This is a genomic window from Blastocatellia bacterium (assembly GCA_035275065.1).
In the GTDB taxonomy this organism is placed as follows: Bacteria; Acidobacteriota; Blastocatellia; order UBA7656; family UBA7656; genus DATENM01.
This window is the reverse complement of sequence record DATENM010000036.1, coordinates 57,266-112,462: the sequence shown is the minus strand read 5'-3', so window position 1 is coordinate 112,462 and position 55,197 is coordinate 57,266. Positions and strand designations below refer to the sequence as shown.

Sequence of the window (55,197 nt, the reverse complement as noted above, 5' to 3'; positions counted from 1 at the left end):
CCTCTCAGGCCGGCTACAGATCATCGCCTTGGTAAGCCGTTACCTTACCAACTAGCTAATCTGCCGCAGGCTCCTCTTCAGACGCGAGGTCTTGCGATCCCCCGCTTTAACAACTGTCACCATTAGGTGCCGCTGCATTATGCGGTATTAGCAACCGTTTCCGATTGTTATTCCCCATCCAAAGGTAGATTACCTACGTGTTACTCACCCGTGCGCCACTCTACTCGTCCCCCGAAGGGGACTTTCGCGTTCGACTTGCATGTCTGAGGCACGCCGCCAGCGTTGATTCTGAGCCAGGATCAAACTCTCAGTTATAATCCTTGGCCACATTCAAGCATTAGCCGAAAGTGACCATTCTACTGTTGGTCATTCTCGCTAAAACTCGTCAGAACGTCTGGTTCGTTTACGCACTATCTAGTTTTCAAAGATCGCTTTTAAAGCTTTTTGCTTTTCAAGGGCAAAACTTGATTCTACCTAATATCCCGGATTTGTCAATCCCTCATTTCTCTTTTTTCGACTTTTCTTTTGTCGAGGTGAAGAGACTTGATCGGTTTAGAAAAACCAGGCGGGCACTTTGCAAGCGCCGGAATCATTATCAATTATAGATCGCTAACCAGTGCGAAGTCAACCTTTTAGGTGTTTTTTTCATTCACCAATTCGTCGATCTTGAGGTAATTATAGCAGCCGCTAAGAAACTGTCAACCTCATCGGTTCGAGGTCAATGATCGGCCTATCATCTGCCCGGCGAAGACGATGTTTGCCGAGCGATTTCGAGTCCTTTTCCACAATGCCCTTATTCAGGGCTCTATGGGCAGGACTCATATAGTAAGTTGATTCCTTCGCCGAGTTTCCATTGCGCCGCCTTCTCGCAGTGTGTATCATTGAAGAGTCCCATTGAGCCCCAAGATAAAGCAGAAAGTCATCCTCACGCAGGATTTACAGCTTTCAATAACGTGTCCCTAGACCAGGAGAGGGTTTTTATGTGCACCATCCTTGTGGTCGAAGATGACTTCGATACGCTTTATCCACTCGCCGAACTTTTGCGCTTGAAAGGTCATACGACCATCACCGCGCCAAATGCTGAACAAGCAATTCAGACGGCGCGCAAATCCAGGCCGGATCTGATCATTACCGATATCGTGCTTCCAGGTAAAAGCGGCCTGCAATTCATCGCCACTATTCGTAACGATGCAGCCCTCCGGGCAACCCCGATTATGGTGATTAGTGGCTGTGGGCCGATGATTCTTGTCGAGGCAGAAACCATTGGTGCCAACCTCTGCTTGCAAAAGCCTATCAATGTCGAGCTATTTTGGAATGCCTTGGAAGAATTGCTTGAGTCAAAATCAGACCCTGAGACCGTCGAGCAGGCGGGTGGCGATGCCGTTGACCGGCGGGCTGCAGCGACAGAGATTGATCAAATGGTGGAACAACTACGTTTCTGCACCTCAAAAGAGGAGCGGGAAGAGATGCTCAAGCAGTTAAAGCAGCGGATTCTGGATATGCAATTGCGACGGAAGTCGTGTGCCTGATCGGTTCCCACCCTGTAGAACACGGCCCAATATCCTCAATGGACCGCACAGCTTCGGGCTTTGTTTTGACGCAAACGCAAGACGGCGATAGCAGGAACGAAAGTCGGTTTGACCGACTCGAAGCTTACGCCGATGGCTTGCGGTCCTCCAGGTTGTTCGATGCGAACGATCTTCCCGAAATATCGCAGCCATTGCTTTCGGCTCAATGGGGTGCGCACATCCATTTCAATTGCGTCGCCTAGGGTAAGCGCCCTCGCCAATCCTAAACAGGCTCCCGTTGGACTGAGATTCTTCAGGTAAGAGAATTCCTGAAACCCCCTGCCATTCCGGTCAACCCCGCTCACGACCACCGGCCAGGTCACACTAAAGCGCCGCGCCCGTCTCAGGCTATTCGCCTGAAGGGCTAGCTTCGGATTACGGTTCTTGGCTTGTTCTGTCATTTGCATCACAGTTGCTACCTTCTTTCTAGTGAAAAGAAAAAAGCTACAAATATTCCTTGATGCTTGAATAATCGAGGCGATTTCGGTAAGCTTGCGACCGTTCGACACAAGGTGGACGGTCAAGCCAACAACTTTATCATCCATCTTCGTCGCATCAATCCCCAAATTAAGCAGGAGTAGCGCAATGGCAACGAAAGCCCTCACCGCTGTTGCCCCGCGCGCGCGACGCCCCATCGCGCCAGCGAGGAAAACCCATATACACGTTTGCGACTGGCGAGAATTACTGCTTCGCCAGGACGGTGAAGCCATCTGGCATCGCCTTTCAGCGCTCGTGCGGATGGTCTTGCCGGACCGCGCCAGCGACCACAACATGATCACCCAACAGGTCTTCCTCGACCTGATTTCCGGCCGGCACCTCAGTACCTATCTTGAGAAGAATTATTCGGGCGAGGAGATTCGTCAGCAGATCAAAGCGCTCATCGCCAGCGCCATACAGTAAGGCGATATCGAGTCCACGGAAATTGCTTACGACCGACTAAAAGCGCCGGGCTGCATGCAGCAGCCCGGCGCTTTTTAATCATTTACGCCTTCGAGCCATATCGGTCAGAAGGCAATCGCTCAGCTGATCAAGTCGCTTGTCGCCCCGCGCCCGAACATGCCGCTGGCTGAACCACTGCCGAAGTCGGAAAGTTGCAGCATCAGATTCTGGCGATTCGTTGCGTAGACCAGGCCATCGTTCATGGTGATGGTGCCTTCGCGAATCAACTGCTCAATCACGTCATCAAAGACCTGCATGCCGTCCAGGTTGCCGTCACGCATCGCGTCATAAAGGGATTTGCCTTCACGCTCGCCTTTCTCTACATAGTCGCGGGTGCGCGCCGTTGATTTAAGAATTTCGATTGCCGCCACACGCCCGTGATTGTCGGCGCGCGGGATGAGCCGCTGTGAGGCGATGAAGCGAAACGCGCCGGCGAGCCGCATTCGGATAATGTGCTCCTGGCTCTTGGGGAAGAGGCCGATCAAACGCTCGACCGTTTTCACAGCGTCCGTCGTATGCAACGTCGAAAGCACCAGATGGCCGGTTTCCGATGCTTCGAGCGCCACCTCGCAGGTTTCCAGATCGCGTATCTCGCCGACCAGGATCACCTTCGGCGCCTGCCGCAGCGCCGCGCGCAACGCATAAGCGAATGTCGAAGTATCCGAGTGCAGCTCGCGTTGATGCACGGTCGACTTCTTATGCCGGTGCATGAATTCGATTGGGTCTTCGATGGTGACGATATGGTAATACTTGCTGTCGTTGATGAGATCGATGATGGCCGCCAGCGACGAAGATTTCCCTGATCCCGTTGGTCCGGTCACCAGGACGATACCATTCTTTAATTCGGCCACCTCTTTTAGCACTTCCGGAAGATTCAATTGCTCGAAGGTCGGCACGATGTCCGGCACCACACGCATAACGATGGCGAACGTGCCGCGCTGCTTGAAGATGTTGACGCGAAAGCGCGACAACCCGGTGAGGCTGAAGGATAGGTCCGCCGAGCCATGATCTTCGAGAGTCTGTTCGGCAACTTTGTTGTTCCCGATGAGCGCCTTGGCGATACCGGCGGTGTGCGCCGGCGTCAGCTTCTCCATGCCGGGTATATTGATCGGTGTCAGCTTGCCGATGAGTTCGACTTGCGGCGGACGACCGGGGGAAAAAATCAGGTCTGATATCTTGTCCGATACCGAAAGCATCATTTGCACGACTTGCGAAAAATTGATCGTCGACATAGGGAGAGAATCCTTGCGCAGCTTTTCTTATAATGGCTGACAGCCCGGGGCCGTCTTCTGTAGTTGCGATCACCATTTGTCAAATGCAGGTTGGTCAGGTAGGGGCAGGCTGGCGGCGCACAGATTCAGTAAGCCAGCGTGTACACAGGGGAGTTTAATGCTGAATTCGCGCTTGTCAACAGTTCAACTTTACGGTCTATCCTACTCACTCATTCTGCCGAGCCAGTTGATGCAGACAGAGGGGCGTTTTCAAGCCTGATGGTTCCAGTAGCCTTTGTAGATTCACGGAAAATTCAGAGCTTCTGGATGCGCTCAAAGATGTAGAAAATCTGGCCCCTTGTCACACTGCCGATGTAACGCCACTTGTTATTAATGATGCCGCCGCGCTTGACGCCCCTGAGCGCCCGCGTCCCCTGCTCGATCAGTTCGTCCACTTCTGCTGCCGTGACGATATGCAGCTCGGGCACGACGTCTTCACCGCTTTCCTTGACGAGATTCAAGACAGCCTGGCGGTGAATGGCGATGCGGGACTTGGCGCGCTGGTATTGCGGACGCGAGATTTCATTATGGGCAATCTGGTACTCAAGCTCGTCATCTTCATGACGCATCAGCTCAAGAAATGATTTGACCTCAGGGCCGTAGTCGTTCGCCTCTTGCGCAACTCGCGTGGCTGGCAGGAGGAGTGGTAAAGACAACAAACCGACGAGCATGGCAATCCGAGTTGGTATCCAAATGATTCTGCCCATATCGCGTGTCAATAGAGGCCCGATTTGCGCCGGCGGTCAATCGCAATAGGCCGCGTCCAGAAGCTCGATGGGATGAATGACGGCGATCTGCATGTGATTCATCCGCGCGCCGGCGCTTATTTGCATGATACATCCCGGGTTCGCCGTCGCAACCGTATCGGCGCCGCTTTCGCGGATGGCCGCGAGCTTGTCCGCAAGAATTTCCTCGCTCAGCTCAGGGTGTTGCAGATTGTAGATGCCGGCGCCGCCGCAGCAGCTTTCCGAGCCCCTCAGCGGCACAAGCTCAAGGCCCGGTATCGCCTTCAGCAGATCAATCGGCGCTTGAGTGACACGCTGCGCGTGGTAGAGATGGCATGGCGCGTCATAGGTAATGCGCCGATTGATGGCGTGCGGCGGCTCGGAGATGCCCCGCCCGGCAAGGAATTCCGTAACGTCTTTCACCTTGCGACTGAAGCCGGCGGCCTTTTCGGCATACTCCGGGTCATCAGCGAGCAGCGCCCCATACTCTTTCATCGCCGCGCCGCAGCCGGCGGCGTTGACGATGACGCGCTCGCAGCCGCTCGCCAGAAAGGCGTCAATGTTTGCCCGCGCCAGTTGCCTTGCAGATTCCAACTGTCCGGCATGAGCGTGCAACGCGCCGCAGCACATCTGCCGGTCAACCTCGACGATCTCACAACCGTTGCGCGCCAGGACGCGCTCGGTGGCGCGATTGGTCGGGCCGAACAGACCTTCCATCACGCAGCCGCGCAGCACAGCGACTTTGAGCTGATCCTTCGCTCTCGCGACATTCCTCGTCGCCGCGGTTTCACTCGCAGATGTAGAAGCTCGACTCGCGGCTCGTCGTTCAGACCTGGTTAGCGGCGAGCGCGTCGCCAGCAACAACGCCAGCGCGAATCGCAAGCGCCCGCCGACCAGCCGTGTCTCGAACGCCATCTCGGCGAGGCCGCTGTCACGCAGGGCGCGCGTCAGTCTCATGCCTATGCGCAACAGCGCCGGGCGCATGAAGACTTGATTCAAGAAGAATCGCAAGAGCCGCTCGCTGAACCAGCCGCGCTGGGCTTTGGCGCTCGACACTTCGGCGCGCGCTGCTTCAAGCAAGTGGCCATACGGCACGCTCGACGGACAAGCCGATTCGCAGGCGCGACAGCCGAGGCAGAGATCGATATGCGAGATGAAGGATTCGGCGACATTCAAACGGCCTTCGACGACGCCGCGCATCAAGTAGACGCGCCCGCGTGGCGAGTCATTTTCATTACCCAGCGCGCGGTAAGTCGGACAGGCTTGTAGACAGAGCCCGCAATGCACACAGGTGAGCAGCCGGTCGTTGTTGGCTTCGAGCCGCGAGCCCAGAGGCGTTTGCGCTATGACTTGTTCGCTTGCCGTTTTCATCACCCTCGGTTCAGATACCCGCAACAAACCGGCCCGGATTTAAGGTTCCCCGCGGATCAAATTTTTCTTTGACGGCTTGCATCAGCCGCGCCGCCGTGCCGACTTCGCCCCAGGCATCTACCTGTCGCCTGACTTCGAGCGGCGCTTGCTCGATGAACAGCGTGCCGCCGAGTTGCTCAACCGCCGCGCGCCGCTGCTCGATCTTGATGATAAGGCCATCGGTCACGTCCGTGGCCTCGCGCACAATACCACTGCCGAAATCAGCCCGCAGCAACCCTCTGCTTTCATCTACTAAAACCTCGTACAGATCAACGGTCTTTGAAAGGGGGACGCTCATTCGCAAAACGACTTGCCCCGCGCGATCCATGTCATTGACTTTCTCCCAGAGCGCCACTTCGTCCGCGCCGCTAAAGTCGGCCATTCGATCTGCTTTGCCGGTCGCCTGCCGCAGCGCGTCCTCCTGAGCCTTCACGGCGGCTGCGTTATCGGCAAAGCGCAGCAGCAACTTTTCAGCGCCGGGCGTGAATAATACAACACAAGCGACCGGCTGCAACTGCATCCCGATGACCTGCCGGGCCAATCCGGTAAGCCGGCCCGAACGACTGGGCGTCACGACGACGGTGACGCACTGCTCAGGCTGCGGGCGCAGCTTGAAGGTCACTTCGGTAATTACCGCAAGCGTGCCATAGCTGCCAACATAAAGTTTATTCAAGTCATAGCCGGCGACGTTCTTGACGACGCGGCCGCCGGACTTGCTCGCGCGGCCATCGGCGTGCGCCAGCTTCAGGCCGATCACATAATCACGCGGCGTGCCGAAGCCGCAGCGCAAAGCGCCGCTCTGATTGCAGGCGACCACCGCGCCGACAGTTGCCGCGCTTGCGCCCGGCGGGTCGAGCGGCAGCCATAAACGATCACGGCTTATCGTCTCGTTCAACTCCTTGAGCGTTATGCCGGCTTCGACGGTGATGGTCAAATCCGGCGCGCTATAGTCAACGATGCGGCTCATGCGCTCAAGGCTCAACACGACATCGGCGCGACGCAAAGGGTTGCCGCACTCCAGCCATTGTCCCTGCCCTGCCGGGATCACCGCCGCATTCATCGAGGAACAGACGCGCAGACAATCGGCCACTTCCGCGGCATTCGCCGGCTTGACCAGAGCCGCCGGCGCGAGTCCACTAAGCCGCAGCGCCGGGTTCGCCGTCAGGTTGGCGCTGCCGACGATGGCCGCGAGCGCGGCGGCAAGCTCTGTTTGTGCTTTGCTCATGCGTTTGCTTCGGCGACAACGCGGCTCACCTTGATGTTTGAAGCCGGATCATTGGCCGCGGGGTGTCGTTTAACGGCAGTGCTTCGGCTTCTCTTTCAAGCGAGCCGGCGATAAACCTTTCAAGCTGGCAAGCGAATGCTTTCACGTCGAGCGACATAAAGTGCGCCGGCAGTTGTTCCAGTTTTTCAGATGCGCGCCTATACAACGTCCGCACGCCGTGCGTGTTGCCGCGTTGGTGATGATATAAGGCGACCGCTGCCTGAATCAGCATGTGATAAAACAATCGCGTGTCGCCCGCCGAGCGCAGCCAGATCGCCTCCCAGATTTCGTGCGCCTCGTAATAACGCTCGGCGTTGAAATGGGCGATGCCGTCCAGGTATTCGCGCGCATAGACACGCTCATGCTGGTCACCGAAAGCCGCGCCGGTTGTCTTGTCCGTGGCGTTGGCGGTCATCGTTTCAACTTTCGGGAGTAGCGCAAGGCGGTTAGGTTGCGCGAGTCAATGCGCAAGCTAACCGCCTTGCGCTACTCCCGACGCTGGCTCATCTCGTGCGAGGCGAGCCGCTTATGGCGAAAATCTTCCATGCCGAAGCCGCAGAAGCGACACGTCTTGGTCATCGGAATGACCTTGCCGGGATTGCACAGCCCTTGCGGGTTGAAGACGTCACGCACCGCCATCATGCGCTCCAGGTCGTCTTCTGAAAAGATCAGCCGCATCGATTCGATCTTGTCCATGCCGACGCCGTGCTCGCCGGTGATCGAGCCGCCGACGCCGACGCAGAGTTGCATGATCTCTTTTGATGCCTGCTCGACTCGCCGGCGCTCGTCCGCGTCACGGCCATCAAAGCTAATGTTCGGGTGCAGGTTGCCATCGCCCGCATGGAAGACGTTCGCCACCATCAGGTGATGGCGTTCGGCGATGCGATAGATTTCATCCAGCACTTCCGGCAGGCGCGAGCGCGGAATCACCGCGTCCTGCACCATCAAGTCGGCGGCGATGCGGCCCATTGCGCCGAACGCCCGCTTGCGCGCCGCCCAGAGCCTGGTTCGCTCAGCTTCATCTTTTGCGACGCGCACAGCCCGCGCTTGATTCCGCAAGCAAATCTCAACCGCTTGCGACGCCGACTGTTCAAGTCCCGCCGCCAGCCCATCCACTTCGATGATGAGCAGAGCCGCCACGTCTGTCGGAAAGCCGCCGGCGAAGATCGAATTCTCGATAGCTTCAATCGTCCGTCGGTCTATCATCTCAAGCGCGGCGGGCAGAATCCCCGCGGCAATGATCTCGCTGACGCTGCGGCTGGCATCGGTCACCGTCATGAACTCGGCCAACAGCGTCTTGACCGACTGCGGCAACCGCGTCAGCTTCAGCGTCGCCCGGGTGACGATACCGAACGTGCCTTCAGAGCCGACAAACACGCCGAGCAGATCATAGCCCGGCACGTCCACGCCGCCGCCGCCGAGCGTCACGGCCTCGCCATTCGGCAAAACGACTTCGACCGCAAGGACGTGATTGGTCGTCATGCCGTACTTCAAGCAATGCGGGCCGCCGGAGTTTTCGGCGATGTTGCCGCCGATGGTGCAGGCCATCTGGCTCGATGGGTCGGGCGCGTAATGGAAGCCGTGCGCGGCTGTGGCTTGCGACAATTGAACGTTGATGACGCCGGGCTCGACAACCGCAAGGCGGTTTTCATAATCGATCTTGAGAATGCGATTGAGCCGCGCCAGCTCGAAGATCACCGCGCCACTGAGCGACAGCGCGCCGCCCGATAGGCCGGTGCCGGCGCCACGCGGGGCAAACGGGATGCCGGCCTCGGCCAGCACCTTCACAGCGGCGGCGACTTCATCAGCATTTCGCGGGATGACGACAGCGGCGGGTGGTTGCTTGTGCAAGGTCAGCGCGTCGGCTTCATAGACCAGCAACTCATCCGCTTCCGTCAGGACGTTGCGCGCGCCGACGATGGCTTTGAGCCGCTCGACGACCGATGGCGGCAGCGCCTTCAGTTCATCATTCATCATTCCGCGTTTCCGATTTAGAGTGTGTCTGAGAAGGCCGCTCCGTTAGGAGCGCGATGTTTATCGTTGTAGGTAACAAAATGATCCGAGCTCCGTAGGAGCGTAATGTTGATATTGCGTCCCTACAGGGCTTGGATTCTATTTCTGCCTGCAACTATAAACATCGCGTCCCTACGGGACTTCTCAGACATCCCCTTAATATTTCGGCACGGTCGGGTCTACGTCGTCCGACCAGCGCAGGATGCCGCCGACGAGGTTCTTGACGCGGCGGAAACCGGCTTGCTTCAGGAAGTCCACGGCCATGCCACTTCGCACGCCGCTCTTGCAATGAACGACGATGTCGTCGGCGCTCGACAATTCATGCACGCGCTCCGGCAGCGTGCCGCGCGGGATCAGCCGCGATCCTGGTATGCGGGCGATGGCATACTCTTCCGGCTCGCGCACATCGATCAGCACGAAATCGTCGCCGCGCTCCATCCTGGCTTTCAGCTCGGCGGGAGTGATCTCGAATTCTTTGCCGACGCTGACTTCTTCGTGCGGGGTGACGCCGCAGAATTCCTGATAATCGATCAGCTCCGTGATCGTCGGATTGGTGCCGCAGATCGGGCAGTCAGGATTCTTGCGCAATTTCAGCTCGCGGAACTTCATCTTCAAAGCGTCGAACAGGACGAGCCTGCCGATCAGCGACTCGCCTTTGCCTAAGATCAACTTGACGGTTTCGATGGCTTGCATGACGCCGATGATGCCCGGCAGCACGCCCAGCACGCCGCCCTCGGCGCAGCTCGGCACCAGCCCCGGCGGCGGCGGCTCGGGGTAAAGGCAGCGATAGCACGGGCCTTCTTTCGCATAAAAGACCGTCGCCTGCCCTTCGAAGCGAAAGATCGAGCCGTACACATTCGGCTTGCCCAGCAGCACGCAGGCATCATTCACGAGATAGCGCGTCGGGAAATTATCCGTGCCGTCCACGACAATGTCATAATCGCGGAACAGGTCGAGCGCGTTCTCTGAACTCAGCGCCTCTTCATAAGTATCGACCTGCACAAAGGGGTTGATCTCGGCGATGCGCTCTTTAGCGGAATCGAGTTTCGGGCGACCGACATTGGCCGTCGAGTGAATGATCTGGCGCTGAAGGTTGGTGAAATCAACCACGTCGAAGTCAACGATTCCCATGCGGCCAACGCCCGCCGCCGCCAGATAAAGCGCCAGCGGCGAGCCGAGCCCGCCCGCGCCGATGCAGAGCACTTTTGCGGCCTTGAGCTTCTTCTGCCCTTCGAGCGCGACCTCTGGCATGATCAGGTGGCGGCTGTAGCGCAGGATTTCATCCTTATCTAACTCAACCGCATTCGCGGCGGCGTCTTCGATGACCGCCGCACCGCCGGCAATCGAAGGCACGATGCTCAGGGTGTCGCCGTCTTTCAACGTCGTCTCGCCTTTATCGAGATAGCGAATGTCTTCGTCGTTAACGTAGACGTTGACGAAATGGCGCAACTGGCCTTCGTCGTTATAAAGGTGTTTCTTGAGATTCGGATGCGTGGCGATCAGCGCGCCGAGCGCCTCGCCGACGGTGCCGGCTTCGACGGCCACGGATTCATTCCCTCCGGTGAAATTTCTCAGGGCGGTGGGGACATAGATGCTCACGGCCATAAGCGTCTCCTATTCTCCTTGTCTGTTCCTTTGCGCTCGCCTGCAAATTAGGATTTTAATCGGGACAGTAGAAAAAAGGAAACGGTGCGCTCAGTCCTCGACAATGATGGCTTCCGGCTCGAACTTTTCATAGTCCGGCTTGTTGAACGAGTTGAGCGCGGCGGCGCGTCCCTGCTCGATGGCGACGATCATATACGATTGATTGGCGAAGCAGGAATGATCGAAGTCATAGCCCGAAGGCTCTGCCGGGTGGTCGGGGTGCGAATGATAGTAACCGATGATTTGCAGCGCGCTGCTGGCGGCGTAAGCGTCGGCGCGCTTGTACTGCTCAGGGGTGATCCAGTAGCGATTGGCGTGCGATTCCTGTTTGCGGTAATCGCGCGCGGCTGCGGGAATGCCTTCGCCGAGGGTTTCGACGCTGCGGATCGATTCGGCCCACTCGTTCTCCGCCGGGTAGACTTCCGTGAGCAGATTCATATCACCGGCAATCGTGCCGAGCAGAAAGCCGCAGCATTCGTAAGGGTACGTGCGCTCGCCATGCTGTTTGATGGCGTCAAGCTGCGCGTTGGTCACTTTGATAGCCAAGCGGGTCCTTCCTTAGTATTAGCGTTCATCCCAGAAGCGTTCGCTCAGGTACTTGTCGGCACTGTCGGGAAAGACCGTGACGATGACGCCCGCATCCAGCTTATCCGCCACTTCGCGTGACGCGGCCAGCGCCGCCCCTGCCGAAACGCCGACCAGCAAGCCGGCTTCACGGCCCATTCGCCGCGCCAGCGCATGCGCCGTTTCGGTGCTGATTTCCAACTCGGCGTCGGCAATCGTCGCGTCATAAATGCCCGGCACGATGGCTGTCGCCATGTGCTTCAAGCCTTCGAGCCCGTGAAACGGCGAGTCGGGCTGAAACGAGACGCACTGAATCCGCGGATTCAATTCTTTCAAGCGGCGGCTGACGCCGACGAAGGTGCCGCTGGTGCCGAGGCCGGCGACAAAATGGGTGATGCGGCCTTCGGTCTGCTCCCAGATTTCCGGCGCCGTCGTTTCATAATGCGCTCGCCAGTTGGCCGGGTTGTTGTACTGATCGGGATAAAAATAGAGGTCAGGATTTTCGGCGTAGAGGCGGCGGGCTTCACGGATCGCGCCGTCCGAGCCTTCGAGCGGGCTGGTCAGAACCAGCTCGACGCCGTAAGTGCGAAGAATCTTCTTGCGCTCGTCGCTGGCGTTCTGCGGCAGGGCGAGCTTGACGCGGTAGCCGCGCGCCGCGCCAATCCAGCCATAGGCGATGCCTGTGTTGCCGCTGGTCGCATCGAGAATGATCTTGTCGGGCGTGAGTTGGCCCGTGCGCTCGCCTTCCAAAATCATTTTGAGCGCGGGCCGGTCTTTGACCGAGCCGCCGGGATTGAACCACTCGGCTTTCGCGTAAATCTCAACGCCCGAACGCCGGGCGAGCTTGCCGAGGCGAAGCAGCGGCGTGTTGCCGACCAATTCCCAGGGCTCAAGCGCCGCGCTCATCCGTCGCTTGATTGCTTCATCACTTCGCATATGGGCTTTTGCATCCATGAACTTGATTCGAGCATAGCGAGCAGAGGTAGGGAGTGACAAGTGATGGGAGAAGTATTCAGGAGTCAGGAGTCAGGAGTCAGAATGGAAGAGGAAGTCGGCTACCGCCGCCGCTTTTATTCTATCTTTTAGACTCCCTTCCTTATTCATTCTAACTTCTGACTCCTGACTCCTGACTTCTCTCCTCCCTTGTCACCCATGTCCCAGCCGCCGTGCGTCTTTGAGACAGTGCTGTATGAAATTCGTTGAGCGCGGAAAAATAGAGCGAATGCGGCTGCACAAAAATGGCTGTGATGGCGCGCATTTCATCGCCCAATCGCCCGGCTCTGGCGCGGTTGCCAATGTTCTTTAATCGGCATAGGGGTTGCTCACTAAACATAGAATCCCAACCAAAGGAGAGTAGAGCATGGCATATCGAGACCGCAGCACGAGCCTTAGCCGTGACGACTGGGAGCGCGATCAGCGCGATCAGCGCGATCAGCGCGAGCGCCAGCGTTATGGACGCGGCTATGGCGAAGATTATCGAGGCTACACGCGGGGCTACAACCTCAACCGCGAGCCGAACTATCGCACTGAATACGACGAAGGCTACACCGGCTATGGCCGCAACCCGGCTGTAGATAACTATGGGCGCGGCCAACAGAACCGCTGGTCGTCGAGCAACGCCGAGCGCTATGAGACGACGCGCGGTTACACGCAGGCCGGGCCGCAGCGCTCGCACTTGCGCTGCCGCGACATCATGACGCGCGGCGTTGCGACTTGCCGCCGCGACACGCCGATCAATGAAGTCGCCCTCTTGATGCGCGATCAGGACACAGGGGCAATCCCTGTGCTGGACGAAAACGGCAGGCTCTGCGGCATCGTCACCGACCGCGACCTGGTGGTGCGCGGCCTGACGGCGGACAAGCCCGAGCCCGAGGTGCGCGCCGAAGACTGCATGAGCGATGACGTTTATACCGCCAACCAGAATGAGCGAGTCGTCGAGGTCATCCGCGAGATGGGCGATCATCAGGTTCGTCGCATCCCTGTCGTGGATAGTCGTGACCGCCTGGTCGGCATCATCTCGACCGCAGACATCGCGGTGCAAACCAACAAAGACCGTGAGCTCGCCGGGGCGCTAGAGGAGATCAGCCAGCCGTCATCGTGGCTTGGTCGCCTGACGCACCTGTTTAACTGGTAGCCGTAACGCGAATCACATTGCAGGGGGAAACTATGAGCAGAAGCAAAACTGGGATGGATAGAGAGCAACGAAACGACACGCCGCAAAACACCAACGAACCGCGCACGGCGAGCCAGGACGAACGGGCCGCGGGCCGCGGCTACCCGACGGGCCGCGAGAGCTGGCGCGAATTCCCGCGCCGCTCCAACTCGCGCCGCGGGGACATGGACTTAGACCGCAGCGAAGACGACCGGCTGAATCTTGACAGTCCGCAATCGGCGCAGCCCGATCCTCGTTACCGCTCGCATGACATTCGCAGCAGCACCACCCGCGACTACCGCGACGTGGTGAGCGGGCGGGCCTGGACGCCGCGCCGCGACGAAGGGTATGAAGCAGGCCGCAACTACACCGAAGAAGGCTATGGCCGCCACAGCTACGACGACCTGGCCAGCGGGCGCGCCGACCACGAAGACTTCCCGCGCTATGGCCGCGACAACTTCCGTGGCTATGGCCGCGACAACTTCCCCGGCTATCGCCGCCACGAGCTGCCGCGCGGCAGTCAGAGCGACGATTACCGCGACAACTACCGCAATCACTTCCGCGACGACTATCGCGGCGAGCGGCGCGATTACGACGAGCCGTACAACCGGCAGGCGACCGGCGGGCGATATGAAGCGGAGATGGATTATCCGTACTCAAGCTATGACCGCGCCTTCACCGGCTCGACCGGCGGGTGGAATCGCATTGACGAACCAGACCGCCAGCGCGGCTATGGCGGCCCTCGCAGCCTACTGCGATGCAGCGAAGTCATGACGAAGAATGTCACGACCTGCGGTCCGGACACGGTCATCCGCGATGTTGCGGACATGATGGAAGACGAGAACGTCGGCTCGATTCCGGTAGTTGATAATGGGCGGCTGGCGGGCTTGATCACCGACCGTGACATCGTCTGCCGGGTGATCGGCGAAGGGCTCGACTCGCGCACGACCAAAGCGCACGAGGTGATGAGCGAAGACATCATCACCTGCACGCCGGACGATTCGGTGATTGATGCCATCCGCAAGATGGGCGAGCATCAGATTCGCCGCATCCCGGTCTGCGACTCCAATGGGCGGCTGCGCGGCATCATCTCGCTCGGCGACATCGCGCTTGAGGCCGAGCGCGACCGCGACCTCGCCACCGCGCTTGAACAGATTTCGCAGCCGACGCCGTTTCAATCGCGGCGCGTCTGAAGAGCAATGATGAATGAGAAATGATGAATGATGAATTGCCGGGGCTTTCTCCCTAATTCATCATTCATCATTCGTCGTTCATCATTTCCGCAATGAGGAAATGACCAATGGCTTTAGACCTTGATGGATTTCGCAAGCGACTCATTGAAGAGCGTGACCGTTTGAATCGAGAGATTCCGTCGGTCTCCGAGCTTGCCGAGCCGGCGTCGGACGACCGGCAGATCACCGCGGCGAATGCGCCGCTGATCGGCGAGATCAAAGACGTGCAGACCGACATGGCCGACCGCAAGACGCACAGGCTCCGCCAGGTGCAGGCCGCCCTGCAAAGCATGGACGATGGCACCTATGGCATTTGTGTGCGCTGCAACCAGCCGATAGACCCGCGCCGCCTGGAAGCCGACCCGGCGGCCATGACCTGCATGAGTTGTCTGAGCGCCGAAGAGCAGAACTTCGAAACCGCCACGATGTAAGCGCGGCCTTCGGTGCCGCGCTTTCTTCTATTGCCGCCCGCCGCGCAATTGAGACCCGGCTTCGCCCAATGAGCGATGGCGGTTGATGATCTACTCCTCTAGTTGTTAAGCTATCGAGCGTAATCTGTTTCGGGGGAGCTGCGCATGGTGCGCGGCTGAGAGTCCTGCGAAGGAGACCCCTTGAACCTGATGCGGATAATGCCGCCGAAGGAAGAAACTTGAAAAAGGTAACAGGCAAGAGCGACGCGGCGACGCGGCGACATGGCGACACCGGGATAGGCGCAGCAATGACGCTGTCCCCATGTCGCCGCGTCGCCGCGTCGCCGCGTCGCCGCGTCTTCCCTTCTTTGTGTTTCTGCTCGGCAACGAGGTGAAACATGAGCGATACGAACGACCAGTCCCATAACGCCAGCCGTTTTCAATTCCCCAACTCCACCCGCGTCTATGTCGAAGGCTCGCGCCCGGACCTGCGCGTGCCGCTGCGCGAGATCAAGCTGAATCTGACGCGCGGCGTGGGCGGCACCGTCGAAGAGAATCCGCCGGTGCGCGTCTATGACAGCAGCGGCCCGTGGGGCGACCCCGAGGCCCGGTGCAGTGTGCATGACGGATTGCCGGCGCTGCGCCGCCGCTGGGTCGTCGAGCGCGGCGATGTCGAAGAGTACGAGGGCCGCCAGGTGAAGCCCGAAGACGACGGCTACCTGACGGAAGGCGCGCGCGAATACGCTCGGCAGAACGAGCGCTTTGAAGCCTACCCCGGATTGCGCCGCCCGCCGCTGCGCGCCCGCTCTGGTCGCGCCGTCACGCAGATGCATTATGCGCGGCGCGGCGAGATCACGCCGGAGATGGAATTCATCGCGCTGCGCGAGAACCTGGGCCGCCAGGCCGCTTTCGAGGCGCAGCAGAAAGATCGCAGCGCCCTCAACTTTCAACATCAGGGCGAACCCTTTGGCGCGCGCCTGCCGAGAACGGTTACGCCGGAATTCGTGCGCCAGGAAGTCGCGCGCGGGCGGGCCATCATTCCGGCTAACATCAATCACCCCGAAAGCGAGCCGATGATCATCGGGCGCAATTTCCTGGTCAAGATCAACGCCAACATCGGCAACTCGGCGGTCGCCTCTTCGATTGAGGAAGAGGTCGAGAAGATGCGCTGGTCAATCAAGTGGGGCGCGGACACGGTGATGGACCTGTCAACGGGCCGCAACATTCACGAAACCCGCGAATGGATCATCCGCAACGCGCCGGTGCCCATCGGCACGGTACCGATCTATCAGGCGCTCGAAAAGGTCACAGGCAAAGCCGAAGAGCTGACCTGGGAAATCTATCGCGACACATTGATTGAGCAGGCCGAGCAGGGCGTCGATTACTTCACGATTCATGCCGGCGTGCGTTTGCCGCATATCCCGCTGACGGCCCGCCGGACAACCGGGATCGTCTCGCGCGGCGGCTCGATTATGGCGAAGTGGTGCCTGGCGCATCATCAGGAGAGTTTTCTCTACACCCACTTCCGCGAAATCTGCGAGATCATGCGCGCCTATGACGTGTCGTTCAGCTTAGGCGACGGCCTGCGTCCCGGCTCGATTGCCGACGCCAACGACGAAGCGCAGTTCGCCGAGCTGGAGACGCTGGGCGAGCTGACCCGGATCGCCTGGGAGATGGATTGTCAGGTGATGATCGAAGGGCCGGGCCACGTGCCGATGCATCTGATCAAAGAGAACGTAGATCGCCAGCTTGAGGTCTGCGGCGAAGCGCCTTTTTATACCCTCGGCCCGCTGGTGACCGACATCGCGCCGGGCTACGATCACATCACGTCAGCGATTGGCGCGGCAATGATCGGCTGGTTCGGCACGGCGATGCTCTGTTACGTGACGCCGAAGGAGCATCTCGGATTGCCTGATCGTCAGGACGTGAAAGATGGGGTGATCGCTTACAAGATTGCGGCGCACGCGGCGGACCTGGCGAAGGGCCATCCGGGCGCGCAGCTTCAAGACAATGCGCTATCGAAAGCGCGTTTCGAGTTCCGCTGGGAAGATCAATTCAACCTGGCGCTCGACCCGGAGCTGGCCCGCGAGTTCCACGACGAGACATTGCCGCAGGAAGGCGCGAAGCTGGCGCACTTCTGCTCGATGTGCGGCCCGCACTTCTGCTCGATGAAGATCACCCAGGAGGTGCGTGATTATGCGGCGCAAAAACAGGTGGACGAGATCGTCGCCTTAGAGTCGGGATTGCGCGAGAAGGCCGCAGAGTTCAAGCAGGCCGGCGCCGAGATTTACACCAAGGCTTGACGTTTGGAGCGCGGCGACTGGTCGCCGCTTTGGCCGGCGGTGACCTGTCACCGCTTTCTGCCTGAGAGGCTAAAGCAGCGCCGACCAGTCGCCGCTTGAGAAAGCGCCGACCAGTCGGCGCACTCCAAATCAAATGAACCAACTTCGCATCGTATCGCTGATTGCCAGCGCCACAGAGATTGTCTGCGCCCTCGGCTTTGAGCCTCAGCTCGTGGGCCGCTCGCACGAATGCGATTACCCGCCATCCGTCAAACGCCTGCCGCAATTGACCGCCCCGAAGTTCAACGTCGAAGGTACGAGCGACGCCATAGATCGCCAGGTCAAGGCGCTGGCCGAAGACGCCTTGAGCGTTTACCGCGTCGATGCCGAGGCGCTCGAACGCTTGCAGCCGACGCACATCATCACCCAGACGCAATGCGAGGTCTGCGCCGTCTCTCTGAAAGACGTTGAAGCGGCTATTTGCGAGATCGTCAGCACGCTGCCGCAGATTGTCTCGCTTGAGCCGAACGCGCTGGACAATGTGTGGCAAGACATTCATCGCGTCGCCGTGGCGCTGGACGCCGAAGCGCGCGGCAACAACTTGATCGCCAGCCTGCGGCAACGCATGGAATCGATCCGCGAGCGCACCCGTTCAATCGCTCACCGCCCGTCGGTCGCTTGCATCGAGTGGATCGAGCCGCTGATGGCTGCCGGCAACTGGATGCCTGAGATGGTCGAGATGGCCGGGGGGCGCAATCTCTTTGGCCAGTCGGGCAAGCATTCGCCGTGGATGACCTGGGACGAGCTGGTCGTCAAGAACCCGGAAGTCCTCTTCGTGTCGCCGTGCGGTTTTGACATTCCGCGCACAAGCGATGAGATGGGCTGGATGGTCAAGCGCGCCGAATGGCCGCAACTGCGCGCCGTGCAGTCGGGGCGCGTCTTTATCGCCGACGGCAATCAATACTTCCACAGACCGGGGCCGCGGCTCGCTGAATCCTTAGAGATTCTCGCGGAGATGCTGCATCCTGAGCTTTTTCATTTCGGGCACGAAGGCGCGGGCTGGATACGCTATGACGGTGGAGACATGCCAAATCCTGAGCCGTCGCCAGCCGTCAAGTAAGGTCTTTGGGGACGACGACGTGGCGCATGAGGCGAACGATCAGGCCGCGGCGTCGGTCTACGCGTGGGCGGTGCTTGGCCGGGTTGAAAGCGCCGTTCGGGCTGGGGATGATTGCCGATAAAAAGGCCGCCTGCTCGGCGCTCAACGCCGCCGCCGAAGTATTGAAGTAATGACGGGCGGCGGCTTCGGCTCCGTAAATGTCATCGCCCCATTCGATGACGTTGAGATAAATCTCCAGGATGCGCCGCTTGCCTAAGAACCATTCCATCTCTTTAGTGATCAACGCCTCGTGGAGCTTGCGCAGCGGATTCTTGGATGTCGAGAGAAAGAGGTTCTTGGCCAGTTGCTGACTGATCGTCGAAGCGCCGCGCTTAAACTTACCTTCATTCCAATCCTTTTCCATCGCGATGCGAATCTCTTCCCAGTCGAAGCCGGCGTGATCGAAGAAGCGCGAATCTTCGCCGGCCAGCACGGCGCGCACGAGGTTGGGCGAGATGCGGTCATAAGGCACCCAGGTCTGCGCGCGCTTCGGTTCTTCACCGGCGGCGCGGGCTTCGGCCATGCGCTGCGCCATGAGCGCCGTCACCTCAGGATTGTGCGAGCGATACCAGAAGACGCGCGATAGCACCCAGCCGTGATAGATCACCACCAGCGCCACAAGCGACAGCAGAATGATCTTCGCCCAGCGCCGCCATCGCGGCTTCTCGGCCTTTTCGACGACGATCATTTGAGCGCGAGCCGTCATGGGGATGATTATAGCAGGGGGATGCAAGCAGGGGCCTACGGCTTCCTGCCTCGCGTCCATAGATAATAAGCCGGGATGCCTGCGAGGATGATGACGGCGACCATCAGCGCGCCGCTCCATTCGTGCGGGGTGGGGTCGCCCGCCATCTTTGCCAGGTAATAGCGAATGTCAACGACCAGCGCGTTACCGATCAGCAGCATGACGGCCAGAATAAACAAGGCCGGCGTGACCGGATAGCCGAGCGTTTTGTAGGTGCGCGGCAAGTCCGGGCGCTTGCGCCTGAGCCGATAGACCGCCGCGACGCCGAGCGCATAAAACGGCCAGATGCCCAGCACAAAGGTGTCCGACAACTGCTCGAAGGTACGCACCATCACGAAGATGATTGCCAACGACGCCGCCAGAGAGATGGCCAGATACGGCGTCTTGAAGCGCGGATGAACCGTCGCGATCTTTTTAAAGAACAGGCCATCGTCGGCCATCGCAAAGAAGATGCGCGGCCCGGTCATCATCGAGCCGTTGAGCGTCCCGAACGCCGAAACCATCACCGCAATCGAGATCAACCGCACGCCCGTGTCGCCGATGATGCGATAGGCGACATCGGCGGCGACCAGCTTTGAATGAGCAATCTGGTTGATGTCGAGCAGGTGCAGGTAAGCCAGGTTAGCCAGCAAGTAGATCGCTATGACCGCCAGCGTGCCGAAGATCAGCGTGCGCGGCAAAAAACGTTCGGGCCGCTGCACTTCGCCGCTGACAAACGTCACGTCGGCCCAGCCGTCATAGACCCACAACAACGAAATAAAGGCCAGCCCGAACATCGGCAATGAAAAAGACGGGGCGGCGGCAGCTTCGGGCGCGGCGACCGGCGCAGGGTTGTGCGCGCCGATGGCGAACGCCGCAATAACCAGCAGGACAAGCGCTGTGTACTTCGCGGCGGTGGTCAGGTTTTGCACCAGCGCGCCCAGTCGCACGCCGACAATGTTAAAGACGGCGACCAGCAGAATCGCGCCGGCGGCGACGTAACGAATCATCTGCGGATCATCTTTGCCGAGCAGGCGCAGAAAGTATTCGGCGAAGACTGTCGAGATCGCTCCCAGCGCCGAGGCGCGAATCACGACCAGCTCGCCCCAGCCGAAGAGGAAGGCGGCCAGCCGTCCCCAGCCTTCGCGCAGGTAGACGAAGATGCCGCCGGTCTGCGGCAGCGCGGCGGCTAGCTCGGCTAGCGTCAAGGCCCCGCACAACGAAAAGAATCCGCCCAGTCCCCAGAGCAACAGGTAAAGCCCCTCAAAGGGGACTTTGGTCGCAATGCCGGCGGGCGTGCGAAAGATGCCCGTGCCGATGGTCGAGCCGATCAGCACGGCAATGGCGCTCAAGAGTCCGAGGCGGCGCGGCAATCGCGTGTGACCCGGCGAGCTTTCGGTGTCGCGGCGTGTTTCGCTTTCACTGGTCATGGATGAAGCGAGATTAGAGGGCGTTGCGATAATCGTCAAGGCAGGAGGTACAGATGACGCGACGGCAGCCACAGACTTCGCGGCACAGAAACCCGAGAATCAATTCGGCCATCGCCGGCGTGACGGCGACGCGCGCGGCAGCGCCTTCGATAGACTCGGTGGCCGCGAAAGCTTCAGCGACGGCGGCCCAGCGGTCGCGATAAAACAGCACGCCGCGCCACTTCATCGGCACGCGATGCGCGGCGATGTCGAGCGTCAACTCGTCGCCGCATAGCGGACAGGCGGTCACGGATTCTGCTAGCGCTTGGGCCATAGGCGAACGCTCAGAAAGATGACGACGATGCCGGCGAGCAACGTCGCCCCCATCAGGCTGACCGAAATGCCGTGCAGGGCGTTGAAGTCAACGCGCAGCGGGTCGGTCACCGCGAGGTCGTCAATCGGCCCGCTGAGCTGCGCCCGCAAGCTATGCATCTTTGCCGATACCCAGAAGCGCGACCCCAACACGAGCAGCGTCATCAACCCCAGCAAGATCACGCGTAAGACACGCGCTTTAGCTTCGCCCTCGCGCTTCGGCCAGACGAAAAGCTGAGAGAGCAACAGCAGCGGTCCGCAGACGAGGCCGATCCACTCGACTTTGGCAATCAGGCTATTGACTACCTGGCCCGCCAGCTCGCGCGTCGGCAGCACCGCAAAGACCGTCGGCGCAACCGCGAAGCTGAAGAAGAGCATCGCGCCGACCCAGATCGTGAGCAGGAGCGCTTCAAGGCCGGCAACAACCTGCTGGCCGGCACTGGCTCCTGGAGCCGGTTTCACGGTTTCAGAGTTTGCGATCTTGACCATAATAGAGGGGCGCGGGATTAGGAGGCAGTGAGCAGGAGGCAGTTCCCCAGTCCCGTAGGGACGCCATGTTTATAGTTACAGACGGCGTAAACCAGGAAGCTCCGTAGGAGCGGGATGTTGACATTTCGCTCCTACGGAGCTTACGGATCAAACCCGCACGATCACTATAAACATCCCGCTTCTGACGGAGCTTAGTGCCGCACTGCCACCTGCCTCCTACCTCCCAGCCCCCAGCCCCTAATCCCTAGTCCCCAGTTCCTACCGTTTCGCCTTCGGGTTTGTTCGAGAGGACTTCGCCGTCGGGAAGGATGATTTTTTGATGATCGGCGGTAACGATCTCGCCTTCGATGGTCACCTCTTCGCCCGAAGGCAGCGCGACCGGCAGGTTGTCGAGGAAGCGCTCGGCATCAATCGCCGCCATGCAGCCGGTTCCCGCCGCCGTCACCGCCTGGCGGTAGTAGGAATCCTGTGCATCGCCGCAGGCAAAGACACCGGGAATGTTGGTCGCCATCGTCCGCCCGTTGGTCTTCAGATAGCCGATCTCATCCATCTCTAGCTGGCCTTTGAAGACATCGGTGTTCGGCTGATGACCGATGGCAATAAAGACGCCTCCACAGGGGAAGATTCTTTCTTCGCCGGTCTCGACGTTGCGGATGCGCGCGCCGTTGACGCCGTCTTTCGGGTTGCCGAGAATTTCTTCGACCGTGTGGTTCCAGAGGAAATCGATCTTTGGATTCTTGAACGCCTTGTCCTGCATGATCTTCGAAGCGCGCAGATGATCGCGGCGATGAATAACCGTGACGTGCGACGCATAGCGCGTCAGGAAGGTCGCTTCTTCCATCGCCGTATCGCCGCCGCCGACAACGACAATCGGCTTGCCTTTGAAGAAGAAGCCGTCGCAGGTGGCGCAGGCCGACACGCCCAGGCCGCCGAGCCCGTGCGGTGCCGGCGCTTCGCCGGGAATGCCTAACCATTTGGCCGACGCGCCCGAAGCGATGATTAAAGTTTCGGCGCGGATCACATGCTCGTCGGTCGTCAGCGTGAAGGGGCGCTTGCTGAGATCCGCGTGCGTGACGTAAGCCGTCAGGAACTCTGTGCCGAAGCGCGCCGCCTGCTCGCGGAATTCCTGCATCAGCGCCGGCCCCATAATGCCTTTGGCAAAGCCGGGATAGTTTTCGACATCGGTAGTAATCATCAACTGGCCGCCCGGCTGCGGGCCTTCGACGACCAGCGGGTTGAGGTTCGCCCGCCCGCTATAAATCGCCGCCGTCAACCCGGCAGGCCCTGAGCCGATAATCACGACTTCGCGATGAATCAGTTGCTTTTCCATGCTCTTTCGCTTGCGTCCTTTCGTCCGTTCTGAAACCTGAATCTAGTATAGCTATGCCAAAGAAGGTGACAAGTGACGAGTGACAAGTGACAAGACGTAGTCACTTGTAGTATCCTGGCCCGCTTCAGCAGGCGCATTCCTTCTTGTCACTTGTCACTCGTCACTTGTCACTTGTCACTGCCGGGCGCGGCCTCTGACGAAATTGGTAAGCAGTCTGACGCCGAAGCCGGTCGCGCCTTTGGCCAGATAGGGCTTGACGCTTTCGGTCCACGCCGTGCCGGCGATGTCGAGGTGCGCCCAGGGGGTTTCGCCGGCGAAGTGCTTCAAGAACCATGCGGCGGTGATGGCGCCGGCGACGCGGTTGCCGATGTTGCGGATGTCGGCGATGTCGCTGCGGATCATGTCGCCGTATTCTTTGTCGAGCGGCATCGGCCACAGCCGCTCGCCCGACTGCTCGCCGGCGACGATCAACTCGTCAGCGAGGGATTGACGGTTGCTCATGACGGCGGCGCGATTTCCGCCGAGCGCGATCACACACGCGCCGGTCAGGGTCGCTACGTCAACCAGTGTGGTCGCTCCCTGCTGGATCGAATAAGTGATGGCGTCGGCAAGGATCAAGCGGCCTTCGGCATCGGTGTTAGCGACTTCGATAGTCTTGCCGCTCAGGCTGCGGACGACATCGCCGGGCTTAACGGCGCGGCCCGACGGCAAATTTTCTGAGGCCGGCACGACGCCGATAACCCGCACTCCTGGTTTCAGCCGGGCGATGGCTTGCATGGCGCCGATGACCGCCGCGCCGCCGCCCATGTCGTACTTCATCTCTTCCATATGCTCGGCGGGCTTGATCGAGATGCCGCCTGAATCAAAGGTGATGCCCTTGCCGACTAGCGCGATCAGTTCATCGGGAGCCGCGCCCGCCGGCTCATAGCGCATAACGATCAGCCGTGCAGGCTCCTGGCTGCCGCGCGACACGGCAAGCAGTGCGCCCATGCCGAGTTGCTTCATCTCGTCTTCGTCGAGCGCTTCAAAGCTCAAGCCTTCGCGCGCCGCCATCGCTTCGGCGCGATTGGCCAGCTCCGTAGGCGTCATGATGTTGCCCGGCTCGAAGCCGAGCGTGCGCGCGAAGTTGGTCGCTTCGGCCAGTGTCGTCGCCACCGCAATGGCCGGCTCGACGGCGGCAGCTTCGGGATGCTCTGTGACTAGATGCAGGGTTTCGATGGCACTGGTCGCGTCGTCTTTGGCGCGGTAGAGGTCGCCTTTGACCTCTCCGAGAATGACGCCTTCAACGACGGCGCGGACGTTCAGCTCATCGGTCATATTCTCTCTGAGCAGGAAAGCCGCCGTGCGCATGCCGCGCCCATCGAGCAGGCGGGTTGCGCCGCCCGCTACACGTTGCAACGCCAGCGTCGTTAGACGTTCGCGCCGGCCTGCGCCATAAAGCAGCAGGCGACGTGTCGAGAGATTGCCGGGCGTGTGCAGCAGCGTCCAGCGCCCAGACTTGCCGCTCATCTCACCGCTCTGAAAGACCGCTTCGAGCATGCCGCGCGTCAGGTGATCGAGCGAAGCGAGCGCCGGCGCGCCTTGCGGGTCGAGCGACGTTTCGCCTTCAAAAACCGGGACGATCAGCACATCGTCATTGATCTCGTTGAGACGGGTGTGGCTGGCGATAACTTTCATAGCGACTGGCCGTTTCCTCCGGTGTGGCGCAAGCTGTTAGCTTGCGCTCGGACTTGCGCAAGCTAACAGCTTGCGCCACAAACAAGCGCGGCACAAATCACAGCGCGTGGATGATGGCATCGGTGAACTCAATCGTCGTGGCGTTGCCGCCAAGGTCGCGTGTCAGGAACTGGCCTTCGGCGAGGATCTTGACGAGCGCCTGCTGAATGCGGTCGGCGGCTTCGCGCTCGCCGATGTGCTTGAGCATCAACACGGCGGTCTGAATTAACGCCGTCGGGTTGGCGATGCCGCGCCCGGCAATGTTCGGCGCCGAGCCATGCACGGCTTCAAAGACCGCGACCTCTTCGCCGATGTTGGCGCCAGGCACGATGCCGAGACCGCCGACCAGGCCCGCGCCTAGGTCAGACATGATGTCGCCGTAGAGGTTTTCGAGCAGCAGCACATCGAATTGATTCGGATCCATCACCATCTGCATGCAGGCGTTATCAACGATCAGGTCATTGGCTTCGATCTCAGGGTAATCCTTGGAGACTTCGCGGAAGCAGTTCAGGAAAAGGCCGTCGCTCATCTTCATGATGTTGGCCTTGTGAATCGCCGTCACCTTCTTGCGCCCTTCGCGGCGCGCGTATTCGAAAGCGAAGTGAGCGATGCGGCGCGAGGCCCGGTCGGTGATGATCTTCAGGCTCTCGACGACGCCCGGCACGACTTCGTGCTCAAGGCCGCTGTAGAGGTCTTCGGTGTTTTCGCGCACGACGATCAGGTCTACGTCTTCATAACGTGACTTGACGCCCTTGAGCGACTTGATGGGCCGCAGGTTGGCGTACAGATCGAGCGCCTTGCGTAGCCGCACGTTGGCGCTGACGAAGCCCGTGCCGACAGGCGTGATGACCGGGCCTTTCAGGGCGATCTTGTTGCGCCGGATCGATTCGATCAAATCCTGCGGCAGCGGGTCGCCGAACCGTGACAGCGCCTCTGCACCGACGACGAACGAATCCCATTCGAACTGCACACCGGCGGCGCGCATCACGGAGATGGCCGCGCCGGTGACCTCCGGGCCGATGCCATCGCCGGGAATGAGCGTGAGCTTGTGTTTATTCATCTAAGCGAGCCTCCGTACACTCGGGCCGCCACCGCCCAAGCAAGCTTCTAATCATACCGGAGGCCGTGGGCAGTTGCCAGTTGTCAGTTATCAGTTACCAGTCGCCAGCCAGAAGGCATCATTCCCAACTGACAACTGATAACTGACAACTGGCAACTGCTCACTGGCAACTGTCAGATGTTTGACAAAGCCGGCGCGGTTTTCTAGCCTAGGAGTGTTGAGGATGACGAGGGGAGCGACCGATGTACGAAGTGATGATCGAAGAAGAGTTCTCGGCGGCGCACGCGCTGCGCGGCTATCGCGGCAAGTGCGAAAATCTGCACGGCCATAACTGGAAGGTCGAAGTTTACGTGCGTGGCGAGCGCCTCGACGCGGTCGGCATGCTCGTGGACTTCAAAGAATTGAAAGCCGCGACGCGCCGCGTGATGCAATATCTGGATCATCAGAACCTCAACGAGCTGCGTCCGTTCGATGTCGAGCTGAACCCGTCGAGCGAGCACCTGGCGGGCTACATCCTGCACGAAGTCGGCGGACAGATCAACAACGAGCGCGTCAGGGTTTATAAAGTGCGCGTCTGGGAAACGCCCTCGACCTGCGCGACCTTTGAAGCGCATTCATAACCAGGCGCGAAACCGCGCCGGTGTGCAAAGTGCCCAACATTCCGCTCCTGAGGAAAGACCATGAAGAGAATGCTGTTCGTAATGGCCATAGTTTTGTTAACCGTCGGGGGGGTCTGGACGCCGACGCTTGCCGCCCCGACGACGGCAGACACCGGGGAGACTCGAAGCATGAGCGACACAGGCAATCAACAGGCTGAGGCTGCGAAAGCGGCTGTGGAAGCCAATCCCGCGGATGTGAAGAGCATGGATGCGATTCTCGCGGCGCTTTATGACGTGATTTCAGGGCCGGCGGGCAAGAAGCGCGACTGGGATCGTTTCCGCTCGCTGTTCGTGCCGGGCGCGCGCTTGATCCCGGCGGCCAAGCGGCAAGACGGAACGATAGAAGCGCGGGTGCTCGACCCGGAAGGTTACGTCTCGCGGTCGGCGCCTTTTCTGGAGAAGAATGGCTTCTACGAGCGCGAGATCGCTCGCAAGGTAGACAGCTTCGGCCACATCGCGCATGTCTTCAGCACGTATGATTCGCGCCACGAGGCGACGGATAAGACGCCGTTCGCGCGCGGCATCAACAGCATTCAGTTAATGAACGACGGCAAGCGCTGGTGGATCGTCACGGTCTATTGGGATTCCGAGCGCCCTGACAACCCGCTACCGCCGCAGTACCTGCCTTCCAGCAAATGACGGATCAGGCTGTCAGTTGAAGTCGCCTAGCTGGCAGCCTTCCTACCTCTCATGGCTTTCAACTACTTCTCAAGGTGAACTTCCTACAAAAATCCTGAAACGTTTTTAGCACACTTACCATTAGCAAATGGGAGTGCGAAAACCGTGATCCAATGAGCTGTTCGGGTTCGCAATTACAGTAAGGGACTGGGCGGTTCTCCTATTTTCTTAGATTTCGGAGAATGATTTAAGCAATTCTACCGAAGTCCTTTTGTAACCCGAGAGCCCGTTGACTTTTTCTGTCAGGCAAAATACACTCGCCGCCACCTCAGTTGCAGTCTGAGACCGGCGTTAGCATCTGACGTGTAAGACTCTTACTCTGAGCAAGTGAGTCTTGCACGGCCTATTAACATTAATTGATTCAAGAATGCGGAGATGCATCTCTGCGACTACTTGAATCATTGGAGGAAACTAAAATGCCAACACCAGGTGAAATTGCAGATAGAGCGGTTGCCATTGCTTGTGCGACAACATCAGGGTTCGTAAAGATCCAAAAACTCGACCCACTTATTGTCTCGCCTGCGGGCCTTAGTGAGTTGGCGTTTCAGGATGTAGGGATTGTAAACGATGCGCAGATCCAAGCATTCATAGATACGCTGGCTCATCTGCTCCCCGAACTAGCGGGAGGGATTATGCAGATTACTGCATCACCTAGCACCGTCATTGGAGATGTTGCAGACCTCCTTACAGACCTGATAGCCAAGCCCTAGTTTAGCGCTGCGGGCATTATGGCGAATGACCCTTGTGTTGCCCTTTGTGATGGACCAAGCGCCAAGGTCGCCGCCTCTATTGGATTCTACTGCCTGCCGAAGACCGCATACAGAAGGTAGAGCAGGTAAATTCTTAACCCCCAACTGCCGGTAACGAATGGTTACTGTGATGGAGACCTTATGATCCACCTGTCTAGACGGTTTCTGTTCTCAATCTTTCTGCTCAGTTTAGTGGCCTGTCTGTGCCACAACGCAGTGGCTCGACAAAAGGCGGGAGGCGTTAAGGATATTGAAGCGACTAAGGCGAGCTCGCATGGCATAGGTGTGGTACGAGTTTATGACCTGGAGAATGGCACAAAGGTGCTTAACGGTGTCGCCGTCCCTCTTTTTAGGCACGTCTTGGAGGTCTTCCTTACGGATCCCCAAGATACGGATAACACCGGTACGGCAGGATTTGTGAAGGATGATTTGAATCCATCAAATTTCACCATAAAGTACTTACCTAGTGGCAAGGTGGTACCACCTACCGCGATTGTCGCCAGCGAGACAAAGAATCGAGGTAACTTTCGGGGTCTAAAGCTTCTCCAAATCGGGTTAGATGCTGGGCCTGAGGCATTCGCGGATCCTGGCGATGATCAAGTTCAGGTCAGCTTCAATAAACTTCATCTCAAGGATGCGACTACGCATCAGCCCCTTGAAGTTGATGGCGCCACCGCAACTGGGACGATTATCAATGCAGGTAACATAGATCAGAGGATAAAACAGGACTATGAGGCGCTTAAGAACTCCGTCGCCCATGCCAAGACGGATGAGGAGAAAGATGTCTTTGCCGGTATCAATGTTGTGATCCCTTCAGGCGGGGGGGATTCACAAGGCAGTGCCGACATTAGTTTCAATAAAGACCTTCGTCCCGCGACTCTGGGCCAAGCCTCTCTATTCGACCACATCATACTTGGCTTCAAGCTTAACAAGGCTAGCGAGAACCTGAGCGACCCCAGGCATTTCGAAGTCGGAATTAACTTCCGAAAGAGTTTTCTGAATTTGGACCATACCGAATTAACCAATATAACTTCAGCGTTGGCGGGTTTGTCTAAGTCTGATTTTAGCGATTCAGCTTCAGGGGAGGCGGAACAGAAAGCGCTTGAGAGTATTGCTAATCTCCAAAAGAACTTTATCCGCGCCTACATCTGGGATAATGCCCTGAGGTTTGAAGGCGATGTCAGTGATCGCGGCATCAGCAATGTCAGCAACCTGCTTTGGGACACCCAGTTACAGGTCGCCACCGTCTCGCGCGCGTTCGCAGGCCAGACTGGCTTCTGGAATTTCCGATGGGTGCCTATCGGATTTGAAGTGGGCGGCAACCTCACCAACAACGACGACCCGACGCAGGAGAAACGTTCCCTGGCAAGGGCTAAGAGCGGCGGCGAGTTGAACCTGATCTTTAAGGCAGCCGACGCCAACGAGCCGATCAGCCGCGTCACGCTCACCGCTAAAGCGCTGGAGCGTTACCTCTTCAAGAAAGAGGCAACGCTTGACGAGATGACACAAAAAGTCATCATGACAGATAAAGGCAGCAAGTACTGGCTCCAAGCAGATCTTAAGGTTTCTACAGGAATCCGGGTAGGTGTAGGTAGAGTAGGATTCAAAGTCACCTTTCAGCGCGGATTCCTGCCCCCGGTCTATAACTTCGTCAAGACCTTCAAGTTCGGTGTGGTCTTTGAGACGAACGACGATGATAACTCAGGCAATATAAAAGTGCAGTAGGCCCTGAGACCTTTCTCGTTGCTGACATCTCACAGTGGAATTGGCCCACTTTGTTTCCGCTCGAAAAGTGGGGCGCGGACAAGTCTACTTCCGCGCCCCTGCCAGCGCGCAGGTCCAAGCAGGCCGCGTTCTTCACTACTGCTTTCTTCATCGCCAACGGAGCCTGTACATTATCAAAACGACGTGCGGCGGCAAGCTGGTTGATGAGCTGAAGAAGATGAGTAACTATTTCGCGACGCAAGACCTGAAAGGCAAGAAGAACATCGTTAAGGAATTCACCTTCGACCTGACCTAGCGCGATGCTTCAGTCGGATGTGGCGCAACCTGTTAGATGGCGCGAGTCCTGGCGCCATCTAACAGGTTGCTCTACTAGCGGCCCTTGAACTCCGGCTTGCGCTTCTCAATAAAAGCGCGCACGCCTTCTTCTTTGTCCGCGCTCGAAAAACAGAGCGCGAACAGATCCACTTCCGCGTCCAGCCCGGCGCGCATGTCCAGACGCCCGGCATTCTTCACCGCCGCCTTCGCCATCGCCAGCGCTACAGGGCTCATCTCGGCGATCTTGTTGGCCATCTCCATCGTCTTGGCCTCCAGCTCTTCGGGCGCGACGACCATATTCACCAGCCCGAGACGTTCGGCTTCATCGGCAGAAATCATGTCGCCGGTCAGGATCAGCTCCATCGCCTTGCCTTCGCCGACCAGCCGCGTCAGCCGTTGCGTGCCGCCGCCGCCGGGAATGATGCCAAGCTTGATTTCCGGCTGGCCGAACTTCGCCCTGGACGATGCGATGCGCAGGTCGCAGGCCAGCGCCAGCTCGCAGCCGCCGCCGAGCGCAAAGCCGTTGATCATGGCAATGACCGGCTTCGGAAAATCTTCGACGGCATCGAACGCCCGCCGCCCCTTCATCACGGCGCGCTGCGCCACCGCCGTCATGCCGGCGAATTCGTTGATGTCGGCGCCGGCGATGAAGGCTTTTTCGCCGGCGCCGGTAACGACGACGACGCGAACCTCATCATCTTTTTCCAGCTCATCGAGCGCCGCCAGAATCTCGTTGCGTGTCGGAATGTTCAGCGCATTCAGCTTGTCGGGCCGGTTGATCGTCAGCATCGCGACATGCCCGCGTTTCTCGATCAGTACGTTTTCAAAAGCCATTGTCGTTCATCCTCCGCTACTCGCCCTTGAACTGCGGCTTGCGCTTTTCGCGAAAAGCGCGAACCCCTTCGCGGTGATCATTAGATTTAATCAACACACTCTGCGCCAGGGCTTCCAGCATGCGACCCGTCGCAAAATCGCTCGTCACCGAATGCCATAACAGTCGCTTGGCCAGCCCCAATGCTTCGGGCGCGCGCGTCAGCAGATGCTCGGCCAGTTGCCGCGTGTGCGCCATCAGCTCGTCGTGCGGCACGACACGGTTGATCAGGCCGATGCGCTCGGCTTCACTGGCCGCGATCATCTCGCCGGTGAAGATCAATTCTTTCGCCCTGCCGTAGCCGATCAGCTTCACCAGCCGCGAACAACCGCCGGCGCCGGGAATCAAGCCGATGTTGTTTTCGCGAAAGCCGAAGCGCGCTTGATCCGACGCAATTCGCAGGTCACACGACAGGGTGATCTGCAAGCCGGCACCTGTGCAAGGCCCGTTGATGGCGGCAAGGACCGGTTTTTCGATCAGCTCAAGCTCGTCGAAGAATTGTGTCAGCCGGTGATTCTCGGCGCGAAACTGCGTCGTGCGCCAGTCGCGCTCGAAGTACTCCATGTCGCCGCCCGCCGAAAAAGCTCGGCCCGCGCCGGTGAATATAATCACGCCGATCTCTTCGTTCGTCTGAATCTCGTCGAACAGACGGGCGAAGTCTTCGCGCATCGCCTCGTTGATCGCATTCAGCCGGTCAGGCCGATTAAACGTGATCGTCGCGATGCGGTCTTTCAGCTCGAAGAGCAGGGTCTGGTAGTTCATAAGAGTGACAAGTGACAAGTGACAAGTGACAAGTGACAAGTGACAAGTGACAAGTGAGGGATACTCATCCCGTTCGCTCTTGTCACTTGTCACTTGTCACTTGTCATTGCTTTTTGTAGCGACGACCACCGATTTGGTTTCGCTGTAGAAGTCGAGCGCTTCGATGCCATGCTCTTTGCCATAGCCGCTCTGCTTGAAGCCGCCAAATGGCAGCTCGTCGTAAATGATCTGCGCCGAGTTGACCCAGGTGTAGCCGGCTTCGAGCCGCTCGGCGGCCCGCGTTGCGCGTGTCAAATCGTTCGTCCAGATCGAAGAACCAAGCCCGTAAATCGAGTCGTTGGCTTTGGCGAGGGCTTCATCGAGCGAGCCGACACGAAAGACCGGCAGCGCCGGGCCGAAGACCTCTTCAGTGGCAACGCGCGCATCTTCGGGCACGTCCGCAAGCAAGGTCGGCGCGTAGAAGTAACCGTTGTCGAAGCCTTCGCCGCGCAAACGGTCGCCGCCCACAAGCACGCGCGCGCCGCGCTCAACGGCGTCATTGACCTGCGCTTCGATCTCGTCGCGCTGCGACTGGCTGTGCAGCGGCCCGACCATCGTGCCTTCCGCAAGGCCGTTGCCGACGCGCAGCTTCTTGACGCGCGCCGCCAGCTTATCGATGAACGGGTCGGCAATCGCATCGAACAGGTAGAGCCGCTTGATGGCCAGACACGCCTGGCCGCAGTTGAAGAAGCGGCCCACCGCCGCCGCCTTCACTGCCTCATCCAGGTCGGCGTCATCACAGACGATCATCGGGTCCGAGCCGCCCAGCTCTAGCGTCACCCGCTTGATGGTCTGCGCCGCCGACGCCATCACTCGCCGCCCGACTTCCGTAGAGCCTGTGAAGCCGATCTTGCGAACTTTGTCGTTGGTGACGATCTCGTTGCCGACCACCGAGCCCGGCCCTGTGACGACGTTCATCACGCCTTTGGGCAGCCCGGCGTCGAGGAACAAGGCGACGACGCGCAGGTCGGTCAGCGGCGTCGTTTCAGCAGGCTTGATGACCATTGTGTTGCCGGCCAGCAGCGCCGGCCCGATCTTGTTGCCCATCAGCGACACGGGAAAGTTCCACGGCACGATGGCGCCGACGACGCCGAGCGGGCGCTTGATGATCAAGCCATACTTGTTCTCGTCAATCTGCGGAATGTAGCCGCCGCGAATGTTCTTGCCGAGCCCGGCGTAGTATTCGATGGTGTGGGCGAAGCGGCGGATTTCCAGCGTCGCTTCGCGCAACGGCTTGCCCTGCTCTCTGGTCAGCAACGTCGCGAGTTCTTTTTCGTTAGTGTGAAAGAGCCCAACGGCGCGGCGCAGCACATCGGCGCGTTTGGCCTGCGTCCATTCGCTCCACACCGCGAATGCCTCGTGAGCATTGTCTATCGCTTCGCGGGCATCTTCGGCGGTGCCGCGCGGCGCTTTGTCAACCGCCTCGCCGGTCGCCGGATTCATCACTTCGATATAATCGCCGCTGCGCGAGCCGACCCACTCGCCGCCAATTAACATTTGAGCCATAACCTCTCCAGGAATGACAAGTGACGAGTGACAAGTGACAAGAGCGGAACGAACGCCATACGACCGGCTTCTCACTCATCACTTTCTTCTTGTCTACTTGTTACTCGTCACTTGTCACTTATCTTGTAATCACCACGCCCTTGGGTTCGAGATAATAGTCGAGCGCCTCTGGACCATGCTCGCGCCCGAAGCCGCTGGCCTTGACGCCGCCAAACGGCAGCTCGTCGTAGCCGTAATGCAGCGAGTTCACCCAGACGTTGCCGGCCTCGATGCGGTCAATCGCCGTTTCGATGTTGTCCAGGTTCTTCGTCCAGATCGAGGAGCCCAGCCCATAAATAGACTGGTTCGCTTTTTCAATCGCCTCGTCGAGACTGCTGACGCGGAAGATCGGCAGCAACGGCCCAAAGGTTTCTTCGCGCACGGCACGCGCGTCATCCGGGACATCCGTCAAAATCGTCGGCAGGTAATAGTTGCCTTTGTCATACTGCGCGCCTTCGGGCCGCGCGCCGCCGAGCAGCACTTTCGCGCCGCGATCAATGGCGTCGTTGACCTGCGCTTCGATCTCGTCGCGCTGCGCCGCGGTGTGCAGGGGCCCCATGCGGATCTTCGGCTTCTCTGCCTTCGACATGCCGTCACCGACTTCATAGCGCGACACCTTGCCAATCAGACCATTGACGAACTCGTCGTACACCTTGTCGAAGACGAATAGCCGTTTGACCGCAAGACACGCCTGGCCGGCGTTCCAGAAGCGCCCGACCATCGCGCCGGTGATCGCTTTTTGAATGTCGGCGTCATCACAAACGATCATCGGGTCCGAGCCGCCCAGCTCTAGCGTCACCCGCTTGAAGTCGCCGCAGGCGACCTCTGCGACGTGCTTGCCGGTCGAGGATTCTCCGGTAAAGGCGATGCGCCGCACCTTCGAGTTGACCAGCAACTCTTCGCCGACGACGCCGCCCGGCCCCGTGATGACGTTCAGGACGCCCTTCGGAATGCCCGCCTGATTCATCAGCTCGATGATGCGGATCGTCGTCAGCGGCGTCGTCGAAGCGGGCTTGACGACGACTGTGTTTCCCGCCGCCAGCGCCGGGCCAACCTTCGTGCCCATCAGGGTGATCGGGAAATTCCACGGCACAATCGCGCCGCAAACGCCTACGGGACGGCGAATCACCATGCCATAGGCGTTCTTCGCCGGCAGCGGCACCTGCGCGCCGCGCACTTTCGAGGCGAGGCCGGCGTAGAACTCGATCCCGTGATGGAAGTGTTCCAGCTCGCCGCCGGCTTCCATAAACGGCTTGCCCTGCTCTTTGGTCAACAACTCGGCGAGGGCTTTGCGCTCGTCGTTAACCAGCTCAGCGGCTTTGAATAATAGCTTGGCGCGCTCTTCCGATGTCGTATGCGACCATTCCTCGAAAGCCGCCGCCGCGGCGTCAATGGCGCGGCGCGCATCGTCGGCGTTGCCCTTGGGCAGCGTGTCAACCACTTCGCCGTTAGCCGGATTGCGCACTTCATAAGTATCGCCGGCCAGCGCCTCGACCGACTCTCCCGCGATATACATCTTTGCCATATAATTCCCTCCGTTTGGGTGATGGGTGTTGGGTGTCAGGTGATAGTTGATGGGAAAGAGAGCCGCGTTGTCCGGCACCCATCACCTGACACCGATTACCCAACACCCGACACCCATCTCCTATTTCCCTTTAAACTGCGCCTGCCGTTTTTTGGTGTAGGCGTCGAGCCCTTCCTGAGCGTCTTCGCTCTCGAAAAGCTGTTGTAATAGCTCGCGCTCGAAGGCGAGCGCCTCGGCAAGCGGCAGCTCAAAGCCGGTCTGCACCGAGCGCTTGATGAGGCCGACCGCCTTGCTCGCCTTTGCCGGGGCGACAAACTGCCGCGCGTATTCGATCACTTTTTCGTTGAAGCCTTCTTCGTCAAAGACCTGGTTGACGAGTCCCGCCTGCTGGGCTTCATCAACCGAAAGCAGTTGCCCTGTGGCGAGAATTTCCATCGCGCGGCCTTTGCCAATCAGGCGCGGCAAGCGCTGTGTGCCGCCCATGCCGGGCAGCAGTCCGAGATTGATTTCCGGCAATCCAAGCTTGCCAGGGCCACGCTTGGCGACGCGGAGGTCGCAGGCCAGGGCGATCTCCAAACCGCCGCCGGTGGCGTGGCCATTGATGGCCGCGATTGTGAGCTTCTGCGTGTTCTCCAGACGCATCAGCGTTTCGTTGCCATGCAGGCTGAAGAAGTAGCGGAACTGCGGCGTCGCCGACAGCAGCATCTTGATATTGGCACCGGCGCAGAAGAACTTCTCGCCAGCGCCGCGAATGACGATGACATGCACGTCTTCGTCGAGGCGCGCTTCGAGAATGGCGTCGTCAAAGTCGCGCATCATCTCGTAGGTGTAAGTATTCGCCGGCGGGTCGTTCAGCTCGATGACGGCAATGCCATCTTCGACCGTGTAATTGATGAGCCGGTTCTCCATCGCTTCTCTGGTCATAGAATGATCTCCATACTGCGAACAGTGACCAACGGCCTGCGGCGGTCGTCGGCCATCGTTCATCGGTCGTTTTATTGCTGCCAGATGGAAACCGAGCGATCCAGATGCGATTCGCGCCCGGTTTCCAGTTGCTCCGTCTGAATCCTGTTGTTGCCCAGGAATCCTGACAAAAACAGCCGCGTGATGGTTTGCGACAGACCTGCCACATCGACATCCTTGCGCGGGCTGTACCAGTTATATATCCAGTTCATCATGCCGAAGAGCGAAAAGGTCGCCACGCGAATGTCTATGTCGTTGATGCGGTAGACACGGGCGATTTCGCCGAGCAGTTTCATGGCCAGGTCAACGTATTGCCGCTTCTTGTTGTTGACCTTCTTGAACAGCTCGCCGCTAATGGCGTTGGCTTCGTGCGACAGCACTTTCATTTCGTTCATGTTCTGCACGAAGTAGTTGAGATGATTCTCAATCAAGAGCTTCAACTGATGCACGGGATCATTGACGCCTTCCAACAGCCGCCGGCAATCGTCAAGCACCGTGCTGAAGCAGTAATCCTGGATGAGAAAGAGCAGCTCCTCTTTGCTTTTGAAATAGTAATAAAGGCCGGAAAGACTCATCTTCGTGGCGCGCGCGATGTCGCGGATCGAGGTCGAGTGGTAACCTTTTTCAGCAAAGATGGCCGCCGCCGTTTTAAGCACGAAGACGAGCCGTTGATCGTATTTGGACTGCGCTTCAGCAGGCATAGGCTATAGACTTTGCAGATCAATTCGAACGAACGTTCGATGATAGAAGCTGCAACCGGGGTTCGTCAAGCGGTGGCGGTCGGCGTGATTAACCGAGCAGGTCGGCGACTTTGAAGCTGAGCCCGGCAACGGTCGGCGAGTCCAGCGCCTTGCCGCGCTTCAGCCGCTGGACTTTCTGGTATTTGCCGTTGACCGGCTGGCTGTGAACTTCAATGAAGTCTTTGGGCAGGATCATTATCCAGGTTTCGGGAATGCCGGCGCGCGCGTAGAGCGGCAGCTTGACGCGGCAGTCGAAATTAACCGAAGTGTCGGCGACTTCTATAACTAGCAGCACGTCGGCGGGCGTTGGGTGCGCGCTGGAATAAAAATCCTTGCGCGGCTTGAGCAGGGCGATGTCCGGCTGTGGCTCTGAAAAATCATTCAGGCGAATGGGGCCTTGCACACGGACAATCACTTTGCCCTTGAAGACTCCATTCAAGACCGTATTCAGCCGGTCTACACACGCGGCATGACGGTTACCAATTGGACTCATTTCAATGACCTCCCCATCAATCAACTCTACGCGAGCATCCATGGGGAAGACACCTGCATCAGCCATGCGGTAATAGTCATCAACGTTGAAGTAATATCTTTGAGGCTGCACGGACATTTCTTTCACCTGATCCTTGCGACTCTTTTGTTTGTGCGTCTGTCTGCGGAGATCATACCACAATCCTGGCGCGCAAACATCAACAATCAGCCGGCGATTGTGGCGCGGAACCGCCGCAAGCGCAGGCTGTTGGTAACAACCGAGACGCTCGACAGCGACATCGCGGCGCTGGCGATGATCGGCGACAGCAGCCAGCCGGTCAGCGGGTAGAGCAGCCCCGCGGCAATGGGGATGCCGATGACGTTGTAGATGAACGCCCAGAAGAGATTCTGCTTGATCGTTCGCACCGTGGCGCGTGACAGCTTGATCGCCGTCACCACACCGCGCAGATCGCCGCCAATCAGTGTCACGTCCGCCGCTTCAATCGCTACGTCCGTGCCACTGCCGATGGCAATGCCGACATCGGCCTGCGCCAGTGCCGGCGCATCATTGATGCCGTCACCGACCATGCCGACAACTTTCTTCTCGGCTTGCAGACGCTTGATCTCGTCGGCCTTCGCGTCAGGCAAAACCTCCGCGAGCACGCGCGTGATGCCGACCTGGCGGGCGACGGCCTCGGCGGCGGCGTGGCTGTCGCCGGTCATCATCACCACCTCGATGCCCATCGCTTGCAGCGTGCTGATGACCGCTTGCGATTCCGGCTTGACCTGATCGGCTACGACAAGCAGGCCCGCAACCTTGCCATCAAGCGCCGCGAACATCGGCGTCTTGCCTTCAACCGCAAAGCGGGCGGCGCGACTCGCAAAGTCACCGAGCGCGACATGGCGCTCGCGCATGAGCCTGGCATTGCCGACCAGTACTTGATGATCATCAACCCGCGCCTCGACGCCGTGCCCGGCAATGGCGTTGAACGCGCGCGCTTCTGTGATCCGCACTCCGCGCTCAGTCGCGCCGCGCACGATGGCGGCGGCGATTGGGTGCTCGCTGACATTCTCAGCCGTCGCAACCAGGCGCAAGAGAGTTTGTTCGTCGAAGCCCTCCGCCACAGTCACATCGGTCAGCTCCGGCTTGCCACGAGTGATCGTGCCGGTCTTGTCGAGGACGATGGTTTGTAGCCGTTGTGCAGTCTCCAGACTCTCGCCGCCTTTGATGAGGACGCCGTTTTCCGCACCTCTTCCGGTCCCGACCATAATTGCCGTCGGCGTCGCCAATCCGAGAGCGCATGGGCAGGCGATGATCAGCACAGCCACGAACGCCTGCAAAGCCAGCGGCAGGCGTGTGTCAACAGGCGATGCCGCGAACCAGACGACGAACGTCGCGATGGCAATGGCGATGACCACCGGCGTGAAGACGCCGCTAATGCGGTCGGCCAATCGCGCAATTGGCGCCTTCGAGCCCTGCGCCTCCCGCACCATGCGGACAATCTGTTGCAGGACCGTATCCTTTCCTACCTTCGTCGCTCTGAATTTGAATGCGCCGCTCTTATTGATGGTCGCGCCGTAGACGGGGTCGCCCGCGCCTTTGTCAACCGGCAGACTTTCGCCGGTCAGCATGGATTCGTCTACCGCCGATTCGCCGTCGATGAGGACGCCGTCAACCGGAATCTTTTCGCCGGGCCGCACGATGATCGTCTCGCCGATGACAACGTCACCGATGGCAAGGTCTTGCTCGCGGCCCTCGCGTATGACGCGCGCCGTCTTCGCTTGCAATCCGGCCAGCTTGCGAATCGCCGCGCTCGTCTTCCCGCGGGCGCGCGCTTCGAGCAAGCGGCCGAGCAGGATCAAGGCGATGATGACGCCCGCTGCTTCAAAGTAAACCGGCGGTTTGGCCATCCCCGGCATTCCCGCGTGACCTGTGACAAAGAAGCCGGGCGCAACCGTCGCCGCCAGCGAATAGAGATAGGCCGCACCTGTGCCGACGGCGATCAGCGTGTTCATGTCTGCGAGCCGATGGCGAAATGCCGTCCACGCGCCGCGATAAAACGGCCAGCCGGAATAGAAGATCACCGGCGTCGTCAACGCCAGTTGCAGCCACTCGACGCCGGCAAAGTTCAGCGCCGCGATCCGGCCATGCGACATCGCTATCACCAGCACAGGCAGCGACAGCAAAGCGGCGACCGAGAATTTGCGCCGCGCGTCACGGTACTCTGCCTGGCGCGCAGCGGTTTCGGCATCCGTTTCAATGCCCGCTTCGGCTTCCAGGCCGGCGGCGCGATAGCCCGCACTTGCGACGGCGGTGACGAGGTTATGCAAGCCTGTCGCCTGCGGATCATATTCGACGGTGGCGCGCGCGGTCGCAAAGTTCACATTGGCGCGATGCACGCCTGTGGTCGCAGACAGACTCTGTTCGATGTGATGCGCGCAGGCGGCGCAGCTCATGCCGGTGATGGCCAGGTCAATTCGTTCAAGCTCAGCACGGGTTGACTCACGCTGACCGCTCGACGGCTGCTCGTCCGCCCGCAATGCGTCGCTATCCTTTGATTTTGATGGCGACAAGGCTACAGGCATTTGCGGCGCGCGACTCATCTTCAAGCCGCCAGCCTGCACGGCCGGCACAGGCATTCTTCGCGAGGCCGGATCGGCCTTCAGGTAACCTGTCGGGCCGGCATCGAACCGCGCTTTGCAGCCCGGCGCACAGAAGTAATAAGTTTTGCCTTCGTACTCCGAATGCGCGGCGGCGCGCTCAGGCGCGACCGTCATGCCGCACACCGGATCGATCACTTGAGTGGTCATCGCTTGCCTCGCTTCAGCACAGGTTTTTCGGGCAACGTATGCTTGATCGCGGTGCTTTCGATCAAGCCGCAGATGTGACCTTCGCGGTCGCCCGCCTGCTCCCACTCGTCGAGCGCCGCCGCCAGGTCTTTGCGATAACGACGCATCTGACGTATGCGCTCATCGATCTCGGCGAGCCGGGCGCGGACGATGTCGCGCACCTCTGCGCAGGGGCTTTCCCCCGCCTGCTTGTGGGTGATGATGCGGCTGATCTCGGCAAGCGAGAATCCCAGGACTTGCGCCCGCTTGATGAAGTCGAGCCGCTCCAGCACCTCTGCGCCGTAGAGGCGGTAGCCGCTCCCTGTGCGCGCGGGCCGCCCAAGCAGCCCCTGCTTTTCGTAAAAGCGCAGCGCCTCGATACCGATGCCGCTCAGCCGCGATACTTCGCCGATCTTCATTGCCGCCTTGAGCGGCGGCGTTTTTGCGCTGGTTGTCTTGATCGTTGCTTTCATCTTCTCGCTTCTCCCATTCTCATTATAGACCCTGTAGTCGAGTCCAGAGTCAAGGGTGTAATCCACTTTTTTTGGCGGCCACCGGCGGCTCGCGCGCCACGGGCGGCGGCTGCTAGGATAGTGGCTTATGACCAGGGACGTGATTATCGTCGGCGGCGGTGTCATCGGTTGCTCGATTGCCCTGCGGCTGGCTCGCGCAGGGCTGCAAGCCACGCTTATCGAGCGCGGGCGGACGGGATGCGAAGCGTCGCGCGCCGCCGCAGGCATGCTGTCGCCGCAGGCCGAAGCCGCCGAGCCCGGCCCTTTCCTCGATCTCTGTTTGCGCAGCCGCGCCCTCTACCCGGAGTTCGCTCGCCTTCTCGAAGCCCTCTCCGGCGTTGACATCGAATATCGCGACGAAGGCACGCTCTGTGTCGCGCTCACCGGCGAAGACCCGAATGAGATTGCTCGCTGGGCGTCCTGGCAGAAGAGCGCGGCACTGCCGCTTGAAGAATTAACCGCCGGCGATCTCGCCGCGCTTGAGCCGGCGGTCACGAAACTGGCCGCCAGAGCCGTTTACATCCCCGGCGATCATCAGGTCGAAAATCGCAGGCTGCTGGACGCGCTCGACACGGCGATGCGCCGCGCCGGCGTCGAAGTCGTCGAAGGCGTTGAGGTCAACCGACTGATCGTCGAAGGCGACAAGACAACAGGGGTCGTCTGTAATGGCGTGCCCGTGAAGGCCAGCGCCGTCGTCGTCGCCGCGGGAAGCTGGTCGAGCCGTTTGCTCGAACCCGTCGGCCTGCGCGTACGGGTCACCCCGGCGCGCGGTCAGATGCTCGCCGTGCGCGGCTCGGCAATGCCGATTCGCCACGTCCTGCATTCCAGCCATGTTTATCTGGTGCCGCGCAATGATGGCCGCATCGTCATTGGCGCGACCGTCGAATATGTCGGCTTCAACAAAGCCGTCACCGCCGGCGGCATTCGCGGCCTGCTCGACGCGGCCATCGAGCTGGTGCCCTCGCTCGCCGGTAGTGAAATCGTCGAGACCTGGGCGGGCTTCCGCCCCGACACCGAAGATCATTTGCCGGTGATCGGGCCGTGTGCGGTCGCTAACCTTTTTTTGGCGACCGGCCATTTCCGCAACGGTATCTTGCTTGCCCCTGTGACCGCCGAAATCATCGCCCACTGTCTCATCGGGCAGGAGGTCGCAGACGAGTTGCGACCGTTCAGCATAAATAGGTTTGACGAAAAGCCAATCGCTGGTAGCATACAGAGTGCAATCTCTAGCCCCTTTTGACGGATTGCCAGGAATTTTTTGAAGGGTCTCCCGTCATTCGTGAGCACTGCGGTCGAATCAATCGAAAGCCTGGAAAACGTCTGCCGAGAGCCGCGGCCGTTTCGCGCCGGCGTCGTCATCGTCAGCTATAATGCCAGGCAAAAGCTGCTGGCGTGCCTGGCGTCATTGCGCCACGCGCTGCCAACCGATTGTGATCTGGTCGTCGTCGACAACGCTTCAGTCGAAGGCAACGCCGACGCCATTGCCGAGCGCTTCCCCGACGTCAAGCTGATTCGCTCATCCGTCAACCTCGGCTTTGCCGGCGGCTGCAATCTCGGAGCGCGGCATACGCACAGCCGCGCGCTGGTTTTTTTGAATCCCGACACAGTGGTCGAACCGGGCTGGATCGAGGCGCTCGTCCGACCGCTTGAAGCCGACGACCGCACAGGGCTGACGACGGCGCGCATTCTCTTACTGAACGACCCGCAACGCCTGAACACTTGCGGCTGTAACATCCATCTGACGGGGCTGACGCTCTGTCGCGGCATGGGGCAGGCGCGTGACACTTACTTGCGGAGCGAGCCGGTCGGGGCCATTTCGGGAGCGGCCTTCGCAATTCGCGCCGAGCTGTTCGAGCGGCTCGGCGGCTTCGATGAAGAGATGTTCCTCTACCTCGAAGACACCGATTTATCCTGGCGCGCCCGGCTCAACGGCTGGCAGACCGTCTATGCGCCCGACAGCCTCGTGCTGCATGATTACGAGTTGCGCATCACGCCGCTGAAGGTTTTCTGGGAGGAGCGCAATCGTTACCTGATGCTCATCAAGAGCCTGCGCTGGCCGACGCTATTGCTTTTGTCGCCGGCCTATTTCGTGGCCGAGGTCATCACCTGGAGCTTCGTGTTGCTGAAAGACCGGCACAACATCGGTAACAAGCTGCGCGCTTACGGCTGGATGCTGAGGAACTGGCGTTTGATTCTCAGCAAGCGGCGCGCGACACAATCGCTGCGCCAGGTCCGCGACCGCGAGATGCTCCGCGGCACAGGGTTCGCCATCGATTTCGGACAGGCGTCGGGCGGGCTGGATGCCGCCGTGGCGCGGCTGGTCTTCAACCCGTTGTTTTATGTCATGCGACTGATGCTGCTCGCAGTCGTCTGGTGGTAACACGTCAATTCATGAAAAGCCTGGTCATCATTCCGGCCTATAACGAAGCCGAAAACATCGGCGCGGTGATCGCTGAAATCCGCGCCCTGCACGCGGCCATAGACATTATCGTCGTTGACGACGGCTCGGCAGACGCGACGGCGCGCGTGGCCGCGGCAGCCGGCGTAAAGGTGCTGCGCCTGCCGTTCAACCTCGGCTATGGCGCGGCGGTACAGACGGGGCTGCTCTACTCGGTCGAGAACGGTTATGACGTTTGCGTGTTGATTGACGGCGACGGCCAGCACGACCCGCAGTATATCCCGCAACTGCTTGAGCCGGTCGAGGCCGGTGAAGCAGACCTGGCGCTCGGCTCGCGCTTTCTCGGCAAGGCCGACTATGCGATTCCGCTCGGTCGCCGGCTCGGCATCTCGCTATTTCGCAAGCTGGCCTCGTGGTTCACGCGCCAGCAAATCACCGACCCGACCAGCGGCTTTCAAGCGATTCATCGCCGCCTGATGCGCTTCTTCGTCAACGACAACTACCCGCACGATTATCCCGACGCCGACACCCTGATTCGCCTTTACTTCGCGGGCTTTCGCATCAAGGAAGTGCCGGTGACGATCCGCCCGCGGCTGCGCGGTCAATCCATGCACAGCGGCGCGAAGACGCTCTATTACGTTTATAAAATGCTCTTCTCGATCTTCATCGCCCTGACACAGAAACGCATGCTTCAACAAGGAGAACGCCATGCCCTTAACCACCCGGATCATGATGGCCGTGGCGAGCCTGCTCGTGCTGCTGACGATCATTCAATTAGTACGACGTAAGCGGCTCGATGAAAAATATGCTTTCCTCTGGGTAGCCGCCGGGCTCGTCATGTTATTTGCGCCGCTGGCGACGCGCCCGCTCGACGCCCTGAGCATGGCGCTGGGGGTTCATAATCCCGGCTTCATCCTGATGCTTGCCTTCTTTGCGATTTGCCTGATCAACCTGCAATTCTCGGTTGTCCTGTCGCGCCTGAATAAGCATAATAAGCAACTCGCGCAACGGCTGGCGCTGCTCGAACAACAGCTCAATCAGCGCGCCGCCGATGGCGGCCCACAGCAATAACCGCCGTGGCGTCGAGGCGCAAAACTAGCGAATACCGATTCCGTCTATAGCGGTTCGCGATTGGCTGAAGCCTGGGAGCGCGGGCATCTTGCCCGCCGATCTTGTGCATACGCGGAGCGGCGGGCGGGACGCCCGCGCTCCCGGGTCGCACGCTTTCGCAAACCGCAATAAGCCAGGCCGATGATTGCCACCAGCGCAAGAGACATGGCAAGTTCGTCCTTCATGCGGGTTATCCGTAGACTCCGGCAGGCCGGGCCGCGTTCGCGGTTGTTGGCGGGCGTCTGGCTGCTGTTTGCTCTGCTGGTCGCCTGCGGCATTCACGGCTCATCAACCGGCGTCACCGCCGGCTGGTGGATGCCCGAAAAGCCCTACACCGGTTACCTGTTCGGTCTTTCGCCGCAAGCCGCACGCCGGTCGTCGGGCATGGACTTCGCAGGCCGGCAGACCTTCTTGATGGCGCAAGCGCGTCCGGTTCGCTGGGATGAACTGCTTATCTTCACTCCTTACGCCTTAAGCCAGTTGGCCCAGCGCCCGCGCTTCCCGGTCATCAACACCAGCATCGGCAACGGCCAAAACATGCTGGTCGTGCCGCACACACCGGTGTGGCACATCGTGACGCTGGCGCGGCCCGCAACCTGGGGCTATTTCTTCTTAGGGGCGCAGCGCGGCGTCGCCTGGTTCTGGTGGTTCGAAGTCTTCGGCTGCTTCACCGGGTTATTCCTATTGCTAGAGGTCGTTTTCAAAGGCGACTGGAAGCTGGCGGCGCTCGGGGCGCTCCTTTTCGGCAGTTCGTCTTACGTCATCTGCTGGTCGCAATGGCCGGCGCACGTCACCTGCTTCGCGGCGATTGCCTGCCTGTGCGCGTATCACCTGTGCGCGTCGAACAGTCGCCGCACACTCTTGATTTCCGCCGTGCTGCTGGGGTTGAGCCTGCCCGGCTTCGTCATGATTATGTATCCGCCCTGGCAAGTGGCGCTGGCTTATTTCAGCCTCCTGTTGTTCGCGGCGCTCTTCGTCCGCGACAAGCTGCATCGGGCGATCAAAGCGCACCTCCGCCTGCGCTGCGTCTGCCTTGCGCTCGCGGTGGGGCTGGCCGGCGGGCTGACGCTTCTATGGCTAGCCGCCTGCCTGCCTGACTTGAAAGTTATGGGCGACACGATTTACCCGGGGCGGCGCGTATCAACCGGCGGCGACTACTCTTTCGCCCTGCTCTTCAAAGGGTTTTATAACCTGTTCACCAACGACCAGGAGTTCCCGGCGTTGAAAAACTCAAGCGAGGCGGCATCGTTTTATTACCTGTTCCCCGCCGTGCTGCTGGCCCTGCCTTTGGTGCCGTCGCTCCGCCGCGGGCTCGACGCCGTCGGTTGGGCAATGATCGTCTACATCGCCGGGATGCTGTTCTTTCTGCTGGTCGGCCTGCCGGAAAGCGTAGCCCGAATTACCTTGATCAGTTACATACCGAGCTACCGCGCCGACCTGACCATCGGCCTCGCATCGATCATCCTGACGCTGCAAGCCGGCGCCATCCTGCGGCAGCCGCGAGCCGCCGGCGCGGGGAGATGGCGGCGGCGGATGGCCTTGATTGCCGGCGCCGGCTTCGCCCTGTTCTGCGTCGTCCACAGCCTCTACTTCCTGCGCCTCACCGGTAATTTTCCGACGCCGCCGTTGGCGCTATTCCTGGCCAGTTACCTGGGCGTCGCCGTCTACCGCCTGCTCGCCGGAAGGCTGTGCCAGTTCGCCGTGGGGATAGTCGTGCTGCAACTGGCGACCACCGTCCTTTTCAATCCGCTGTCAACAAATCTCGATCACCTTTACCATTCGGAGCTGGCGGCGGAAATCACGCGGATCAGCCGACAGCCCGGCGAGCGGCCATTCTGGATCGCCTACGGCGGCATTTACCCCGGCGTGCTAGTGCAAGTACTCGGCGGCCGGTCGCTGACCGGCGTGCAATGGCCGCCGCAACTCGACCTCTGGCGGGCGCTCGACCCGGAAGGGAAGAACGAAGCCTTCTATAACCGCTATGCCGAGGTCCATTTCGATTACACGCCCGACGACCACGAGGTGTCGTTCAGCAACCCCAACGAAGGGACGATGGGAGTCAAGGTTTCACCGACCAACCCCGCTCTGAAAGTCCTGGGCGCGCGCTACGTCCTGGCTATGGGCGACGCCCAGCAGGCGATGGAAAGCAGCCGGCTGAACTTGATTTATCGCTCGTCGTTCGACAACTTCTCGATTTACGAGATACCCTGACGGATTCAACGGCTAGAGCATACGGTACGTAAACCGATGAGCGTGTCCAAAACAGATTCGATCAACAAGCGGCCGGGGGTGCGCAACGTCGCCCGCCTGGTCAAACAAGCCAGCCCGCGCGCGCGGCTGCTGGCGGGCGTCTGGCTATTGTTTGTGCTGCTGGTCGCTTTCGGCATTCACGGCTCGTCTACGGGGCTGGCCGCCGAAAGCTGGATGCCGGAGAAGCCCTTCACCGGCTACCTCTTCGGGCTGTCGCCGCAGCTCGAACACGAGCTGCCGAAGGGCAGCGTTTACGGCCTGCAAACTTTGCTGCTGGCCAAAGCCCGCTTCTTTCGCTGGGACGAATGCTTCGTCGCCACGCCGTATGCGCTCTCGCAGTTGGCGCAGCAGCCGCGCTTCCCGGTCATCAATCCGAGCTTCGGCACCGGCCAGAACATGCTGATCGAACGGCACACGCCGGTCTGGCACGTCGCGACGCTGGCGCGGCCGGCGACCTGGGGCTATTTCTTCTTAGGGGCGCAGCGCGGGCTGGCGTGGTACTGGTGGTTTCAGCCGCTCGCCTGCTTCACTGCCCTCTTCCTGTTGCTGGAGGTCATCTTTAACGGAGACTGGAAACTGGCGGCCTTCGGCGCGCTGTTGTTCGGCACTTCAACGTTCGTCATCTGCTGGTCGCAGTGGCCGGCTTACTTCACCTTCTTCGCGGCGCTGGCCTGCCTGGCAACCTATCACCTGTGCCACACGGCGAGCCGCCGCACCATGCTCATCAGCGCCTTGCTGCTGGGGTTGAGCCTGCCCGGCTTCGTCATGACGATGTACCCGCCGTGGCAAGTGCCGCTGGCCTATCTCTTTCTCATTCTCTTTGCCGCCTTGTTCGTGCGTGATGGATTGCATCGCACGCTCAAGCCGATGTTGAGTTATCGGCTCCTCTTCTTGGCGCTGGCCGTGCTGCTCGCCGGCGGCTTGACGCTTTCGTGGCTCGTCAGTTGTTTGCCGGCGATCAAGCTGACCGCCAATACGGTCTATCCCGGCAAGCGATTGTCCGTCGGCGGCGACCTCTCTTTTGCCGAGCTGTTCCGCGGCGTCTATAACCTGATGTCCTCTTACACGAGGATCGGCGGGCTGAAGAATGAAAGCGAGGCGGCGTCATTTTACTACTTCTTCCCGGCGGTGCTGCTGGCCCTGCCGCTGTCGGCGCGGCTGCGCCGCGGGCTCGGCGTGGTCGGCTGGGCGCTGGTCGGCTACATCGTCGCCATGATCTTCTTCCTGCGCGTCGGCGTGCCGGCGTTTGTGGCTAAGGTTACGCTATTGAGCTACGTCCCCGGCAACCGCGCCGACCTGACGCTAGGGCTGGCTTCGATCATGTTGAGCCTGTACGCGCTCGCTATCCTGCGCAAAGAAGTGGGAGCGCCGGCGAGCCGTTTGGAGCGATGGATGCCGGTCGCCGCCGCCGTCGGCCTCAGTTTGCTCTGCGTCATTCACAGCCTCTTCTTGCTGCGCCTGACGGGCGACTTTCCGACGCCGCCGTTTGCCTTGCTGATGGCGTTTTTCCTGGGCATGACGGCTTACCTGCTGCTCGCCGGAAGGCAAAGGCAGTTCGCCCTGATGCTCCTGGCGCTGCAACTGGCGACTACCTGGCTGATCAACCCGCTGGCGACCAATCTCGATCACATCTACAACTCTGAGCTGGCCAAAGAGGTCACCCGCATCAACCGCCAATCGAGCGAGCGGCCCTTCTGGATCGCCTATGGCGGCGTTCATGCCGGCCAGTTAATCGCGGCGCTCGGCGGCAAAGCGATGACCGGCGTGCAATGGCCGCCGCGGCTCGACATCTGGCGGGCGCTCGATCCCGATGGCAAGAACGAAGCCACCTACAACCGTTATGCGGAAATCCAGTTCGACTATACGAACGACGACCGTCAGGTGGCATTCAGCAATCCGCAGGAAGGCACGCTGGTCGTTAAAGTCTCGCCGACCAACCCGACGCTCAAGGCGCTCGGCACGCGCTACGTTCTGCTGATGGGCGACGTGCAGAAACTGGTGGACACCAGCCGTCTGGGGCTGATTTATCGCTCATCGTTCGACAACTTCTCGATTTACGAGGTACCCTGATCGCTCAGCCGGCAATTCATCAAGAAGGATTCGATTCATGTCAGAGGCTCGCACCCACGATCCCGAAAGCAACGGCGGCGCCCGGCAGCCGAGAGCGCGGCGCATAACGGTTTATGTCGTCGGGCTGCTGGTGGCGCTGGCGCTCGGCGCCATTATCGTCGTGCCGTATTTCTTCTCGCACTCGGTGAGCTATGCCGGCAAAACGAACTACCAGATGATCCTGACGCATGACATGACGAACCACTACTTCTACATGAATCAGTTCCAGAAAGGCGTGCGCTCAGGGTCACTTTATCCGCGCTGGTTCGCCGACGCCAACAACGGCTATGGCATCGCGGTGGCTAACTATTATCCGCCGGGATTTTATTACGCGACGACACTGGTCAACGCCGTCTTTAATGACTGGCACACGACGCTGTTCGTGCTGATGACGCTGATGATGGCAGGCGCGGGGCTGGCGCTCTACGCCGTTTCGCGGCTGTTCTTTTCGCGTGTGGCGAGCGCGGCGGCGGCGGCGCTCTACGTTCTGTTGCCGTATCACTTGCTCGATCTTTACTGGCGCGGCGCGCTGCCGGAAATCTTCGGCTTCGTCTTCATGCCGCTGATCTTCTACTTCGTCTACAAGGCGGGAAGCCGTGGCGCGCTGCGCCACATCGCCGGGCTCGGATTGATGTATGGCCTGCACCTGGTGACCCACTTTCCCGTCGGCTTGATGTACTCTTACGCGCTGGCCTTTTATGCGCTGGTCTGGGCGCTGCGGGCGAGGGACTGGCGCATACTGGCGCGCATCGCCGCCGGGATGATTCTGGGGCTGGCCCTCAGCGCCATCTACTGGCTGCCGGCGGCGCTTGAAACCAACCTGGTCTTTGAATACACCCAGGAGATTTTCCCTTATCACGGCTCCTACATTCAGCCGATACCCAATGATGATCCGTTCAACGTGAGTATCATCTATTCGCTGAAGCTGACCGCGCTGCTGTTGCTCGCCGTCTGGCTGGTTGTTCGCCGCGCGCCGCAAGAGGCGGGCTGGGCCGGGGATGCTGTGACCGACTCGACAGGCGCGGCGCGCCGCTTACAGATCGGCCTGTGGATGGCGGTCTGCGGCGCCAGCCTATTTATGACGACGGCCTTCTCTTACGACATCGGGCGCTTGCTGCCGAAGCTGCAATTGGCCGTGCCGCCCTTCCGCTGGCTGGCCATCAGCACCATGTTCGGCGCGTTGCTAGCGGGCGCGGCCATCGAGCGATTGCGGCGCGGCGCGGGCCTAAATCCGCGCTTGCTTTTGGCGCTGCGCGTGGCATTCGGCCTTATCGTCGCTTTGAATCTATGGGTCAGCTTTCATAATGTGATCGGCGGCGCGCTTAAGAATCTCGCCTTCGCGCCGCCGCAGAATTACGTCGAATCGAGCATGACGCCGCGCGACGCCACGCACCCCGAGCAACTGCCCGACACGCCGCCGGTCGTCATCGAGCCACAGGGCGGCTCAAGTAATATTCTCACCTGGATGCCGGAGCATCGTGAAGTGCGCGTGCAGGTCGACCAGCCGAGCCGTGTGCGATTGAAGACTTACAACTTCCCCGGCTGGACCGCCCGCCTGGACGGCGCGCGCGTGCCGCTATCAAGCGACAGTGATGGCATTCAAGTCGTCGAGGTGCCGGCCGGCCAGCATGTCCTTGACTTGCGCTTTCAAAACACCGGGCCGCGATGGGCGGGAACGATAATCGCCCTGCTCAGCCTGATCGTCATCATCGGCCTTGCGGTGGCAGGCCGCGCGCCGTCGCACCAGGCAGCGCCCGATGTGAGCAGCGAGCCTGCGAGCCCGTCGCCGCCCGATAACGCCAGCGCCGTGAGCGCCGGACGGCGTATGCGTTATGCCGTCGTCGCCGGCGTCCTGTTGATCGCCCTGGTCATCATCATCGCGCTGACGATGCGCGCCAGCCGCAATCAAGCACCGGCCACTCGGCCAGCGCCCGAGCCGCGGCGCACCGCGATCACCGCAGGCTCCGAGGCCGTCTTATACATCGAAGGTCAAGAGTCGATCTTCGTAGCGGTTGACGAAGAAACCCTGCCGCAACTGATCGGCGCTTTTGCCGCCAGAGATAACGATAAAGTAGACAGCTTCATCCGCGCGGGCCGCGCCGTGCGCGTCGCCAATAACACACGGGTGCAGGTGCTTGAGGTGGCGGCGGGCAAGACGAAAGTGCGCCTCGCCGAAGGCGATCACGCCAATCTGACCGGCTGGGTCGTAGACCGGTGGCTGCGTTGACATGAGCAAAGCCGGCAGGATAGCATTTTTTCTTAGCTAAACAGCGGTCGCGGCCCTGTTCAATCCAATAAGCCATTATTTCGCGCACAGGTTTTTAATGAGTAAGAAGAAACGCACACGCCCGCAAGCCAGCCCGGAGATTGCCTCTCCGCCGCCGGCGGCGCGGCGGTCATTCAGCCCTTCGCACAGATGGATTCTCGGCCTCATCCTTGCCGGCACCTTTCTGGCCTTTGCTAACACCCTGGCCAACGGCTTCGCCTATGACGACACGACGCAGATTCTGCGCAACGATCAGATTCGCAGCTTTGCCAATCTGCCGACGGCGCTCACCAAAGAAGTCTGGTTCTGGCGCGTCAAGCAGGATCAAGACCCCAACAAAGATGCCGGGCCGACGACGCCATATTATCGCCCGCTGTTTACGGTTTACCTGATGGTCGGCTGGGCACTGTTCGGCACCTGGGCGCCGGGTTGGCACTTAATCAACGTGCTGATGCACCTGCTGGCGGTCTCTTTCCTTTTCCTGATCCTCAAGCGGATTACCGGCGACATCAAGCTGACGAGCATTGCGACGTTGCTCTTTGCCCTGCACCCTTTGCGCGTCGAGTCGGTCGCCTGGATATCAGGCGTCACCGATCTTTTCCTGGCGCTCTTCCTGCTGCCGTCGTTCTATCTCTACCTGCGCTACCGCGAGAACGGTAACAAGAATTATCTCGCCGGCTCGATCTTCCTTTTCCTGTTCGCGGCATTCTCGAAAGAGCCGGCGGTCGCCTTCCCGGCCTTCATCGCCGCTTATGAGTTGTTCATCGCCAAGCCGGAGCGCCCGCTGGCTCAACGCCTGCGCGCGGCAGTGTTTTTCCCGGCGTTGTTTTTGATGATGGCGCTCACCTACTTCGTCATGCGCTACAATGCGCTGGGCTTTGTCCTCAATGACCCGCAGTTCGTCTCCTACCCGCTGCACCAGGTGCTGCTGACGATTCCCATCGTCATCTGCAAGTACGTCGGGTTGCTGCTCTGGCCGATGAACCTGTCGATCTTTCACGACACGCCGATGGTGACGACCCCATTTAGCCCGCGTTTCCTGCTGCCGTTGCTCGGCGTCGCGGCGCTTGTGTATGGCGGGTGGCGACTCTGGGGCCAGCCTGTGGCGCGCTTCGCCATCCTGTGGTTCGCTATCAACCTCTTACCGGTCTTGAATCTGAGCGCCTTCGGCACAGACTTCCTGGTGCAAGAGCGTTACGTCTACATCCCGTCGGTCGGCTTTACCTTGCTGCTGGCGATGGCGCTGGTGCGCATTCCGACAGGGCAGCGGGCGAAGCGTCTGGTGACGCGCGCGGCGCTCGCGCTGGCGATGACGCCGGTCGTTTATGGGCTTTCAAGTCTGTTCGTAGCCAGCGGGTTCGCGCTTGACGACGCGCCGGCGACGCGAACCGGCCTTAGCATCGCCATCACGCTGCTGGTCGCAGCCGGGCTGGCCTTCGTACCGGCCGAGAGATGGCAAGCCACCAGGCGTTTGACGATACCAGGGCTGATTGTCGGCATACTGGCGCTGCAAATGGCGGGCAAGACCGCAGCGCAGAATGCATTCTGGAAAGATGACATGACCTTGTGGTCGCATAGCGCCGAAGTCGCCGACGATCAGGCGATGGCGCATTTTGTGCTGGGCCACAAATACATCGACCGTCAGCAGATGGACAAAGCCGTCGAAGAGCTTGAGAAGTTCATGACCCTGCGCCAGAACAACACCATCGTGTTAAACAACCTGGCGGCGGCGCACCTGCTGCGCTACGAAGAAGAATATACCTTTGACCGCTCGCACGCCGACCGCGGCCACATTGACCGCGCCATCGCCCTGTGCGACGCCGGCCTCGCCCTAAACCCGGCGGTCTCGACACAGGCATCGATGTACGATCTGCTGGGCAAAGCCTATTCCTACGAGACGCCGCTGAAGAACCTCGACCGCTCGATCTATTTCTTCCAGACCAGCCTGCGCCTGGAACCTGAGAATCCCATCTTCAGCGTCCACCTCGGCACGGCCTATTTCAAACAACAGAAGCTCGACGCCGCCCAGGAATACCTGACGCGGGCGCTTCAGCAGACCAGCGAGATTCCAGACCTCTACAAAGTGCTTGCCGCCGTCTACCAGCTTAAGGGGCAGTTGCAGGAAGCCATCCAGTATTACGACCTCTACCTGAAGAAGACGCCCAACGCCGTTGATGCCGCGACGATCACTCAACAGGTGAAAGACCTGCGCGCCCAGTTGAACCCGCAGAGTTAGAGCGAATTGCATTTGGGTTTGCCAAGTAGCGCAAGGCGGTTAGCTTGCGCGAGTCAAGGCGCAAGCTAACCGCCTTGCGCTACATCCAAATGAAAACCGCTATAGGGGCCGGGGGCCGGGAAAAATAATAGGTCACCAGCGAGCATAAAAAAGGCAGCGAGTTGGAGTCACTTCTTCCAACTCGCTGCCTTTTCTTAACCGGCCCCTGGCCCCCGGCCCCTACTTACTGGCTGTTGACTTCAAAGCGGCTTCCACGGCGGCTTTCAAGGCTTCGAGCGTGCGCTCGCGGATGCGCCTGCCGTTGATGAAGATGGTCGGCGTGCCGTTGATGCCGAGCTTTTCGCCTTCGCGCAAGTCGCGCTGTACCTTCTCGTAGAATTTGCCGGAATCGAGCGCCTGATCGAAGCGGGCGCGGTCCAAGCCGACCTGCGTGGCGTACTCTTTCAGCTTCGGGACTTCGAGCGCCTCCTGATTCTTGAACAGGATGGCGGTGTACTCCCAGTACTTGCCCTGCTCGCGCGCCGCTTCGGCGGCCTCGGCGGCCTTCTCGGCGTTCTTGTGCATGTCGAGCGGGAAGTCACGCACCACCAGCCGCACGCGCTGGCCATACTCCTTGAGGAGGTCTTCGAGCACGGGCGCTGTTTTGCCACAGGTCGGACACTGGAAATCGGTGAACTCGACTATCGTCACCGCCGCGTCGGGATTGCCCTTCGTCGGCTGATCGTCGAGGGCGATCTTGAGCACGGGCGACTCAGGCGCTCGCAGGTAGCTTTCGACGGTCGCCGTCTTGCGCAGCGTCGCGGCGAAATCGGTTTCGGCCTTTTCGTACGCCTTACTTTGCAGGTATTGAATGATCTGCACCTTCAGCTCGTCGTAGGTGCCTTTCAGGTTCTTCTCGTTTTCTTTATAGAACTTCTCGGCATCAGCATCGGTCGGCGGCTTGACCTTGGCGCCGACTTCCTGGCGGTAGAGGTCTGTCGGCGAGCTGTTGCGTTTGCGGGCTTCCTGGTCAAGCAGAATGTCGTTGATGCGCGCCTCGAGCGCTGCCTTGCGCAACTCGTACATCTGATCCTGCACCACAAAGATGTAGGGCGCGAGCGCCGTCTCAACATCGCCGACGGTGATCGCTTCGCCGTTGATCGTCGCCAGCACGCGGGCGCGGTCGGCTTCGGTCGCGGGCGGCGTCGCCTGACCGACAATCTTCACCTGCGCCGTGGCGCGCAACTGCTCGGCAAGTTTCTTCGACAGGATGCGCATGCGCTCGGCGCGCAGGTAGGCGAGGATTTGCGGCTTCAGCTCATTGAAACTGCCTTGCAGCTTATCCGCGTTCTGCTGGTAGAAGCGTTGCGCTTCGGCGTCGGTCGGCTCGACGATCTTGCCCTCGACCTCGGTTTGCAGAATCTTCTCGGCGGTGACGCCGCGCTTCTTGGCTTCGATATCGAGCAGGCGGGCGTTAATCAGCAGATCAACTTCGTTCTTGCGCGATTCGATAATCTGGTCTTGCAGGTCTTTTATCTTATCCTTGATCGGCTCATCAATTTCCTGAACGGTGACTTTGATGCCGTTGACGATGGCGGCGCGGCCTTCAGGGAGCTTGACATCACAGCCGCAGTCTTCGTCTTTCTTAGCTGGCGGCGCCGGATTCTGAGTCTGCGGCGCGGGAATCTGCGCGTAGACCGTGCCGGCGCAGACGAAGGCCGTAGCCATTAACCATGAGAGAACGCGTTTCATTATTTCCTCCGATTGAGTATGCGATAAAGGCTGGCGGCACGTCGCCGACTGCCAACAGGTATTATTCAGCATCCGCGGCCCGGCTGACAACCCGCGATCACTTGCGGTTCTTGAGCATGGCAACGATTTCTTTATTGCCCTTGTCTTCCGCATAGGTCAACGCGCTTCGGCCCCCGATGTCTTTGACGCTCGGGTCGGCGCCGGCGTCGAGGAGGATTTTGACGATCTCGGTTTGACCGACGAGCGCCGCCTGCATCAGCGCCGTGTAATTGCCGGTCGTCTTGGCGTTGACGTCTGCGCCCCTGGCAAGCAGCAACTGGACGACCTCTTTGTTGCCCATGCCGGCGGCATTCATCAACGGCGTGACGCCGGTTTCGCTGGCGGCGTTGACATTAGCGCCGCTATCGATCAACTGGCGCACCGCATCGGTGTTGCCGGCGTTGATCTCGCGCAGCAGCGGCGGCGTGCTGTCGCCAGGCGCCGGGGTGGCCGCCGCGTTAACCGGCGGCTGATTGGCCGCCACGGTGTTCTGATTGTTCTGCCCCGGCTTCGCGCAGCCGGCAAGCAGTCCCAGGGCAATGAACGGAATGATTATTCGCAAGCGTCGCATCGCACTTCTTTCTCCTTCGATTTAGTCTGATTGTTGCTTGCGGTCAATGTAACACACCTGGCGCGACGATGCTAAACGCACATGCAAAGAAACTGTAAAATCCGTTTCGGTGAATGGCTGCCGCCGGGATATAATAGGCGACCGCAACACGCCGTCTCGGCGAATTCAGCAACACAGGCGAGGAAACCGCAATGGACTTGAACCTTTCTCCGCAGGAGCAGCAGTTCCGCGACGAATTCCGCGACTGGCTCGCCAGTAACCGGCCCGATGGTTGGGAAGACCACGCGCGGCGCGGCGAAGGCTCGCGCGAGCGCTTCGACTTTTTGCGCGCCTGGCAAAAGAAGATGTTTGAAGCCGGCTGGGTGGGCATT

49 protein-coding genes, 1 rRNA gene and 1 riboswitch (1 of these 51 running past the window's edge) are annotated in these 55,197 nt (G+C 59.9%); of the genes, 21 read left to right on the top strand and 29 right to left on the bottom strand.

Going from position 1 to position 55,197, the window contains the following annotated elements; genetic code table 11:
• Nucleotides 1-315, bottom strand: a 16S ribosomal RNA gene (locus tag VJ464_07885); the annotation flags it as partial.
• 665 nt (nucleotides 316-980) lie between these two features.
• Between VJ464_07885 and VJ464_07880 the strand changes: the two genes are divergently transcribed.
• Nucleotides 981-1,529: a response regulator gene (locus VJ464_07880; GenBank protein HKQ05033.1), complete on the top strand. Its 549-nt coding sequence runs from the start codon at nucleotides 981-983 to the stop codon at nucleotides 1,527-1,529.
• 35 nt (nucleotides 1,530-1,564) lie between these two features.
• On the opposite strand, the gene VJ464_07875 is transcribed toward VJ464_07880, so the two are convergent.
• The gene (locus VJ464_07875; GenBank protein ID HKQ05032.1) at nucleotides 1,565-2,113 is read right to left on the bottom strand and encodes a PilZ domain-containing protein; all 549 of its coding nucleotides are present in this window, start codon (nucleotides 2,111-2,113) and stop codon (nucleotides 1,565-1,567) included.
• A 40-nt stretch (nucleotides 2,114-2,153) separates the two neighbouring features.
• Here VJ464_07875 and VJ464_07870 point away from each other — a divergent pair, with 40 nt between their 5' ends.
• Nucleotides 2,154-2,468 (top strand): hypothetical protein, encoded by a 315-nt coding sequence (locus tag VJ464_07870; protein HKQ05031.1) that lies wholly within the window; start codon nucleotides 2,154-2,156, stop codon nucleotides 2,466-2,468.
• Nucleotides 2,469-2,587: 119 nt separating this feature from the next.
• On the opposite strand, the gene VJ464_07865 is transcribed toward VJ464_07870, so the two are convergent.
• The 9 genes from VJ464_07865 to VJ464_07825 all read right to left on the bottom strand — a co-directional run bounded on the left by VJ464_07865 (nucleotide 2,588) and on the right by VJ464_07825 (nucleotide 12,334).
• Entirely contained in the window at nucleotides 2,588-3,739 is a 1,152-nt protein-coding gene (locus VJ464_07865; protein ID HKQ05030.1) for a PilT/PilU family type 4a pilus ATPase, read from the bottom strand.
• A gap of 293 nt (nucleotides 3,740-4,032) precedes the next feature.
• Nucleotides 4,033-4,485 (bottom strand): hypothetical protein, encoded by a 453-nt coding sequence (locus VJ464_07860; protein HKQ05029.1) that lies wholly within the window; start codon nucleotides 4,483-4,485, stop codon nucleotides 4,033-4,035.
• 36 nt (nucleotides 4,486-4,521) lie between these two features.
• Complete coding sequence (locus VJ464_07855) at nucleotides 4,522-5,874, bottom strand: heterodisulfide reductase-related iron-sulfur binding cluster (GenBank protein ID HKQ05028.1); 1,353 nt, start codon at nucleotides 5,872-5,874, stop codon at nucleotides 4,522-4,524.
• 10 nt (nucleotides 5,875-5,884) lie between these two features.
• Entirely contained in the window at nucleotides 5,885-7,138 is a 1,254-nt protein-coding gene (locus VJ464_07850; protein HKQ05027.1) for an FAD-binding oxidoreductase, read from the bottom strand.
• Between the two features lie 25 nt (nucleotides 7,139-7,163).
• Nucleotides 7,164-7,592, bottom strand: coding sequence for a DUF309 domain-containing protein (locus VJ464_07845; protein ID HKQ05026.1), 429 nt, complete (start codon nucleotides 7,590-7,592; stop codon nucleotides 7,164-7,166).
• 71 nt (nucleotides 7,593-7,663) lie between these two features.
• The gene (locus tag VJ464_07840; GenBank protein ID HKQ05025.1) at nucleotides 7,664-9,154 is read right to left on the bottom strand and encodes an FAD-linked oxidase C-terminal domain-containing protein; all 1,491 of its coding nucleotides are present in this window, start codon (nucleotides 9,152-9,154) and stop codon (nucleotides 7,664-7,666) included.
• A gap of 192 nt (nucleotides 9,155-9,346) precedes the next feature.
• Entirely contained in the window at nucleotides 9,347-10,795 is a 1,449-nt protein-coding gene (locus VJ464_07835) for a ubiquitin-like small modifier protein 1 (GenBank protein HKQ05024.1), read from the bottom strand.
• Nucleotides 10,796-10,885: 90 nt separating this feature from the next.
• The gene (locus VJ464_07830; protein ID HKQ05023.1) at nucleotides 10,886-11,380 is read right to left on the bottom strand and encodes a M67 family metallopeptidase; all 495 of its coding nucleotides are present in this window, start codon (nucleotides 11,378-11,380) and stop codon (nucleotides 10,886-10,888) included.
• An 18-nt stretch (nucleotides 11,381-11,398) separates the two neighbouring features.
• Nucleotides 11,399-12,334, bottom strand: a complete 936-nt coding sequence (locus VJ464_07825; protein HKQ05022.1) for a cysteine synthase family protein — start codon at nucleotides 12,332-12,334, stop codon at nucleotides 11,399-11,401.
• A 424-nt stretch (nucleotides 12,335-12,758) separates the two neighbouring features.
• On the opposite strand from VJ464_07825, the gene VJ464_07820 reads away from it, so the two are divergent.
• The 5 genes from VJ464_07820 (at nucleotide 12,759) to VJ464_07800 (ending at nucleotide 18,594) form a co-directional block, all read left to right on the top strand.
• Nucleotides 12,759-13,532, top strand: coding sequence for a CBS domain-containing protein (locus VJ464_07820; GenBank protein HKQ05021.1), 774 nt, complete (start codon nucleotides 12,759-12,761; stop codon nucleotides 13,530-13,532).
• Nucleotides 13,533-13,564: 32 nt separating this feature from the next.
• Complete coding sequence (locus VJ464_07815; GenBank protein ID HKQ05020.1) at nucleotides 13,565-14,743, top strand: CBS domain-containing protein; 1,179 nt, start codon at nucleotides 13,565-13,567, stop codon at nucleotides 14,741-14,743.
• A gap of 107 nt (nucleotides 14,744-14,850) precedes the next feature.
• Nucleotides 14,851-15,213, top strand: coding sequence for a TraR/DksA C4-type zinc finger protein (locus tag VJ464_07810; protein HKQ05019.1), 363 nt, complete (start codon nucleotides 14,851-14,853; stop codon nucleotides 15,211-15,213).
• Nucleotides 15,214-15,334: 121 nt separating this feature from the next.
• Nucleotides 15,335-15,443: riboswitch (TPP riboswitch) on the top strand.
• A 147-nt stretch (nucleotides 15,444-15,590) separates the two neighbouring features.
• Nucleotides 15,591-17,495 (top strand): phosphomethylpyrimidine synthase ThiC, encoded by a 1,905-nt coding sequence (thiC, locus tag VJ464_07805; protein HKQ05018.1) that lies wholly within the window; start codon nucleotides 15,591-15,593, stop codon nucleotides 17,493-17,495.
• Between the two features lie 133 nt (nucleotides 17,496-17,628).
• Entirely contained in the window at nucleotides 17,629-18,594 is a 966-nt protein-coding gene (locus VJ464_07800) for a cobalamin-binding protein (protein HKQ05017.1), read from the top strand.
• On the opposite strand, the gene mtgA is transcribed toward VJ464_07800, so the two are convergent.
• From mtgA to VJ464_07765, 7 genes are all read right to left on the bottom strand, one after another.
• Nucleotides 18,587-19,339, bottom strand: coding sequence for a monofunctional biosynthetic peptidoglycan transglycosylase (gene mtgA / locus VJ464_07795; GenBank protein ID HKQ05016.1), 753 nt, complete (start codon nucleotides 19,337-19,339; stop codon nucleotides 18,587-18,589). The genes VJ464_07800 and mtgA overlap by 8 nt on opposite strands.
• A 35-nt stretch (nucleotides 19,340-19,374) precedes the next feature.
• The gene (locus VJ464_07790) at nucleotides 19,375-20,787 is read right to left on the bottom strand and encodes an amino acid permease (protein ID HKQ05015.1); all 1,413 of its coding nucleotides are present in this window, start codon (nucleotides 20,785-20,787) and stop codon (nucleotides 19,375-19,377) included.
• A 13-nt stretch (nucleotides 20,788-20,800) separates the two neighbouring features.
• Nucleotides 20,801-21,100, bottom strand: coding sequence for a hypothetical protein (locus tag VJ464_07785; protein HKQ05014.1), 300 nt, complete (start codon nucleotides 21,098-21,100; stop codon nucleotides 20,801-20,803).
• Nucleotides 21,085-21,627, bottom strand: coding sequence for a DUF4149 domain-containing protein (locus VJ464_07780; GenBank protein ID HKQ05013.1), 543 nt, complete (start codon nucleotides 21,625-21,627; stop codon nucleotides 21,085-21,087). The genes VJ464_07785 and VJ464_07780 overlap by 16 nt, the downstream gene beginning before the upstream one ends.
• 244 nt (nucleotides 21,628-21,871) lie before the next feature.
• On the bottom strand, nucleotides 21,872-22,957 hold the full coding sequence (trxB, locus tag VJ464_07775) for a thioredoxin-disulfide reductase (protein ID HKQ05012.1): 1,086 nt from the start codon (nucleotides 22,955-22,957) through the stop codon (nucleotides 21,872-21,874).
• A 174-nt stretch (nucleotides 22,958-23,131) separates the two neighbouring features.
• Nucleotides 23,132-24,634, bottom strand: a complete 1,503-nt coding sequence (locus VJ464_07770) for a leucyl aminopeptidase (protein ID HKQ05011.1) — start codon at nucleotides 24,632-24,634, stop codon at nucleotides 23,132-23,134.
• 97 nt (nucleotides 24,635-24,731) lie between these two features.
• Nucleotides 24,732-25,733, bottom strand: a complete 1,002-nt coding sequence (locus tag VJ464_07765; protein ID HKQ05010.1) for an isocitrate dehydrogenase (NAD(+)) — start codon at nucleotides 25,731-25,733, stop codon at nucleotides 24,732-24,734.
• Nucleotides 25,734-25,975: 242 nt separating this feature from the next.
• On the opposite strand from VJ464_07765, the gene queD reads away from it, so the two are divergent.
• The 5 genes from queD to VJ464_07740 all read left to right on the top strand — a co-directional run bounded on the left by queD (nucleotide 25,976) and on the right by VJ464_07740 (nucleotide 29,839).
• Nucleotides 25,976-26,353 (top strand): 6-carboxytetrahydropterin synthase QueD, encoded by a 378-nt coding sequence (gene queD / locus VJ464_07760; GenBank protein ID HKQ05009.1) that lies wholly within the window; start codon nucleotides 25,976-25,978, stop codon nucleotides 26,351-26,353.
• Between the two features lie 60 nt (nucleotides 26,354-26,413).
• Nucleotides 26,414-27,031, top strand: a complete 618-nt coding sequence (locus tag VJ464_07755; GenBank protein HKQ05008.1) for a hypothetical protein — start codon at nucleotides 26,414-26,416, stop codon at nucleotides 27,029-27,031.
• A gap of 455 nt (nucleotides 27,032-27,486) precedes the next feature.
• Complete coding sequence (locus VJ464_07750; GenBank protein ID HKQ05007.1) at nucleotides 27,487-27,780, top strand: hypothetical protein; 294 nt, start codon at nucleotides 27,487-27,489, stop codon at nucleotides 27,778-27,780.
• 180 nt (nucleotides 27,781-27,960) lie between these two features.
• Nucleotides 27,961-29,544: a hypothetical protein gene (locus tag VJ464_07745; protein ID HKQ05006.1), complete on the top strand. Its 1,584-nt coding sequence runs from the start codon at nucleotides 27,961-27,963 to the stop codon at nucleotides 29,542-29,544.
• Between the two features lie 34 nt (nucleotides 29,545-29,578).
• Nucleotides 29,579-29,839, top strand: a complete 261-nt coding sequence (locus VJ464_07740) for a hypothetical protein (GenBank protein ID HKQ05005.1) — start codon at nucleotides 29,579-29,581, stop codon at nucleotides 29,837-29,839.
• Nucleotides 29,840-29,913: 74 nt separating this feature from the next.
• Here the strand turns inward: VJ464_07740 and VJ464_07735 are convergent, their stop codons facing one another.
• The 9 genes from VJ464_07735 to VJ464_07695 all read right to left on the bottom strand — a co-directional run bounded on the left by VJ464_07735 (nucleotide 29,914) and on the right by VJ464_07695 (nucleotide 40,077).
• Nucleotides 29,914-30,693, bottom strand: a complete 780-nt coding sequence (locus VJ464_07735; GenBank protein HKQ05004.1) for an enoyl-CoA hydratase-related protein — start codon at nucleotides 30,691-30,693, stop codon at nucleotides 29,914-29,916.
• A 16-nt stretch (nucleotides 30,694-30,709) separates the two neighbouring features.
• Nucleotides 30,710-31,492 carry an enoyl-CoA hydratase/isomerase family protein gene (locus VJ464_07730; GenBank protein ID HKQ05003.1) on the bottom strand — a complete coding sequence of 261 codons (783 nt, stop codon included), beginning with the start codon at nucleotides 31,490-31,492 and terminating at the stop codon, nucleotides 30,710-30,712.
• A gap of 96 nt (nucleotides 31,493-31,588) precedes the next feature.
• Nucleotides 31,589-33,037 (bottom strand): aldehyde dehydrogenase family protein, encoded by a 1,449-nt coding sequence (locus VJ464_07725; GenBank protein ID HKQ05002.1) that lies wholly within the window; start codon nucleotides 33,035-33,037, stop codon nucleotides 31,589-31,591.
• 118 nt (nucleotides 33,038-33,155) lie between these two features.
• Nucleotides 33,156-34,601 carry an aldehyde dehydrogenase family protein gene (locus VJ464_07720; GenBank protein ID HKQ05001.1) on the bottom strand — a complete coding sequence of 482 codons (1,446 nt, stop codon included), beginning with the start codon at nucleotides 34,599-34,601 and terminating at the stop codon, nucleotides 33,156-33,158.
• A 120-nt stretch (nucleotides 34,602-34,721) separates the two neighbouring features.
• A complete protein-coding gene (locus VJ464_07715; GenBank protein ID HKQ05000.1) occupies nucleotides 34,722-35,525 on the bottom strand; it encodes an enoyl-CoA hydratase/isomerase family protein in 804 nt (267 codons plus the stop codon).
• Nucleotides 35,526-35,596: 71 nt separating this feature from the next.
• Entirely contained in the window at nucleotides 35,597-36,265 is a 669-nt protein-coding gene (locus VJ464_07710; protein ID HKQ04999.1) for a TetR/AcrR family transcriptional regulator, read from the bottom strand.
• A gap of 88 nt (nucleotides 36,266-36,353) precedes the next feature.
• Nucleotides 36,354-36,914 (bottom strand): Uma2 family endonuclease, encoded by a 561-nt coding sequence (locus VJ464_07705; protein ID HKQ04998.1) that lies wholly within the window; start codon nucleotides 36,912-36,914, stop codon nucleotides 36,354-36,356.
• Nucleotides 36,915-37,000: 86 nt separating this feature from the next.
• Entirely contained in the window at nucleotides 37,001-39,586 is a 2,586-nt protein-coding gene (locus tag VJ464_07700) for a heavy metal translocating P-type ATPase (GenBank protein HKQ04997.1), read from the bottom strand.
• On the bottom strand, nucleotides 39,583-40,077 hold the full coding sequence (locus VJ464_07695) for a heavy metal-responsive transcriptional regulator (protein ID HKQ04996.1): 495 nt from the start codon (nucleotides 40,075-40,077) through the stop codon (nucleotides 39,583-39,585). The genes VJ464_07700 and VJ464_07695 overlap by 4 nt, the downstream gene beginning before the upstream one ends.
• A gap of 127 nt (nucleotides 40,078-40,204) precedes the next feature.
• On the opposite strand from VJ464_07695, the gene thiO reads away from it, so the two are divergent.
• From thiO to VJ464_07655, 8 genes are all read left to right on the top strand, one after another.
• Complete coding sequence (gene thiO, locus VJ464_07690; protein ID HKQ04995.1) at nucleotides 40,205-41,356, top strand: glycine oxidase ThiO; 1,152 nt, start codon at nucleotides 40,205-40,207, stop codon at nucleotides 41,354-41,356.
• A gap of 39 nt (nucleotides 41,357-41,395) precedes the next feature.
• Nucleotides 41,396-42,496: a glycosyltransferase family 2 protein gene (locus VJ464_07685; GenBank protein ID HKQ04994.1), complete on the top strand. Its 1,101-nt coding sequence runs from the start codon at nucleotides 41,396-41,398 to the stop codon at nucleotides 42,494-42,496.
• An 11-nt stretch (nucleotides 42,497-42,507) separates the two neighbouring features.
• Nucleotides 42,508-43,302: a glycosyltransferase family 2 protein gene (locus VJ464_07680; protein HKQ04993.1), complete on the top strand. Its 795-nt coding sequence runs from the start codon at nucleotides 42,508-42,510 to the stop codon at nucleotides 43,300-43,302.
• Nucleotides 43,223-43,585 (top strand): DUF2304 domain-containing protein, encoded by a 363-nt coding sequence (locus tag VJ464_07675; GenBank protein ID HKQ04992.1) that lies wholly within the window; start codon nucleotides 43,223-43,225, stop codon nucleotides 43,583-43,585. The genes VJ464_07680 and VJ464_07675 overlap by 80 nt, the downstream gene beginning before the upstream one ends.
• A gap of 204 nt (nucleotides 43,586-43,789) precedes the next feature.
• Nucleotides 43,790-45,835, top strand: a complete 2,046-nt coding sequence (locus VJ464_07670) for a hypothetical protein (protein ID HKQ04991.1) — start codon at nucleotides 43,790-43,792, stop codon at nucleotides 45,833-45,835.
• Nucleotides 45,836-45,871: 36 nt separating this feature from the next.
• Nucleotides 45,872-47,944 carry a hypothetical protein gene (locus VJ464_07665; GenBank protein ID HKQ04990.1) on the top strand — a complete coding sequence of 691 codons (2,073 nt, stop codon included), beginning with the start codon at nucleotides 45,872-45,874 and terminating at the stop codon, nucleotides 47,942-47,944.
• Between the two features lie 37 nt (nucleotides 47,945-47,981).
• Entirely contained in the window at nucleotides 47,982-50,210 is a 2,229-nt protein-coding gene (locus tag VJ464_07660) for a 6-pyruvoyl-tetrahydropterin synthase-related protein (protein HKQ04989.1), read from the top strand.
• Between the two features lie 97 nt (nucleotides 50,211-50,307).
• Nucleotides 50,308-52,485 carry a tetratricopeptide repeat protein gene (locus VJ464_07655; protein HKQ04988.1) on the top strand — a complete coding sequence of 726 codons (2,178 nt, stop codon included), beginning with the start codon at nucleotides 50,308-50,310 and terminating at the stop codon, nucleotides 52,483-52,485.
• 219 nt (nucleotides 52,486-52,704) lie between these two features.
• Here VJ464_07655 and VJ464_07650 read toward each other — a convergent pair whose 3' ends face one another.
• A complete protein-coding gene (locus VJ464_07650) occupies nucleotides 52,705-54,216 on the bottom strand; it encodes a thioredoxin domain-containing protein (protein HKQ04987.1) in 1,512 nt (503 codons plus the stop codon).
• 97 nt (nucleotides 54,217-54,313) lie between these two features.
• Nucleotides 54,314-54,826: an ankyrin repeat domain-containing protein gene (locus tag VJ464_07645; GenBank protein HKQ04986.1), complete on the bottom strand. Its 513-nt coding sequence runs from the start codon at nucleotides 54,824-54,826 to the stop codon at nucleotides 54,314-54,316.
• Between the two features lie 191 nt (nucleotides 54,827-55,017).
• On the opposite strand from VJ464_07645, the gene VJ464_07640 reads away from it, so the two are divergent.
• Nucleotides 55,018-55,197, top strand: partial view of an acyl-CoA dehydrogenase gene (locus VJ464_07640; protein HKQ04985.1) — the start only. The gene runs 1,014 nt beyond the window's last position; only the first 180 of its 1,194 coding nucleotides appear in the window; its start codon is at nucleotides 55,018-55,020; the stop codon falls past the right edge of the window.

Bases quoted from the DNA above. Each gene is read 5' to 3' on its own strand.
- VJ464_07880 (HKQ05033.1), top strand. From the start codon at position 981: ATGTGCACCATCCTTGTGGTCGAAGATGACTTCGATACGCTTTATCCA.
- VJ464_07875 (HKQ05032.1), bottom strand. From the start codon at position 2,113: ATGGATGATAAAGTTGTTGGCTTGACCGTCCACCTTGTGTCGAACGGT.
- VJ464_07870 (HKQ05031.1), top strand. From the start codon at position 2,154: ATGGCAACGAAAGCCCTCACCGCTGTTGCCCCGCGCGCGCGACGCCCC.
- VJ464_07865 (HKQ05030.1), bottom strand. From the start codon at position 3,739: ATGTCGACGATCAATTTTTCGCAAGTCGTGCAAATGATGCTTTCGGTA.
- VJ464_07860 (HKQ05029.1), bottom strand. From the start codon at position 4,485: ATGGGCAGAATCATTTGGATACCAACTCGGATTGCCATGCTCGTCGGT.
- VJ464_07855 (HKQ05028.1), bottom strand. From the start codon at position 5,874: ATGAAAACGGCAAGCGAACAAGTCATAGCGCAAACGCCTCTGGGCTCG.
- VJ464_07850 (HKQ05027.1), bottom strand. From the start codon at position 7,138: ATGAGCAAAGCACAAACAGAGCTTGCCGCCGCGCTCGCGGCCATCGTC.
- VJ464_07845 (HKQ05026.1), bottom strand. From the start codon at position 7,592: ATGACCGCCAACGCCACGGACAAGACAACCGGCGCGGCTTTCGGTGAC.
- VJ464_07840 (HKQ05025.1), bottom strand. From the start codon at position 9,154: ATGATGAATGATGAACTGAAGGCGCTGCCGCCATCGGTCGTCGAGCGG.
- VJ464_07835 (HKQ05024.1), bottom strand. From the start codon at position 10,795: ATGGCCGTGAGCATCTATGTCCCCACCGCCCTGAGAAATTTCACCGGA.
- VJ464_07825 (HKQ05022.1), bottom strand. From the start codon at position 12,334: ATGCGAAGTGATGAAGCAATCAAGCGACGGATGAGCGCGGCGCTTGAG.
- VJ464_07820 (HKQ05021.1), top strand. From the start codon at position 12,759: ATGGCATATCGAGACCGCAGCACGAGCCTTAGCCGTGACGACTGGGAG.
- VJ464_07815 (HKQ05020.1), top strand. From the start codon at position 13,565: ATGAGCAGAAGCAAAACTGGGATGGATAGAGAGCAACGAAACGACACG.
- VJ464_07810 (HKQ05019.1), top strand. From the start codon at position 14,851: ATGGCTTTAGACCTTGATGGATTTCGCAAGCGACTCATTGAAGAGCGT.
- thiC (HKQ05018.1), top strand. From the start codon at position 15,591: ATGAGCGATACGAACGACCAGTCCCATAACGCCAGCCGTTTTCAATTC.
- VJ464_07800 (HKQ05017.1), top strand. From the start codon at position 17,629: ATGAACCAACTTCGCATCGTATCGCTGATTGCCAGCGCCACAGAGATT.
- mtgA (HKQ05016.1), bottom strand. From the start codon at position 19,339: ATGACGGCTCGCGCTCAAATGATCGTCGTCGAAAAGGCCGAGAAGCCG.
- VJ464_07790 (HKQ05015.1), bottom strand. From the start codon at position 20,787: ATGACCAGTGAAAGCGAAACACGCCGCGACACCGAAAGCTCGCCGGGT.
- VJ464_07785 (HKQ05014.1), bottom strand. From the start codon at position 21,100: ATGGCCCAAGCGCTAGCAGAATCCGTGACCGCCTGTCCGCTATGCGGC.
- VJ464_07780 (HKQ05013.1), bottom strand. From the start codon at position 21,627: ATGGTCAAGATCGCAAACTCTGAAACCGTGAAACCGGCTCCAGGAGCC.
- trxB (HKQ05012.1), bottom strand. From the start codon at position 22,957: ATGGAAAAGCAACTGATTCATCGCGAAGTCGTGATTATCGGCTCAGGG.
- VJ464_07770 (HKQ05011.1), bottom strand. From the start codon at position 24,634: ATGAAAGTTATCGCCAGCCACACCCGTCTCAACGAGATCAATGACGAT.
- VJ464_07765 (HKQ05010.1), bottom strand. From the start codon at position 25,733: ATGAATAAACACAAGCTCACGCTCATTCCCGGCGATGGCATCGGCCCG.
- queD (HKQ05009.1), top strand. From the start codon at position 25,976: ATGTACGAAGTGATGATCGAAGAAGAGTTCTCGGCGGCGCACGCGCTG.
- VJ464_07755 (HKQ05008.1), top strand. From the start codon at position 26,414: ATGAAGAGAATGCTGTTCGTAATGGCCATAGTTTTGTTAACCGTCGGG.
- VJ464_07750 (HKQ05007.1), top strand. From the start codon at position 27,487: ATGCCAACACCAGGTGAAATTGCAGATAGAGCGGTTGCCATTGCTTGT.
- VJ464_07745 (HKQ05006.1), top strand. From the start codon at position 27,961: ATGATCCACCTGTCTAGACGGTTTCTGTTCTCAATCTTTCTGCTCAGT.
- VJ464_07735 (HKQ05004.1), bottom strand. From the start codon at position 30,693: ATGGCTTTTGAAAACGTACTGATCGAGAAACGCGGGCATGTCGCGATG.
- VJ464_07730 (HKQ05003.1), bottom strand. From the start codon at position 31,492: ATGAACTACCAGACCCTGCTCTTCGAGCTGAAAGACCGCATCGCGACG.
- VJ464_07725 (HKQ05002.1), bottom strand. From the start codon at position 33,037: ATGGCTCAAATGTTAATTGGCGGCGAGTGGGTCGGCTCGCGCAGCGGC.
- VJ464_07720 (HKQ05001.1), bottom strand. From the start codon at position 34,601: ATGGCAAAGATGTATATCGCGGGAGAGTCGGTCGAGGCGCTGGCCGGC.
- VJ464_07715 (HKQ05000.1), bottom strand. From the start codon at position 35,525: ATGACCAGAGAAGCGATGGAGAACCGGCTCATCAATTACACGGTCGAA.
- VJ464_07710 (HKQ04999.1), bottom strand. From the start codon at position 36,265: ATGCCTGCTGAAGCGCAGTCCAAATACGATCAACGGCTCGTCTTCGTG.
- VJ464_07705 (HKQ04998.1), bottom strand. From the start codon at position 36,914: ATGTCCGTGCAGCCTCAAAGATATTACTTCAACGTTGATGACTATTAC.
- VJ464_07700 (HKQ04997.1), bottom strand. From the start codon at position 39,586: ATGACCACTCAAGTGATCGATCCGGTGTGCGGCATGACGGTCGCGCCT.
- VJ464_07695 (HKQ04996.1), bottom strand. From the start codon at position 40,077: ATGAAAGCAACGATCAAGACAACCAGCGCAAAAACGCCGCCGCTCAAG.
- thiO (HKQ04995.1), top strand. From the start codon at position 40,205: ATGACCAGGGACGTGATTATCGTCGGCGGCGGTGTCATCGGTTGCTCG.
- VJ464_07680 (HKQ04993.1), top strand. From the start codon at position 42,508: ATGAAAAGCCTGGTCATCATTCCGGCCTATAACGAAGCCGAAAACATC.
- VJ464_07675 (HKQ04992.1), top strand. From the start codon at position 43,223: ATGCCCTTAACCACCCGGATCATGATGGCCGTGGCGAGCCTGCTCGTG.
- VJ464_07670 (HKQ04991.1), top strand. From the start codon at position 43,790: ATGGCAAGTTCGTCCTTCATGCGGGTTATCCGTAGACTCCGGCAGGCC.
- VJ464_07665 (HKQ04990.1), top strand. From the start codon at position 45,872: ATGAGCGTGTCCAAAACAGATTCGATCAACAAGCGGCCGGGGGTGCGC.
- VJ464_07660 (HKQ04989.1), top strand. From the start codon at position 47,982: ATGTCAGAGGCTCGCACCCACGATCCCGAAAGCAACGGCGGCGCCCGG.
- VJ464_07655 (HKQ04988.1), top strand. From the start codon at position 50,308: ATGAGTAAGAAGAAACGCACACGCCCGCAAGCCAGCCCGGAGATTGCC.
- VJ464_07650 (HKQ04987.1), bottom strand. From the start codon at position 54,216: ATGAAACGCGTTCTCTCATGGTTAATGGCTACGGCCTTCGTCTGCGCC.
- VJ464_07645 (HKQ04986.1), bottom strand. From the start codon at position 54,826: ATGCGACGCTTGCGAATAATCATTCCGTTCATTGCCCTGGGACTGCTT.